The 45765-nt window shown below is 70.5% G+C and carries 43 protein-coding genes and 1 tRNA gene; 20 read left to right on the top strand and 24 right to left on the bottom strand.

The annotated features are described in order from the left end of the window. Window positions 1-996: exodeoxyribonuclease VII large subunit (gene xseA / locus JWR86_RS04940; RefSeq protein WP_299561583.1), on the bottom strand; the 996-nt coding region annotated here is incomplete at its 3' end. A gap of 155 nt (window positions 997-1151) precedes the next feature. Between xseA and purD the strand changes: the two genes are divergently transcribed. Beyond that, the gene (purD, locus tag JWR86_RS04935) at window positions 1152-2447 is read left to right on the top strand and encodes a phosphoribosylamine--glycine ligase (protein WP_299561580.1); all 1296 of its coding nucleotides are present in this window, start codon (window positions 1152-1154) and stop codon (window positions 2445-2447) included. After that, window positions 2444-3340 (top strand): alpha/beta hydrolase, encoded by an 897-nt coding sequence (locus JWR86_RS04930; protein WP_299561577.1) that lies wholly within the window; start codon window positions 2444-2446, stop codon window positions 3338-3340. Before purD ends, JWR86_RS04930 begins: the two co-directional genes overlap by 4 nt. A gap of 9 nt (window positions 3341-3349) precedes the next feature. On the opposite strand, the gene JWR86_RS04925 is transcribed toward JWR86_RS04930, so the two are convergent. Together JWR86_RS04925 and JWR86_RS04920 are read right to left on the bottom strand one after the other, a co-directional pair. Continuing rightward, entirely contained in the window at window positions 3350-4147 is a 798-nt protein-coding gene (locus JWR86_RS04925) for an SDR family NAD(P)-dependent oxidoreductase (RefSeq protein WP_299561574.1), read from the bottom strand. Between the two features lie 76 nt (window positions 4148-4223). Further along, window positions 4224-4517 (bottom strand): SWIB/MDM2 domain-containing protein, encoded by a 294-nt coding sequence (locus JWR86_RS04920; protein WP_299561571.1) that lies wholly within the window; start codon window positions 4515-4517, stop codon window positions 4224-4226. A gap of 197 nt (window positions 4518-4714) precedes the next feature. Between JWR86_RS04920 and JWR86_RS04915 the strand changes: the two genes are divergently transcribed. Further along, entirely contained in the window at window positions 4715-5608 is an 894-nt protein-coding gene (locus tag JWR86_RS04915; RefSeq protein ID WP_299561568.1) for a MaoC family dehydratase N-terminal domain-containing protein, read from the top strand. A gap of 63 nt (window positions 5609-5671) precedes the next feature. Here JWR86_RS04915 and JWR86_RS04910 read toward each other — a convergent pair whose 3' ends face one another. Further along, complete coding sequence (locus tag JWR86_RS04910) at window positions 5672-6349, bottom strand: 3-oxoacid CoA-transferase subunit B (RefSeq protein ID WP_299561565.1); 678 nt, start codon at window positions 6347-6349, stop codon at window positions 5672-5674. 2 nt (window positions 6350-6351) lie between these two features. After that, on the bottom strand, window positions 6352-7086 hold the full coding sequence (locus tag JWR86_RS04905) for a CoA transferase subunit A (protein WP_299561562.1): 735 nt from the start codon (window positions 7084-7086) through the stop codon (window positions 6352-6354). A 200-nt stretch (window positions 7087-7286) separates the two neighbouring features. On the opposite strand from JWR86_RS04905, the gene JWR86_RS04900 reads away from it, so the two are divergent. Further along, window positions 7287-9044 (top strand): AsmA family protein, encoded by a 1758-nt coding sequence (locus JWR86_RS04900; RefSeq protein WP_299561559.1) that lies wholly within the window; start codon window positions 7287-7289, stop codon window positions 9042-9044. Here JWR86_RS04900 and JWR86_RS04895 read toward each other — a convergent pair whose 3' ends face one another. The 5 genes from JWR86_RS04895 to glgX form a co-directional block, all read right to left on the bottom strand. After that, window positions 9045-9818: an ABC transporter permease gene (locus tag JWR86_RS04895; protein ID WP_299561556.1), complete on the bottom strand. Its 774-nt coding sequence runs from the start codon at window positions 9816-9818 to the stop codon at window positions 9045-9047. Continuing rightward, window positions 9815-10726, bottom strand: a complete 912-nt coding sequence (locus tag JWR86_RS04890; protein WP_299561553.1) for an ABC transporter permease subunit — start codon at window positions 10724-10726, stop codon at window positions 9815-9817. Before JWR86_RS04890 ends, JWR86_RS04895 begins: the two co-directional genes overlap by 4 nt. Beyond that, complete coding sequence (locus tag JWR86_RS04885; protein ID WP_299561550.1) at window positions 10723-11814, bottom strand: ABC transporter ATP-binding protein; 1092 nt, start codon at window positions 11812-11814, stop codon at window positions 10723-10725. Before JWR86_RS04885 ends, JWR86_RS04890 begins: the two co-directional genes overlap by 4 nt. An 81-nt stretch (window positions 11815-11895) precedes the next feature. Further along, window positions 11896-12582, bottom strand: a complete 687-nt coding sequence (locus JWR86_RS04880; RefSeq protein WP_299561548.1) for a Crp/Fnr family transcriptional regulator — start codon at window positions 12580-12582, stop codon at window positions 11896-11898. A 157-nt stretch (window positions 12583-12739) separates the two neighbouring features. Then, window positions 12740-15016 (bottom strand): glycogen debranching protein GlgX, encoded by a 2277-nt coding sequence (gene glgX / locus JWR86_RS04875; protein ID WP_299561545.1) that lies wholly within the window; start codon window positions 15014-15016, stop codon window positions 12740-12742. 203 nt (window positions 15017-15219) lie between these two features. On the opposite strand from glgX, the gene JWR86_RS04870 reads away from it, so the two are divergent. From JWR86_RS04870 to JWR86_RS04855, 4 genes are all read left to right on the top strand, one after another. Next, window positions 15220-16194, top strand: a complete 975-nt coding sequence (locus JWR86_RS04870; protein WP_299561542.1) for a S1C family serine protease — start codon at window positions 15220-15222, stop codon at window positions 16192-16194. A gap of 66 nt (window positions 16195-16260) precedes the next feature. Continuing rightward, window positions 16261-16644, top strand: coding sequence for a CsbD family protein (locus JWR86_RS04865; protein ID WP_299561539.1), 384 nt, complete (start codon window positions 16261-16263; stop codon window positions 16642-16644). Window positions 16645-17201: 557 nt separating this feature from the next. Next, a complete protein-coding gene (locus JWR86_RS04860; protein ID WP_299561536.1) occupies window positions 17202-17783 on the top strand; it encodes a DUF2939 domain-containing protein in 582 nt (193 codons plus the stop codon). 254 nt (window positions 17784-18037) lie between these two features. Then, entirely contained in the window at window positions 18038-18949 is a 912-nt protein-coding gene (locus JWR86_RS04855) for an MBL fold metallo-hydrolase (protein WP_299561533.1), read from the top strand. 24 nt (window positions 18950-18973) lie between these two features. Here JWR86_RS04855 and JWR86_RS04850 read toward each other — a convergent pair whose 3' ends face one another. From JWR86_RS04850 to JWR86_RS04830, 5 genes are all read right to left on the bottom strand, one after another. After that, window positions 18974-20602 (bottom strand): long-chain-fatty-acid--CoA ligase, encoded by a 1629-nt coding sequence (locus JWR86_RS04850; protein WP_299561530.1) that lies wholly within the window; start codon window positions 20600-20602, stop codon window positions 18974-18976. A 37-nt stretch (window positions 20603-20639) separates the two neighbouring features. Next, window positions 20640-21563: a ferric reductase-like transmembrane domain-containing protein gene (locus JWR86_RS04845; protein ID WP_299561527.1), complete on the bottom strand. Its 924-nt coding sequence runs from the start codon at window positions 21561-21563 to the stop codon at window positions 20640-20642. Between the two features lie 156 nt (window positions 21564-21719). Then, the gene (locus JWR86_RS04840; protein ID WP_299561524.1) at window positions 21720-22451 is read right to left on the bottom strand and encodes an HAD family hydrolase; all 732 of its coding nucleotides are present in this window, start codon (window positions 22449-22451) and stop codon (window positions 21720-21722) included. Further along, entirely contained in the window at window positions 22448-22987 is a 540-nt protein-coding gene (locus JWR86_RS04835; RefSeq protein WP_299561521.1) for a hypothetical protein, read from the bottom strand. The genes JWR86_RS04840 and JWR86_RS04835 overlap by 4 nt, the downstream gene beginning before the upstream one ends. A gap of 64 nt (window positions 22988-23051) precedes the next feature. Continuing rightward, a complete protein-coding gene (locus JWR86_RS04830) occupies window positions 23052-24425 on the bottom strand; it encodes an MFS transporter (protein WP_299561518.1) in 1374 nt (457 codons plus the stop codon). Window positions 24426-24697: 272 nt separating this feature from the next. On the opposite strand from JWR86_RS04830, the gene JWR86_RS04825 reads away from it, so the two are divergent. Continuing rightward, window positions 24698-25939, top strand: coding sequence for a DUF1688 family protein (locus JWR86_RS04825; RefSeq protein ID WP_299561515.1), 1242 nt, complete (start codon window positions 24698-24700; stop codon window positions 25937-25939). 41 nt (window positions 25940-25980) lie between these two features. Here the strand turns inward: JWR86_RS04825 and JWR86_RS04820 are convergent, their stop codons facing one another. Beyond that, window positions 25981-27066 (bottom strand): aldo/keto reductase, encoded by a 1086-nt coding sequence (locus JWR86_RS04820; RefSeq protein ID WP_299561512.1) that lies wholly within the window; start codon window positions 27064-27066, stop codon window positions 25981-25983. Between the two features lie 303 nt (window positions 27067-27369). Between JWR86_RS04820 and JWR86_RS04815 the strand changes: the two genes are divergently transcribed. From JWR86_RS04815 to JWR86_RS04795, 5 genes are all read left to right on the top strand, one after another. Continuing rightward, window positions 27370-28719, top strand: coding sequence for a hypothetical protein (locus JWR86_RS04815; RefSeq protein WP_299561509.1), 1350 nt, complete (start codon window positions 27370-27372; stop codon window positions 28717-28719). 69 nt (window positions 28720-28788) lie between these two features. Continuing rightward, complete coding sequence (gene upp / locus JWR86_RS04810) at window positions 28789-29418, top strand: uracil phosphoribosyltransferase (protein WP_299561507.1); 630 nt, start codon at window positions 28789-28791, stop codon at window positions 29416-29418. A gap of 4 nt (window positions 29419-29422) precedes the next feature. Continuing rightward, window positions 29423-30310: a 2-dehydro-3-deoxygalactonokinase gene (locus JWR86_RS04805; RefSeq protein ID WP_299561504.1), complete on the top strand. Its 888-nt coding sequence runs from the start codon at window positions 29423-29425 to the stop codon at window positions 30308-30310. Window positions 30311-30433: 123 nt separating this feature from the next. Beyond that, window positions 30434-31336, top strand: coding sequence for a pantoate--beta-alanine ligase (panC, locus tag JWR86_RS04800; protein WP_299561501.1), 903 nt, complete (start codon window positions 30434-30436; stop codon window positions 31334-31336). Between the two features lie 43 nt (window positions 31337-31379). After that, window positions 31380-32735: a globin-coupled sensor protein gene (locus JWR86_RS04795; RefSeq protein ID WP_299561498.1), complete on the top strand. Its 1356-nt coding sequence runs from the start codon at window positions 31380-31382 to the stop codon at window positions 32733-32735. Between the two features lie 21 nt (window positions 32736-32756). Here the strand turns inward: JWR86_RS04795 and JWR86_RS04790 are convergent, their stop codons facing one another. From JWR86_RS04790 to JWR86_RS04775, 4 genes are all read right to left on the bottom strand, one after another. Further along, complete coding sequence (locus JWR86_RS04790) at window positions 32757-33071, bottom strand: hypothetical protein (RefSeq protein ID WP_299561495.1); 315 nt, start codon at window positions 33069-33071, stop codon at window positions 32757-32759. Continuing rightward, window positions 33068-34411 (bottom strand): acyclic terpene utilization AtuA family protein, encoded by a 1344-nt coding sequence (locus tag JWR86_RS04785; protein WP_299561492.1) that lies wholly within the window; start codon window positions 34409-34411, stop codon window positions 33068-33070. The genes JWR86_RS04790 and JWR86_RS04785 overlap by 4 nt, the downstream gene beginning before the upstream one ends. A gap of 3 nt (window positions 34412-34414) precedes the next feature. Beyond that, entirely contained in the window at window positions 34415-35404 is a 990-nt protein-coding gene (locus JWR86_RS04780; RefSeq protein WP_299561489.1) for an ABC transporter substrate-binding protein, read from the bottom strand. Between the two features lie 77 nt (window positions 35405-35481). Continuing rightward, complete coding sequence (locus JWR86_RS04775) at window positions 35482-36408, bottom strand: metallophosphoesterase (RefSeq protein ID WP_299561486.1); 927 nt, start codon at window positions 36406-36408, stop codon at window positions 35482-35484. A gap of 231 nt (window positions 36409-36639) precedes the next feature. Here JWR86_RS04775 and JWR86_RS04770 point away from each other — a divergent pair, with 231 nt between their 5' ends. The 5 genes from JWR86_RS04770 to JWR86_RS04750 all read left to right on the top strand — a co-directional run bounded on the left by JWR86_RS04770 (window position 36640) and on the right by JWR86_RS04750 (window position 42287). Beyond that, window positions 36640-37143: an NUDIX domain-containing protein gene (locus JWR86_RS04770; protein ID WP_299561585.1), complete on the top strand. Its 504-nt coding sequence runs from the start codon at window positions 36640-36642 to the stop codon at window positions 37141-37143. Window positions 37144-37211: 68 nt separating this feature from the next. Continuing rightward, window positions 37212-38708 carry an ATPase domain-containing protein gene (locus tag JWR86_RS04765; RefSeq protein WP_299561483.1) on the top strand — a complete coding sequence of 499 codons (1497 nt, stop codon included), beginning with the start codon at window positions 37212-37214 and terminating at the stop codon, window positions 38706-38708. Further along, window positions 38705-40156, top strand: a complete 1452-nt coding sequence (locus JWR86_RS04760) for an HWE histidine kinase domain-containing protein (protein ID WP_299561480.1) — start codon at window positions 38705-38707, stop codon at window positions 40154-40156. The genes JWR86_RS04765 and JWR86_RS04760 overlap by 4 nt, the downstream gene beginning before the upstream one ends. Then, window positions 40153-41355, top strand: a complete 1203-nt coding sequence (locus tag JWR86_RS04755; protein ID WP_299561477.1) for a CaiB/BaiF CoA-transferase family protein — start codon at window positions 40153-40155, stop codon at window positions 41353-41355. The genes JWR86_RS04760 and JWR86_RS04755 overlap by 4 nt, the downstream gene beginning before the upstream one ends. Then, entirely contained in the window at window positions 41355-42287 is a 933-nt protein-coding gene (locus JWR86_RS04750; RefSeq protein WP_299561474.1) for a hydroxymethylglutaryl-CoA lyase, read from the top strand. The genes JWR86_RS04755 and JWR86_RS04750 overlap by 1 nt, the downstream gene beginning before the upstream one ends. A gap of 27 nt (window positions 42288-42314) precedes the next feature. Here JWR86_RS04750 and JWR86_RS04745 read toward each other — a convergent pair whose 3' ends face one another. The 4 genes from JWR86_RS04745 to dut form a co-directional block, all read right to left on the bottom strand. Then, a complete protein-coding gene (locus JWR86_RS04745; RefSeq protein WP_299561470.1) occupies window positions 42315-42593 on the bottom strand; it encodes a hypothetical protein in 279 nt (92 codons plus the stop codon). Window positions 42594-42662: 69 nt separating this feature from the next. Next, window positions 42663-43640, bottom strand: coding sequence for a cysteine synthase A (gene cysK / locus JWR86_RS04740; RefSeq protein ID WP_299561467.1), 978 nt, complete (start codon window positions 43638-43640; stop codon window positions 42663-42665). A 77-nt stretch (window positions 43641-43717) separates the two neighbouring features. Continuing rightward, window positions 43718-44146, bottom strand: a complete 429-nt coding sequence (locus JWR86_RS04735; protein WP_299561464.1) for an Rrf2 family transcriptional regulator — start codon at window positions 44144-44146, stop codon at window positions 43718-43720. Continuing rightward, window positions 44143-44634, bottom strand: coding sequence for a dUTP diphosphatase (gene dut, locus JWR86_RS04730; RefSeq protein WP_299561461.1), 492 nt, complete (start codon window positions 44632-44634; stop codon window positions 44143-44145). The genes JWR86_RS04735 and dut overlap by 4 nt, the downstream gene beginning before the upstream one ends. 287 nt (window positions 44635-44921) lie before the next feature. Between dut and JWR86_RS04725 the strand changes: the two genes are divergently transcribed. Continuing rightward, window positions 44922-44997, top strand: a tRNA-Lys gene (locus JWR86_RS04725). The last annotated feature ends 768 nt before the right edge of the window (window positions 44998-45765 follow it).

The following is a 45765-nucleotide window of genomic DNA, read 5'->3' as shown; positions in this document are numbered from 1 at the left end:
CAGCCGCTGCCTCCGGCCGGACAGGAACAGCTCGGGCGCCGGCAGCGCGCGGGCTGCGGAGCGGAGCTCGGCGCGGCGCAATTCGGTGGCCCGCAGCGCGCCCTCGCGCAGCCGCAAGCCGAGCGCCCCGGCCTGGGCCAGGAGGTCGGCCCGCACCGGCACGGCCATCTCGGCCGCGCCGGTGGGCGTCGGGGCCCGAAGATCGGCGACGTGGTCGAGCAGGGTCCAGTCGGTCTCGTGCCCGATGGCCGAGATCAGCGGGATCCGGCTCTCGGCAGCGGCCCGCACCACCGCCTCGTCGTTGAAGCCCCACAGGTCTTCCAGCGACCCGCCGCCGCGGGCCACGATGAGCACGTCCGGGCGCGGGATCGGACCGCCCGCCGGCAGGGCGTTCAGGCCGGCGATGGCTTGCGCGACCTCCTGGCCGCAGGTCTCGCCCTGCACCCTGACCGGCCAGACCAGGACGTGGCGCGGGAAGCGGTCGTCCAGCCGGTGGAGAATGTCGCGGATCACCGAGCCGGTCGGCGACGTCACCACGCCGATCACGCCCGGAAGAAAGGGCGGCCGGCGCTTGCGCTCCGGCGCGAACAGCCCCTCGGCGGCGAGCACGCGGCGGCGCTCGTCGAGAAGAGCCATCAGGGCGCCGATTCCGGCCGGCTCGAGCGACTCGATAACGATCTGGTAGGTCGACTTGCCCGGGAAGGTCGTGATGCGGCCGGTCGCGACCACCTCGAGCCCCTCCTGAGGCTTGAAGCGCAGGCGCGAGAAGGCGGTCTTCCAGATCACCGCGTCCAGTCGCGAATCGCGGTCCTTCAGGCAGAAATAGGCGTGGCCCGAGCTGTGCTGGCCCTTGTAGCCGGAGATCTCGCCGCGCAGCCGCACGTGGCCGAACCTGTCCTCGAGCGTGCGCCGCAGCGCGCCCGCGAGTTCGGACACGGTCCATTCGGGAGCGTTGCCGGATTCGGCCACGGGGGCGGGTTTGGCTTTTGGACTCACCGGCTCATCCTAGCGTGCCGGCGGCCGCACCGCATCCGGGCGCTGGCCGGGCGCGAGCACGGCGTCCTGGCCCGGCGGCCGGCCCTAAGGCCATCAGCTGTTGATGCGCGGCGGCGCCCCCTTTACGCAACCGCTCCGGCACGGGACGCGCAGGCATGAACATCCTTCTCATCGGATCGGGCGGGCGCGAGCACGCCCTCGCCCAGGCGATCGCCGCCAGCCCCCTGTGCGACCGCGTCTTCATCGCCCCCGGCAATCCCGGCACGGCCCAGCACGGGGTCAACGTGCCGCTCGACACGGCCGACCACGCCGCCGTGGCCGAACTGTGCCGGCGCGAGAGCATCGAATTCGTCGTGGTCGGCCCTGAGGCGCCGCTCGTCGCCGGCATCGTGGACGACCTCGAAGCCGCCGGGATCAAGTGCTTCGGCCCGAGCAAGGCGGCCGCGCAGCTTGAGGGCTCGAAAAGCTTCACCAAGGAATTCGCGCAGGAATTCGGCATCCCGACGGCGGCCTTCCGGCGCTTCACCGATCCCGACGCCGCCAAGCGCTACCTGCGGGAGACCGGCGCACCGATCGTCGTCAAGGCGGACGGGCTCGCGGCTGGCAAGGGCGTGGTGGTGGCGCAGAGCGTCGAGGAGGCGGCGGAGGCCGTCGACCTGATGCTGGGTGGCGGGCTCGGCGCGGCCGGGGCCGAGATCGTGATCGAGGAATGCCTTGTTGGCGAAGAGGCCAGCGTGTTCGCGCTCTGCGACGGCACCCGGTCGGTGCCGCTCGGGACGGCCCAGGACCACAAGCGCGCCTACGACGGCGACCGCGGGCCGAACACGGGCGGCATGGGCGCGTATTCCCCGGCTGCCGCGGTCACCCCCGAGCTCCAGGCCGAGATCGAGGCCCGCATCATCCAGCCGACGCTGGACGGCATGCGGGCGCGCGGCACCCCGTTTGTTGGCATCCTCTATGCCGGGCTCATGCTGACGGCCGAAGGCCCGAAGCTGATCGAATACAACGTCCGGTTCGGCGATCCTGAGGCGCAGGTGCTGCTGCCGCGGCTGCGGGCGGACATCGTGGCCGCCATGCTGGCCGCTCGAGGCGGCGTCCTGGAGGGGGTCCGGCTCGGCTGGTCCGACTTCCCGGCTTTGGCTGTGGTCATGGCGACCAATGGCTATCCCGGCCCGGTCGAGCGCGGCTCCGTGATCCGCGGCCTGGAGGCGGCGAAACACGAACACGTCACCGTGTTCCAGGCCGGGACCGCCCTCGGTCCGGCGGGCGAACTCGTGGCGGCCGGAGGTCGCGTCCTCGCCGTGACGGCGCTCGGCCCCAGCTTCGCCGAGGCGCAAAGGCGCGCCTATGAGGCCGTCGGAGCCATCGACTGGCCCGGCGGGTTCTGCCGCACCGACATCGGCCGGCGCGCCGTGGAGCGCGAAGCCGCGGCCCCGGCGAACCCCAGGTGAGCGAGGACCTGTTTCCGGGCTTCGCGTCGCACTGGATCGACGCCGAACCGGGCCGCCTGTTCGCGCGCTCAGGCGGCACGGGTCCGGCCCTGGTGCTTCTGCACGGGTTCCCGCAGACCCACGCCATGTGGCACCGGCTGGCGCCGGCCCTCGCCCGTACCCACAGCGTCGTCTGCCTCGACCTTCGGGGCTACGGCTGGAGCTCGGCCCCGCCGGGTGATGATGGGCACGAGCGCTACAGCAAGCGGGCCATGGGCCGCGACGTCGTGTCGGTCATGGAGCAGCTCGGCCACGTCCGGTTCGCGGTGTGCGGCCACGATCGCGGCGCGCGGGTCGGATACCGGCTGGCGCTGGACCATCCGGGCCGGGTGGAGCGGCTGGCGCTGCTGGACATCCTGCCGACCTTCGAGGTCTGGCGGCGCGTGCGGGCCGGCCTCCAGAAGGCGGAGCATTGGGACGATCTGGCCCGGCCGAACCCGGTGCCGGAGCGGGAGATCGGCCAGGATCCCCTGCCCTATTTCGAGGGCCTGCTGGCCAAGTGGTCGGGCCCGAAATCGCTGGCACCCTTCGATCCGCGCGCGCTCCGCTCCTATCGCGACAGCTGCAACGAGCCCTCGCGCATTCACGCCTTTTGCGAGGATTACCGGGCCGGCAAGACAACGGACGCCGCACAGGACGAGGCCGACATGGCGGCGGGGCGCCAAATCGCCTGCCCGACCCTGCTTCTGTGGAGCACGCTGTACCTGAAGCGTCCCGGGGCGGACCTGCCGCCCGAGGCCTGGCGCCGCACCTTCGCGCCCGGCATCCAGGACCTGGAGATCGCGTCCGGACACTTCCTGGCCGAGGAGGCGCCGGAGGAGACTCTCGCCGCGCTCGCCCGGTTCCTGGGCTGAGAGGCCGGGTCAGACCTCCGGCGGGCTTTGCCGCAGGCGCCGCTGCAGCTTGACCATGCCGCCCAGCCAGCGGTCGTAATCCTCAGCCTTGACCCGCATGTAGCCGGCGACTTGGGCGTGCGGCAGGATCAGGAAGGTTTCAGCCTCGAGACCGCGCACGGCCGCCTCCGCGACCTGGTCCGGCGACAGGACGCCGTCCAGCGCCGCCGGATTCGACCTGTCGCGACCGAGCATGGGCGTATCGACGCCCTGGGGGCAGAGCACGGCGACCCGGATGCCGTCGTCCCGGTGCGCGATGGCGAGGTTCTCGGCAAAGCCGATCGACGCGTGTTTGGTGGTGGAATAGATCGCGCTGCCGATCTGGGACAGGAGCCCGGCCGCGGAGGCGGTGTTCAGGAACCAGCCGCCGCCGCGCGCCTTCATGCGCGGCACCAGGGCCCGGGCGGCCCAGACATGGGCCATGACGTTCACGGCCCAGCTGTGCTGCCAGAGCTCGTCGGCGGCTCCGGCTGGGTGCTCGGACCTGCGGTCGAGCCCGGCCAGGACGCCGGCATTGGAGCAGAACAGGCCGATGGGCCCGAAGCGCTCCTCCGTGCGGTCGATCACGCCCACGAGGTCGGCCTCCCGGGACACGTCGCAGGCGAACCCCTCGCCTCCGATGGCACGGCCCACGGCTTCGGCGCCCGGGCCATCGAGATCGGCCACCACCACGGCGCGCGCCCCCTCCTGGGCGAAACGCCTGGCGAGCGCCCGACCGATGCCGGACGCCCCACCCGTCACGACCACGACCTGGCCGGCAACCTTCATCGACCTGCAGGAGCCCGGGTCGCCAAGCCCCCGTGAGAGGGCTCCTCCATGGTGCGAACCGGGCCCGCCGCCCCGATTAGCTCAGGTGCTTGGACAGGTGCTTGTTCATCTCGAACATCGTCACCTTGTCGGTGCCGAACACCTTCTGGAGCTTGTCATCGGCCAGAATCTCGCGGCCGTTCGCCGGGTTCTGCAGCTTGTTCTTCTTGATGTACTCCCACACCTTCGAAACAACCTCGGTCCGGGGAATCGGCTTGGTGCCAACGACGGCGCCGAGCTCCTTAGACGGGGTCATCGGCTTCATCAGCGCCGGATTGACCTTGCGAGGCGCCGCGTCCGTCTTGGTCGTCGTCTTCGTCTCCTTGGCCATGTCCCGCTCTCCAGTCCTGATGGCTTCATTGCGTTCGGGAGCCTTGTGCGGGCGTGAGGGCGCCGTCAACGGGGTCTTCCCACTCGGTTGTGGGTTTTTAGCCCTTTCGGCCCTGTTCGGTCCGTCGCGGAGCCTTTAGTCAGACCGCAACGGCCTCGGGCGAGGCCTGATGAGCTGACGGAGAGCATGTGGCCGTGATGCCCCTGGACCCATCCGAAGCCGGCGACGGGCCGGTCGATCTGGCCCATCTCAAGACCTGGGAAGGCCGCAGCGAGACCGCCTCGGGCACGATCTCTCCCTGGCTCGCCGACGCCTTCCGGGCCACCATCGAAGGCAACGGCGCGCCGGCCCGCGGCACCCCCGAATCCGCCCCCCTCGGCATCCACTGGTGCGTCGGCGTGCCGACGGCGGCGATGGCCGAGATCGGCCCCGACGGGCACCCGGCCCGCGGCGGCTTCCTGCCGCCGGTGCCGCTGCCCCGCCGCATGTGGGCCGGCGGCCGCCTGCGCTTCCCGGACCCGCTGCGCGTCGGCGACGAGATCACCCGGCGCTCTCGCGTCGCCGCGGTCGAGGTGAAGCACGGCCGCACAGGGCCGCTGGTCTTCGTCACGGTGGAACACGAGGTGTCGACGGCGCGCGGCGTCGCGGTCGTCGAGGAGCACGACATCGTCTATCGCGGCCTGGACGCGGGCGGCCGGACCGCCCCGGCCGGCGCGCCGCCGGCCCAGCAAAGCAGCCCGGCGGACCTCGTGGCCCGAACGATCGAGCCCTCGCCCGTGCTGCTGTTCCGCTACTCGGCACTCACCTTCAACGGGCACCGCATCCACTACGACCGGCCGTATGTGACGGAGGTCGAAGGCTACCCTGGCCTGATCGTGCACGGGCCGTTGCAGGCCACCCTGCTCATGGGCCTCGCGCTCGATATTCTGGGGGGCCCGCCGGACCGTTTCGCCTTCCGGGCCGAGCGGCCGCTCTTTGACCTCGCTCCGTTCCGGATCGAAGGCGGGCGGGAAGGGCCGGCCGGGGAAGTCGCGCTCCGCGCCAGGGACGCGGACGGCCATGTGACCATGCGGGCCACGGCCTCTCTGTGACCCCGGTTCCGGCGCGGCTGCCTGCCGCGCCGGGTCCGACTGGGGCCGGGACGTTGGCCCTGCTCAGGCCGCGCGGGCTGCGACTCCCGGCGCGACCTGGAACGTCGCCTCGGTCTGCTCCCGGATCTCGTCCACGCTGACCCCGTCGGCGAGCTCCAGCAGCACCATCCCGCCGCCGCCCTTCTTGTCGATGGTGAACACGCCGAGATCGGTGATCACCATGTCGACGACGTTGGCGCCGGTGAGCGGCAGGTTGCAGCGGTGAAGAAGCTTCGGCTCGGTCGTGCCGTCCTTGTTGCGGGCGGTGTGCTCCATCACGACCACCACCTTCTTGACGCCGGCCACGAGGTCCATGGCGCCCCCCATGCCTTTGACCATCTTGCCCGGGATCATCCAGTTCGCGAGATCGCCGTTCTCGGCCACCTGCATGGCGCCGAGGATCGACAGGTCGATATGGCCGCCGCGGATCATCGCGAAGGAATCGGCGGACGAGAAGAAGCTCGTGGTGGCGAGTTCGGTGATGGTCTGCTTGCCGGCATTGATGAGGTCGGGGTCCTCCTCGCCCTCGAACGGGAACGGCCCCATGCCCAGCATGCCGTTCTCGGACTGGAGCTGCACGCTCATGCCGTCCGGGATGTGGTTCGAGACCAGCGTCGGGATGCCGATGCCGAGATTCACGTAGAAGCCGTCGCGCAGCTCCTTGGCCGCGCGCTGGGCCATCTGATCGCGGGTCCAGGCCATGGTCAAACCTCCGTGCCGGCCGCGGCCGAAGCCGCGGCGGCGCGCTTGCGGGTGGTGCGCTGCTCGATCCGCTTCTCGGCGTTCGGGACGTGAATCATCCGTTTCACGTAGATGCCGGGGGTGATGATGTGGTCGGGATCGAGTTCGCCCGGCTCGACGAGGTTCTCGACCTGGGCCACCGTGGCCCTGGCCGCCGTGGCCATCATCGGATTGAAGTTCCGGGCGGTCTTTCGGTAGACGAGGTTCCCCTCGCGATCCCCCTTCCAGGCATGCACGACGGCGAGGTCGGCCACGAGGCCGCGCTCCATGACGTAGTGCTCACCGTCGAATTCGCGCGTCTCCTTGCCCTCGGCGATGGCGGTGCCGTAGCCGGTCTTGGTGAAGAAGGCCGGGATGCCGGCGCCCCCCGCCCGGATCCGCTCGGCCAGCGTGCCCTGCGGATTGAACTCGATCTCGAGCTCGCCGGCGAGGTATTGCGTGGCGAAGGTCTTGTTCTCGCCGACATAGGACGAGATCATTTTGCGGATCTGCCGCGTCTCCAGCAGAACGCCGAGCCCGGCGCCGTCGATCCCGGCATTGTTGGAGATCACCGTGAGGTCCTTCACGCCGGACTCGCGAATGGCGCCGATGAGGACGTCGGGAATGCCGCAGAGGCCGAAGCCCCCCGCCATCACGGTCATGCCGTCCCGCAAAAGGCCTGCGAGGGCTGCCGCCGCATCCGGGTGAACCTTCCTCATCCGCACGTTCTCCCTCTCGGCCGCGAGAGGAGCGACCATACCCGCCGGCGTGACGCGAACCAAGACGGAGCGCAAGCCGGTCCCGCCGGCTTTGGACAAATCAGGCGCCGGGAGCTAGACCATGGCTGATCGGGTCTGCGGCGTGCCCGCCGCTCACCGCCCACGCGCTCGGTCGCCGCATGCATCCTGCTCTCGCCTGAATGTCCCGGCGTTCGATCGCATGTCTCGCCCTCGGGGGCGTGGCGCTCGTGCTGGCCCTGCTGCCCTGGACGGTGTCGTCGGACCGCGTCAGGAGCGCTGTTGCCCGCCAAATCCACAACGAATTCGGCCTCAAGCTCGGGATCGACGGGCCGGCCACCTTCTCTCTCCTGCCGATTCCCCGCCTCAAGCTGCAGCGTGTGACGCTGGCCGACGAGACGGGTGCCTTCACGGCCGAAGCTGCCCAGTTCAAGGGCGAGCTCCGGCTCCTGTCCCTTCTGGCGGCCCGGATCCGCTTCTCAGAGGTGCGGATCGCCGATGCCCGGATCCGGGTCGCGATCGAGGGGGCGGACACCGATTCTCGCGCCGGCCATTTCAGGCGGATGCGCGAACGGCTCGCCCGGCTCGAAGGCGGCCCGTCGCCGGTGGACCGCGTCGTGGTCACGGGCTCGCAACTCACCGTGACGGGTCCCGGTCGGGCCCGGGTCACCGACTGGAGCCGCCTCAACCTGGTGGCCACCTGGTCCGGACCGGACGGCGACGTCGACGTCGCCGCGTCCGCGGTGTGGCAGGGCGAGGAGGTGTCCGCGTGGCTGTCCGGCATAGCCGCCCGCAGCCTGATCGAGGGCGGCCCGGACAATGTCGAGATCCGGACCGCCAGCCGCCACGGCCGGCTGAACCTCGTCGGCAGCCTGACACTCGGTGACGTGCCGGTCTTCCGCGGCCTGGTCGCGGGTCAGACCCCCTCCGTGGGCGCCCTGGCGCGCTGGACAGGCTGGGGCCTCGACCTGCAGGCGGTGGATCGCCCGGCCACGCTTAGCGGGCAGGCGGTGCTGAGCGCCGACATCATCGAATGGCCGCAGGCCGTGCTCGAGATCGGCCAGGACCGGCTGGACGGCAGCCTGGCGCTGCGGCTGGATAGCGATCGGCCCAAGCTGCGGGCGACCTTGGCCGGCGGCGACCTCGATCTCGGGTGGGTGCTGCCGGTCGCCGACCCGACCCGGGCCGTCATGCCGGGCGCCGATTACGACGTGCGCCTCTCGGCCTCGGGGGTCCGGATGGGAGCGCTCCAGTTCGGAGATCTTGCGGCCGGCGTCCTGGTCAGCAGCGACCGGCTCGACGTCTCTATCGCCCGCGCGACCCTGGCCGGCGGCTCTGTCCGGGGCCGGCTGTCGGCCGCGCTCGACGGCGAGGGACGTGACATCCGCGGCCAGGTCTCTGTCGACAAGGTCGATCTCGAAAGCCTGCTGTCGACGGCCAGCACCGGCCGGGGCATCACCGGCACGGTGGCCGGCCAGGCGACCTTCGAGGCGCTGGGCGACAGCCAGCCGGACCTCGCCCGGCATCTGCGCGGCCGGGTGGCCCTCGTGGCGCGGGACGGCGAGATTTCCGGGATCGCCTTGAACGAGGCGGCGCGCCGGCCCGAGTTTCGGCGTGGGACGCCGTCGCCCGTGGCCTGGCGCGGAGGCCGCACCCGCTTCGGGGAAGCCCATCTCCAACTGACGCTCGGCGATGGGATCGCCGAGATCACGAGCGGCAGCATCCAGACTCCCGCGACGCAGACACGGCTGCGCGGACGAATCTCCCTGGCCGATGGCCATCTCGCGATCGAGACCAGCACGCGCGGCACCGGCGAGGATGCCGGGTCGGGCCCGCAACGGCCGGCCCTGGTGCTGGACGTGCGGGGCCCGATCGAGAAGCCGGTCCTCAACGCGCGCGCGCCTGACGAGACCACCGGCACCACGCACGGCTCCCCCTGATCAGCGGCGGCGTCGGGCCAGGACGGAAGCGAGCAGGACCAACCCGACCGTCAGGATCACCAGCGAGGAGATCGCGTTGATCTCGGGCGTGACGCCCCGGCGCACCTGACCGAAGACCAGCATCGGCAGGGTGGTGGCCCCCGGCCCCGACGTGAAGCTCGCGACCACCAGGTCGTCGAGCGACAGCGTGAAGGCGAGCAGAAACCCGGCCCCGATCGCCGGCGCAAGCAGCGGCAGCGTCACCGTCCTGAGCGCCTGAAGGGGAGACGCGCCGAGATCGGCCGCCGCCTCCTCCGCCGACCGATCAAGCCCGAGAAGCCGGGCCTGCACGACCAGCGTCACCACCGACAGGGTCAGCGTGGCGTGGGCGAGGGTCACCGTCCAGGCGCCGCGCTCAATGCCGAGCCCCACGAACAGAAGCAGCAGCGACAGGCCGGTGACGACCTCGGGCAGCACCAGCGGGATGTAGAGCAGCCCCGTGAAGAGCCGCCGCCCCCGAAAGCGCCGGAGTCTGACCAGGGCCAGGGCGGCCAGTGTGCCGAGCACGGTCGCAAGGGCGGCGGAGCCGAGCGCGACCTTGAGTGAGGTCAACAGGGCGGCGCCAAGCGGCGCGTTCGCCAGCAACGCCTCGTACCAGCGGGTCGAGAACCCGGCCCAGACCGTCACCAGCCGCGAGGCATTGAACGAGAACAGCACGACCAGCAGGATGGGGCCGTAGAGGAACAGCAGCCCGAAGCCGAGCACCGCGAGGTTGACGGCCGAGAGGCGCCTCATCGGCCAGCCTCGAGGCGCCGCGCCTCGATCTCCCGCAACAGCACGATCGGCACGACGAGAAGCGCCAGCAGCACCAGAGCGACCGCTGCCGCGAGCGGCCAGTCGCGGTTGGACGAGAACTCGATCCACAGCGTGCGGCCCAGCATCAGCGTGTCGGCCCCTCCGAGGAGGTCCGGGATCACGTATTCGCCGACCATGGGGATAAAGCAGAGGAGCCCACCCGCCGCGATCCCCGGCCAGGAGAGAGGCAGCGTCACGGTCCAGAACCGGCGCGTGGGGGACGCCCCGAGATCGGCCGCCGCTTCGACCAGGGTCGGGTCCTGGCGTTCGAGGGTGGCGTAGATGGGCAGGATGGCGAAGGGCAGATACGCGTAGACGAGCCCGATCAGCACCGCCGCATCGGTGTTCAGGACGGCGAGCGGGCGCTCGACGATGCCAAGCGCGAGCAGGGCCTGGTTCAACCAGCCGTCCTGTTTCAGGATCGCGATCCAGGCATAGACCCGCACCAGGAAGCCCGTCCAGAACGGCAGGATGACAATGGCGACCAGCGCCGGGCGCCAGCGCTCGGGCGCCCGCGCCATGGCAAGCGCGATGCCATAGCCGAGGGGGAGCACGAGGGCGGTCGCGAGCGCGGCGAGGCCGAGCGAGGACAGGGCGGCGTCACGGTACAGCGGGTCCTCCGCCAGCGTGCGGTATCGGTCGAGGCTCAAGCGGGCCAGCGCATCGGCCCAGGCGGCGGGGTCGAGCGAACTCGGCAGGTGAGGCCGGTAGGGCGGGCGCGCAACGGCGCTCTCGGACAGGCTGATGCGGCCGAGAACCAGGAATGGCAGCAACACGAACAAGGCGAGCCAGAGCGCCGGGACGCCGAGGATCACCGCCCTGGCGAGAGGCGAGCCGAGCCGGGTCACGGCAGCACCACGGCAGCCCCGGCCGGGACGCACAGGGCCACGCTGTCGCCGGGCGCCGGCACGAGCGCGGCACCGTTCGGGCGGGTGACCCGCAGCACGGGCCCGCCACGCAGTTTCACGCGGCACTCCAGCCACGGCCCGGCGAAGACGACCTCGGCCACCTCCCCGGTGAGCCCGGATGGCTCGCCGGCGAGGGGCCGCAGCTCGATCCGCTCCGGTCGGACGGCCACGGCGACCGGAGCGCCCGGACTGAACGCGGTTTCGCTCGCGCCCGCGATCTCGCCGCCGCTCGGCAGCGCGACGCGGGTCAGCCCCCCGTGCTGGCCGACCACCACGCCCTCGAGGAGGTTGGTGTCGCCGACGAAGCCGGCCACGAACCGCGTCCGGGGCCGCTCGTACACCTCGCGCGGAGGGCCGACCTGGACGAGGCGCCCGGCCTGCATGATGCCGATCCGGTCCGCGATGGTCATCGCCTCGTCCTGGTCATGCGTGACCATGACGAAGGTGGTCCCGAGCCTCCCCTGCAGGTCCTTGAGTTCGGCCCGGGTCTCCTCCCGCAGGGTCCGGTCGAGTGCCGCCAACGGTTCGTCCAAGAGCAGCACGCGGGGGCGCCGGGCCAGCGCCCGGGCCAGCGCCACGCGCTGTCGCTGCCCGCCCGAGAGCTGGGCGGGGTAGCGCTCTCCGAGCCCGTCCAGGCGGACCAGGCGCAGCATCTCGCGGACGCGCTCCGCGCGGTCCCGCCGCCCGAGGTCGCCGAACCGCAAGCCGTAGCCGACATTTCCCGCCACGGTGAGGTGGGGAAACAGGGCGTAGGACTGAAACATCATGTTGAGCGCCCGCCGGTGCGGCGGGACCTGGCGCAAACTGGCGCCGTCCAGCACCGCCTCGCCGTCATCGGGCTCCTCGAACCCGGCCAGGATTCGAAGAAGGGTGCTCTTGCCGCAGCCGGAGGGTCCGAGCAGGCAGAAGAACTCGCCCTCCGCGAGGTCGAGCGACAGGCCGTCCACGGCCGGAACCCCGCCGAAGCGCTTGGTGATGCCGAGGAGGCGGATAATGGGAGATGCGGCGTCCGGAGATCGCCCGGCCAAGGTCTGCAATTCGGTGTGATGCCCTCGCTCGGCCCGATGTAGCAGGCGGCCGAGCCGTCCCTCAACGCCTCGCGGACCCGATCAGCCGTCCTCGCGCAGGGCGGCGGCGACGCGCGACTGGAGCAGATCCGGCCGCCGGAGAACCAGCGCGCCACGCGTCCGCTCGATCAGACCCTCGGCATCGAGCGCGGTGAATTCCCGTGTCACCTGCTCGCGGCGGCAGCCGATGCGGGCGGCCAGGACGTGATGGTACGGGGGCGGCGTCACGACGCGCTCCTCACCGGAACCGCTCCGGGGAACGGAGAGCCGCAGCAACTCGGCGTAGAGCCGATGCCGCAGGTCCAGCACCGTATGCTCCATGATCCGGGCGTCGAGCTCACGGATGCGCCCGGTGAGCAGCCGGAACACCCGATCCGCGACCGTGGGCGAGGCGAACAGGATCTCACGAAAGGCCGCCGACGGCATGCTGCAGACCTCGCCTCGGGTCAGCGCCGTCACATTGGCCGAGCGGGCGATGCCGTCCAGGGCGGCGAGTTCGCCGAACACGGCCCCTCCCCTCATCTCCCCGAGGATCACCTCCTTGCCCGACCGGGTCCGGATGAGCACGCGCACCTCGCCGGACAGCAGGAAGTAGACGTCGGTGGAGGCTTCATCGAAATCGAGCAGGATCTCGTCCGGCCGGAAAGCGCGGCACTGCGTGCGACTCGCGTACTGGGCGAGGTCGACCTCCGCTTCCCTGAGCAGCGCGATGGAGCCGAGCTTGTTCATGCGTCATGCCAGGCAGGGCAGGAGGCGGGCGGGCTGTCAAGCTTCCCCGGATCGGCAGGGGCTGCCTGCGGCGATCCGGAGAGAGCGTCCGGCCGGCGGTGGTCCGGCGTGGCCCGGCCGCGCCCCGGCACCGGAGGCCAAGGGCCGGCCAGGGTGATCAGCCGCGCGAGGCAGCCGTTTCCGGCAAGACCAGATCCTCGTCGATCGCCCGGTGGAAGGCTGCGACCACGTGCTGATACGAGCGCTGCGCGTCCTCGTTGCCGGCCGCCTGCTGCTTCGGGCGGGTCATGAACAGGAGCAGCGAGCGACCGGTCGCGGCGTATTCGTGCCCGATCTGGAAGGCGGGCATGTCCTCCCGGTCGGGCTGGTTCGTGTCGATCAGCAGCATCCATTCCGACCCGCCGGGGGCGGCGGGCAGCTTGCAGTTCACCACGTCGTGGTGGGCGTTGAAGACCATGTAGAGGGTGGCGTCGGTGCCCAGTCGGCGGATGCCGCTCTCCTGCGCCCGCCCGTCGAGCAGCACTCCGACGCAGCGCGCATTGCCGTCGTCCCAGTGCGCAGGCGTCATCTCGTCGCCCGAGGGCGTCAGCCAGGTCACGTCCTTCGAGCCGATCTCCTCGTCGTAATGGCCGGTGAGGAAGCGGCCGCGACGCAGCATGGGCAGGGCCTGCCGCAGCGTGATCAGCTTCTGGACGAAGAGGGCGAGATCACGCGAATCCGGCGGCACCTCCCAGTCGATCCAGCCGATCTCGGAATCCTGGCCGTAGGCGTTGTTGTTGCCGCCCTGGGTGCGGGCGAACTCGTCTCCGGCCAGGATCATCGGCGTGCCCCGGGACAGGAGCAGCGTGGCCATGAAGTTGCGCATCTGCCGGTAGCGCAGCTCCTTGATCTCCGGATCCTCGGTCGGGCCCTCCGCGCCGTGGTTCCAGGACAGGTTGTGCGAATGCCCGTCCCGGTTGTCCTCGCCATTCGCCTCGTTGTGCTTGTCGTCGTAGGAGACGAGGTCGTTCAGGGTGAAGCCGTCGTGGGCGGTGATGAAATTCACCGTGGCCCAGGGCTTGCGGCCGCGTTTGTTGAAGAGTTCGGCCGAGCCCGTGACGCGCGAGGCGAGATCCGGCAGCTTGCCGTCGTCCCCCTTCCAGTAGCCCCGCACGTCGTCCCGGTACTTGTCGTTCCACTCCGCCCAGCCGGGCGGAAAGCCGCCGACCTGATAGCCGCCGGGGCCGCAATCCCAGGGCTCGGCGATCAGCTTCACGGAGGACAGGACGGGATCCTGGCGGCAGGAATCGAGGAAGCCGCCACCCTCGTCGAAGCCATACGGCTCGCGTCCGAGAATGGTCGCGAGGTCGAACCGGAAGCCATCGACCCGGCATTCCTGCGCCCAATAGCGCAGGGAATCGGTCACCATCTGGAGCACGCGGGGGTGGCTGAGGTTGAGGGTGTTCCCGGTGCCGGTGTCGTTGATGTAGTAGCGCGGCGTGTCCGGCAGCAGCCGATAGTAGGAGGCGTTGTCGATCCCCTTGAACGAGAGGGTCGGCCCCATCTCGTTGCCTTCCGCGGTGTGGTTGTAGACCACGTCCAGAATCACCTCGAGCCCGGCATCGTGCAGGGCCGCCACCATCTCCTTGAATTCGTTCACGAACGGGGTCGCCAGATAGCGCTGCATCGGGGCAAAGAAGCCGATGGTGTTGTACCCCCAGTAGTTGCGCAGCCCCTTTCGCAGGAGGAATTCGTCATCCACGAAGGCGTGGATGGGCAGGAGCTCGACGGACGTGACGCCGAGCGAGCGGATATAGGACACGACCTCGTGCACCTTGAGGCCCGAGAATGTCCCGCGCAGGTTCTGCGGCACCGCCGGGTGCCGCATCGTGAAGCCCCTGACATGGGCCTCGTAGAAGATGGTCCGCTCCCAGGCGATCTGCGGCGAGCGCTCCGCGCCCCAGGTGAAGGCCGGGTCGATCACGCGTGATTTCGGCATGAAGGCCGCCGAGTCCCGGTCGTCGAACGACAGGTCGTCCTCGCCGGCCACATAGCCGAACACCGCCGGGTCCCATGTCAGTTCGCCGACATGCTGCTTGGCATAGGGGTCGAGGAGGAGCTTGTTGGGATTGAACCGGTGTCCGGCTTCCGGCTCATAGGGGCCGTGCACCCGGTAGCCGTAGATCGTGCCCGGACGGGCATCCGGCAGATAGCCGTGGAAGACCTCGTCGGTGTATTCCGGCAGCTCGATGCGCTCGAGCTCGGTCTTGCCGTCGTCATCGAACAGACACAGCTCGACCTTGGTGGCGTGGGCCGAAAACAGCGCGAAATTCACGCCGATCCCGTCCCAGCGTGCGCCGAGATGATTGGCCGTCCCCTCGCGTACCCGGGACCTGCGCATGACGGACGGCGCGGCAGGAGCGCCGGCCGGGGAAGCGGCTTTCGTGTGGCTCATCGATGTTCCGTTAGGCCGAAGAGGTCGGGCCGGCGTTGGCAAACGCCAGTCACCGCCCGGCGGGTCCATTGCGGATGCCACGATTCCGGCCCCGGACCGGCGGCTGTCCGGCTCTCGACTCCCGTGTCCGATCCAGCTCAAGTGACATCCAGCCGGGAGGCAGCCTGGTCCAGCCGGCCGCGCTCCTTTTAGGGGACGAGAGCATGTCGCCGAGCGACTGGAAGGTGCGGGCCACGACACAGCCGAAGCCGCAAGGCTACCGTTTCGACCTCGACAAGGCGCTCTCCTCCGTTCTCGCCCTTTCGGCCACCGTTCCGTCCGACGCCTTCACGGCCGAAACCCTTGGCACGGAGCGCGCCGGCAACGCCGTCCTGATCCGGGAGGACGGTCTGGTCCTCACCGTCGGCTACCTCGTCACGGAGGCTGCGGCAGTGTGGCTGACGAGCGGCGATGGCCGGGTCACGCCGGGCCATGTGATCGGCGTGGACGGCCAGACCGGCTTGGGGCTGATCCAGGCGCTCGCGCCGCTGGGATTGCCGGCCCTCCCGCTCGGCAGCTCCGCGGAGGCCCTGGTGGGGCAGCGCGTCGTCGTCGCCGGCGCTGGCGGGCGGCGCCACTCCGTGGCGGCCCGCATCACCATGAAGCAGGAATTCGCCGGCTACTGGGAATATGTTCTCGACGAGGCCATCTTCACGGCGCCGGCGCATCCGCATTGGGGCGGGACCGCCCTGATTGCCGAGGACGGGCGCCTCATCGGCATCGGCTCGTTGCAGTTGCAGCAGGAGCGCGGGCCCGACCACCAGGAGCACCTCAACATGATGGTGCCGATCGACCTCCTGAAGCCCGTGCTCGATGACCTGCTCCGGCTCGGTCAGCCGGACCGCCCTCCCCGCCCGTGGCTCGGCCTCTATGCGACCGAGATCGACGGACGCGTGGCAGTGGCCGGCGTGGCCCGCGGCGGGCCCGCGGACGCGGCGGGGCTGCAGCTTGGCGACATCGTCACGGGGATCGCGGGCCAGGAGGTGCGCGATCTGGCCGGCTTTTTCCGATCGGTCTGGGCCCTCGGCCCAGCCGGGGTCGAGGTCCCCCTCAAACTCCACCGGGACGGGCGGGCCTTCGAGGCGAGGCTCGCCTCGGTTGACCGGCGGCGGCTGCTCAAGGGCCCCGTGATGCACTGATCGGTTCGTCCCCGATCGAACTTTGCCGCACGGTCAGGGTTACCAGCCCGACACAGGAGGTCGGCAATGGACAGTGATCGAGTGGCCGGAACCGCGAAGAAGATGGGCGGCCAGGCGGAAAGCGCGCTGGGCGGCCTGACAGGAGACGCCAAGACCCAGGCCGAGGGCCGGAGCGCGGAGGCGCAGGGAACCGTGCAGGCGGCCTACGGGCAGGCCCGCGAGGCCGTGCAGGATTACGCCGAGCAGGCGCAAGGCCTCGCCGAGGACGCCTATGAGCAGGGGCGCCGCTACCTGGACGAGGGCCGCCGCCGCTACCCGGACGCGGACAAGTTCTACCGCGAGGGCACCCGCGCCGTGTCCCGGCAGGTTGGGCAGAGCCCGATCGCCGCGATCATGATCGCCGGGGCCGTCGGCTACATCCTCGCGCTGCTCGTCCACGCGCGGCGCTGAGAGGCCGCAACACCGGGGCGAACCCGCCTTCCGGGCCCGAGCCCGGAATGGCCCGGGACGGCAGGCGGTTCGAGACCGGGCTGCCGCGGGAACCGCAGGCGCCCCCCAGACATCGGTTCAGGCACGACATTCGGACCGAACGGCAAAGATCTGGCGGATAACGGAAATCCGGACGAAGCTCACATAACGGTTTAACTGCCTCACGCGGGGCATGAGGCAGTTCGTGCGCCGTCTGTCCATCCCGGCGGGGCCTCGTCCGGCCTGTCCGGGGATGGATTCCCGCGCTGCCGCGGTCTCTCCCGGGCGTCCCGCGGGCCTTCCCTCGTCCCGGCCTGGGCGCCGGCTCCGTCCTTGGATCCCCGTCCGCAAGGATCGGAGGAGCCGTGGATCCCGGTATCGCCGGACGCGGTAAACGAACCGTTAGCGTCTCGGCCTCATATTCGCTCGGGTCGGGTGGCAGGGCCGTGGGCGGGCGTCAGCTCAGGGGCGGACCTTGCTTGGAAGCGGCTCGTCGCGACGCCGCCCGACATGCGCCGGAAAGGAGCGGTCGAAGGGCGATGCGCTGGTTCGTGGGAATCGTGCTCGCGCTTGCCGTGGCGTGGCTTGCCTACGCGATCTCTCCCTATTGGGCTCTCTACCGGCTGGCCGATGCGGTGCAGCGCGGCGACGTCGCCGCGGTGACCGCCCGCGTGAACGTCCGGGCCTTGCGCTACTCGCTGGCCAAGCAGGTGGGCGCCGACCTGGCGGCCGCCCAGCGGGGCGGGATCGCAAGCGCCGACGCCCAGCTCGCGGCCGGCACCGCCGCCGCTCTGGCGGACCCCTTTCTCGATCACTTCCTCTCGCCCGAGGGCATCGTGCGCCTCCTGCGCACAGGTCCGACCGGCACCCCAGGGGACGGTGCCCCGTTCAGCCAGGGCGCCTCCGTCTCGCTTGACGATCTGGATGATTTTCTGGCCGCATCCACCTGGCGCGGCTTCCGGAACATCTACGTGACCCTCCCGGCGGACCAGCCCCGGGAAGCCCGGTTCCGTCTCCAGCTGCGGCTGGGTCAGCTCCGCTGGCGGCTGGTCGGGCTGGAGCTGCCGGCGCGGCTGCGCCAGCGGATCGTGGACAGCGTGCTGCGCCGCCGCAAGGACTAGCCTGGCAGCTGCAAGAGCCGGCGGCAGGGCCACCGCCGCCGGGGCAAGCGTCAGCCGGCGACCGCCGTAGCCCAGCCGAGGCAGCGCCCTCTTTGGCGCGGCCAGTGGAGGGCAGCACCGACCGGACGGCAAGGTTCGACGGAGCGGCCGTTCGATGTCATGTCGGCCGATGGCGCGGCCCCTTGGCCGGCCCTTTCGACCCCCTGTAGGGTCCCGTCTGGGGCCCCCAACCCTGCCCGCACCCCTCAGGCTCCATGTCCGACGACCTCCTCCTGGACCCCTCTCGCCCTCCTCCCGGGACCACCGTGACGCTGTCGCCGCTGGTGCGCCGGCTGGTGGCGCCCAATGGCAGCCCTTTCACCTGCACGGGAACCTGCAGCTACGTGGTTGGCCGGGGCCGGGTGGCGATCCTGGACCCGGGACCGGACGTGGCGGAGCACATTTCGGCGCTGCTCGCGGCGGTCGCTGGCGAGACCGTCAGCCACGTGGTCGTGACGCACACCCACCGGGACCACTCGCCGGCGGCCCGCGCCATCGCGGAGGCGACCGGAGCCGAGATCGTGGGCTGCGGCCCCCACCGCCGCGCCCGCGACCTGATCCTCGGCGAGCAGGACAGCATGGAGGGTTCGGGCGACCTCCTGTTCCGGCCCGATCGCGAGATGCAGGACGGCGAGGCCGTGTCCGGTCCGGGCTGGACGCTGGAAGCCGTAGCAACACCGGGCCACACGGCGAACCACCTCGCCTTCGCGCTGCCGGAAGAGAACGCCCTCTTTTCCGGCGACCATGTCATGGCCTGGTCGACCACCATCGTGGGCCCGCCCGACGGCTCCATGACGGAATTCATGCAATCGCTGGAGCGGATCCGAGGCCGGAGCGAGGCGGTCTACTGGCCGGGCCACGGCGGGCCGGTGCGCGACCCGTCCCGCTTCGTGCGGGCCCTGATCGGCCACCGGCGCGCTCGCGAAAGCTCGATCCTCGGCCGCCTGGCGGCCGGCGACCGCCGCATCGCCGAGATCGTGCCGGTGATCTATGCCGGCCTGCGGCCCGAGCTGCATCCGGCCGCCGGACTGTCGGTCTTCGCCCATCTCGAGGACCTGGTCGAGCGGGGCGTGGTCGCCACGGAGGGCGCGCCCCAGCTCGCAGGCGAGTACCGGATCGCCCGATAGCCGCGGCCTTGGCGGCCGGCCCGCCTAGGCGGTCGGCAGCCGGTAATCCTTGAACCGGTTGCGGAGCTCGGTCTTGAGGATCTTGCCCGTCGCTGTGTGCGGGATCTCGTCGACCACCACCATGTCGTCCGGCATCCACCATTTGGCGATCTTGGGACGCAGGAACTCCAGCACGTCGGCCTTGTCCGGCCGGGTGCCGGGCTTGGCCACCACCACCAGCAGCGGCCGCTCGTCCCATTTCGGGTGGGGGATCCCGATCACGGCGGCCTCCGCCACGGCGGGGTGGCCGACCGCCAGGTTCTCGAGGTCGATGGAGGAGATCCACTCGCCGCCCGATTTGATCACGTCCTTGGACCGGTCGGTGATCCGCATGTAGCCGTTGGGGTCGAGCGTCGCGACGTCGCCGGTGTCGAAGAACCCCTCGGCATCGAGGATCTCCTCGTCCTCGCGCTTGTAGTAGCGGCGCGCGACCGCCGCCCCGCGCACCTTCAGCCGGCCAAACGTGCGGCCGTCGTTCGGGAGCCTGCGGCCGTCGTCGCCGGTGATCTTCCACTCGACGCTGAAGGGGGCGCAGCCCTGGGTCGCCTTGATGGCCCGGACGGCTTCCGGTCCCCCACCGACCACCTCCGGCTTGATCGCGCAGAGCGAGCCGACCGGGCTCATCTCCGTCATGCCCCAGGCATGGATAACCCGGATGCCGTACTTGCTCTCGAAGGTGTCGATCACGGCGGGCGGGCAGGCCGACCCGCCGATGGCCACCCGCTGCAGGTGGTTCAGGCGCGACCCGGTCGCCTCCATGTGCTGCAGCAGCGCGAACCAGATGGTCGGCACGGCGGCCGTCATGGTCACGCGCTCGGATTCGAGCAGTTCGTAGATGGATGGCCCATCGAGCTTCGGCCCGGGCATCACCAGGGAGGCGCCCGCCATCGGAGCCGCGAAGGCGAGCGACCAGCTGTTCGCGTGAAACAGCGGCACCACGGGAAGAACGATGTCGCGCGCGGTGAGCCCGAACGCGTCGGGGGTCATGGTCACCATGGCGTGGAGCACGTTGGAGCGGTGCGAGTAGAGCACCCCCTTTGGCTCGCCCGTGGTGCCTGACGTGTAGCAGAGGCCCGCGGCCGCCCGCTCGTCCACCTCGGCCCAGCGGAAATCGGCGTCCACCTCCCCGATCCAGTCCTCGTAGGCGACCGCGCCGCGAAGGGACGTCTCCGGCATGTGGGCGGCATCGGTCAGCACCACGAACCGCTCCACGGTGGGCAGTTGCGGCGCCAGCTTCTCCACCAGCGGCAGAAAGGTCAGGTCGAGGAGCAGGATGCGGTCCTCGGCGTGGTTCATGATGTAGAGGATCTGCTCGGGGAACAGGCGCGGATTGACGGTGTGGTAGACCGCCCCGATCCCGGCGATGCCGTACCAGGCCTCGAGGTGGCGGTGGTTGTTCCAGGCCAGGGTGGCGACGCGGTCGCCGGCCCGGATGCCGTCCTGCGCGAGGCGCTTCGCCACCTTCAGCGCCCGCTCGCGCAAAGCCGCATAGGTCGTGCGATGCAGCGGCCCTTCCGTCAGCCTGGACACCACGGCCCGGCCCGGATGCTCGGAGGCCGCGTAGTCGATCACCTTGTGGATGAGGAGGGGCCAGTCCTGCATCAGACCGAGCATGGGTCGTTTCCTCAGCTGCGCCGCCCTCCGGCGGTCTTCAGCGAGGTTGTAGGGCAGAGCCCGGAGAGCTGCCAACGGCAACCTTGGTGGAGCCCGCGGGTGCGGGCGCGGCCCGGCCCTCGCCCCAGCCCCGCACGGCCTCCAGTGCCGCCATCGCGAGGCCGGCGGCCAGCACCCACCAGCCGGGCCGGATGCCGAGATCCGGATCGAAGGCCGCCACGAGGAACTGCCCCGCGAAGGCCAGGACGGGCCGACTGAAGGCGATCGCGATGCCGACCGCCTCGCCCAGCAGCGTCACCAGCCCGGCGGCGACCGCAAGGCCGACGAGCCCGAGCGGCGAGAGCGCGCCCTCGCCGCGCCAGCCGGCCAGGAGCCGGTATCCCATCAGCCAGGCGAACAGCCCGGCATAGAGCGTCGGCACGGTGATGTCGGCCTTGGTCTGCTGGAAGAAGTGGATCAGGGCCAGGAGCGTGATCCCGTAGGCCGCTAGGTGCAGCCGGCGCCAGCGCAGCCCGCCGAGCCGCTTCACCGAGGCGTCGTTGGACGTCGCGGCGAGCACGAGCAAGCCGAGGAGGGCCGCGAACCCGATCGTCAGGTAAAGCCGTGAGACGATCTCGCTCCCCACCTTGAGCAGGTCGAAGCGGAGATCGGCGACGTAGAGCAGGATGTGGATTCCGGCATAGATCGCGGCGGCGACGCCGACCATGCGGCGGATGTCGACCAGCCGGCCGAAGCGGGCCGAGCGCCGCAGCGGCGTCACGGCGAGCGAGAGCAGCAGGAACACGAGGGCCCACCAGCCCGTGCGGTGGATCGCCTCGTTGAGCGGACGGCCGCCCAGCGCCCCGCGACCCGCATCGATCACGATCAGGAGAGCCGGCCAGATCAGGACCGCCAGCGTGGCGATCCGCAGGGCCGAGAGGCGCCCGCGCCGGTCGCGCCAGAGAACAGGGAAAGCGGGCATGGCGACCGTTGAGAGGGGCTGGCCTCGCGGCCACGAGACGTCCCGCTCAAGGTGTCCATGCCGCGGCCGAGCCGCAAGGTGAGCGCGCCCGAAGCCTGTTCGGGAACGTTCGGGTCCGGCCTCCCCGAGGCGGCCCGGAACCCGCCCGCGTCACCCTCAGTCGCGACCCGCCGGCCGGTCGGGAAGCTCGAGCCAGGCCGGGAGGTCCGCAATCGACCCGAGGATGTGGTCCGCATCGCCGGCGAGCGATTCCCGAGCCTCTTCGCCGAGCGGCCCGGTCAGCACCGCCACAGCGACGACCCCGGCGGCCCGCGCGGCCCGGAGGTCGTGGACGGAATCGCCCACCATCGCGACCTCGCCGGGCATGAGCCCGTGCTGGCGGACAAAAGCCTGGATCATCCCCGGATCGGGTTTCGAGCCGTGCCCAGAATCGTAGCCCACGATGAAGGGGCAGAGATCGAGCAACCGGAGCCGGGCGGCCTGAGCTCGGGCCGACGCCTCGGCATCGTTGGTGGCGATGCCCAGCCGGAAACCTCCCGCCCGAAGCCGGCCGAGGATCGCCGCGGGGTCCCCGATGGGCGCCAGCGTCTCCAGTCCCCAATGCAGAAACAGGCGGTCCATCTCCCGGTAGAGCGCGCCGCCCGGCGGCCGGCCGAGCGCCTCCGCCCACAGCGGGCCATATTCGGAGGACGAGCCGCCGACCAGCGGCGAGGAGGGCAGGAAGCGCCGCTCCGCCTCCACATACGCGCTCACCTGCATCAGCCGCCGGAGGCGCGCCGGGTCACCGCCTGCCAAGGTCCGCATCACCTCATAGGCAGCGGGTCCCCAGGTCCGGTCGAAATCGATGAGGGTGCCGTCCTTGTCGAACAGGATTGCCCGGAGCCTCACTCGGGCCCGGCCACCTTCTCGACGTCGAGCGTCATGCCGGACGCCGTGCGCCGCTCGCGCGCGACGATGCGGTCGCCCGGCCCCATGACGCCGAGCGGCACATCACGGTCGGGCAGGATCACGGTGGCGCTCTTGTTCAGGAACACGACCACATGCTGCCGGCGCGGCATGGCGGCCGCGGCCCATTGCTTGAGCTGGCGGTAATAGGGGTCGGCCCGCCAGGCATTGGCGGAGCCCGGATCCACCTGGACCAGGAGGAAGCGGGTGGCCGGGTCGATGGTGAGGACCATCTTGGCCCGCTCCGGCTTCCAGTCGGGGCCGAGCCAGCCCTGGGTCATCCACAGGCAATGAAAGGAGCGGCAATGCTGCGGCCGCGTCTCGTGAATGCCGCAGCCTCGGCCCGGCCGGCAATGCCGGCACCACTGGCCCGCCGGCTTCAGCAGCGAGGGAACGTCATAGACCTTGCAGCAGAGCGTGCAGGTCCCGCATTCGCGACCCGGCGCCGGCTCGGTCGCGAAGGCGGCAGGGTCGAGCATGCCGCCGTTCTAATCGAGGCTCCGGCCGGGGTCGAGGCGGCACCGGGCCGGCCGGGCGGCGCGGTCAGCCGTTCTCCCGGCCGGCCGCCAGCCGGCCGAGGCTCACGCAGGCTCCCGCAAGGGCGAAGCCCGCAGCCGCCCACAGCGCCACGACGGTCCCATCCGCCGGCCGCAGCGCGAAGAACACCGCCACCAGCGTGGTGCCGGCGGTCTGGCCGGTGAGCCGCGCCGTGGCCAGCATGCCGCCGGCCGCGCCGGCCCGCGCGCGCGGAGCGGCCAGCATCATGGTGCGGTTGTTCGGCGCCTGGAAGAACCCGAACCCGATGCCGCACAGGGCCATGCGCCAGGCCACATCCAGAAAGGTCGCGTCCGGGCGGATCAGCGCCAGCGCGGCCAGGCCGCAGGCCATCACGGCCAGGCCGACGCCGCCCAGGATGCTGGCCGGCAGCCGGTCGGCGAGGCTCCCGGCCAAGGGCCCGAGCAGGCCGACCATGATCGGCCAGGGTGTCATGAGCAGGCCGGTCTCGACGGGGCTGCGCCCGAGCAGTCCGTCGAACAGGAAGGGCAGCGAGACCAGCGCCAGCATCTGGGCCGCGAAGCTCAGCACCGAGCTCCCGACGGACAGGGCGAACACCGGAATCCGCATGAGGTCCACGGGCAGGATGGGCGTCGCCTCCGTCCGGCTCTTCAGCACCAGCGCCGCGCCGCTGACGACCCCGCCGGCCAGCAGGAGGGCGCCGACCAGCGGACTGCCGGTGCGGGTGAGCAGGTCGATGCCGCCGATGACCAGCCCGAAGGCGAGCGCGTTGAGCACGGCCCCGGCCACGTCGAACCGCCGCCTGACCGGCGCCGGGCGCGGCAGCGCATAGGCCGCCACCGCCAGGGTGAGGCAGCCGATCGGCACGTTCACGGCGAAGAGCCACGGCCAGTGCGCGACCGACAGAATGGCGGCCGCGAGGGACGGCCCGGTCGCGGCGGCGAGCGCCACCACCAGGGCGTTGAAGCCGATGGCCCGCCCCAGCAGCGCCTGCGGATAGGTGAACCGCACCAGGGCGGCGTTGATGGACATGATGCCGGCCGCTCCGAGCCCCTGCAGCACGCGCCCGAGCGCAAGCTCGAGCAGGCTCGAGGAGAGCGCGCAGAGGAGCGAGGCGGCGGTGAACACGACCAGCCCGACGAGGTACACGCGCCGGTAGCCCACGATCTCGCCCAGCGACGCGCAGGGCAGGAGCGCCGTCACGATCGCGAGCTGATAGCCGTTGACGACCCAGATCGCCTCGTGCGGCTCGACCTGGAACTCCCGCGCGATGGTCGGCAGGGCGATGTTGGCCACCGCGCTGTCCAGCACGGCGAGCGTGATGGCCAGCCAGATCGCCACCGCGGACCAGTGGCGTTGCGGGATCGGCAGTCCGTCCTCGGACTCGGCGGTTCGGCTCATTCGGGCCTCGGTGCAGGGCGGCGCCGCCCCCAACGCCGGAGCAGGCCTGCCGGGTTCGCAGATGGTCGCCGGCTCGCTCCCGGGCCCTCGCAAAGTGACATCGGGCGGGGCTCCGGCCTAGGATTGCGGGGAGAATCTGCCGAGGACCGGCCCACCATGCACGCGCTCCGTTCCGCCGGGCGGGCGGCGGCGCTTCCGGCGGGGCAGGTCTCGGCGGCGAACCGGTGCGGGCGCTGCCCCGCATGGTCCAGCTTCTGTAGGTCCTGATCCGCGTGCAACACCCCGACCCCTCCCCGCCCTCCCCCGCCCGCTCCCTCCTGTCCGCCGCGGCCGTCCGGGACAGAGCCGCCCGCATGCTGGAGCTCGGCCTCGCCGGCCGGCTGCAGCATTTCGACGTCGACCTCGATCGCCTCGGCCCTGCGGCCGAGGCGCTCGTAGAGACGATCCGGGCCGAGTACCCGACGCTGGACGTGCCGCCGCATGCGCGGTGGCGCCATTTCGCGGCCGGCGGGCTGGACCGCTGGGCGACGCTCGACGAGGCGATGCCCTGGCGGGGCGCGGCGGAACGCGCCCGAGCCGCCTTCGACCTCGTGATCGTCAGCGTCTTGCTCGACGCGGGGGCCGGTTCGGACTGGCATTACGAGGAGGGCCGCACGGGCGAGATCTGGTCACGCTCGGAGGGCCTCGCGATCGCGAGCTTCGACATGTTCATCGGCGGCAGCTTCTCGGGCGATCCCTTCGACGCCCTGCGGGCCGATGCCGGAACGCTGGCGCTGGTCGATGCGGGCGAGATCGCACGCGGCTTCCAGGTCCGGCTCGACAATCCCCTGGTCGGGCTTGCGGGCCGGGCCGAACTCCTGAACCGGCTCGGCCGCGCCGTGACCGCCGCGCCGGACGTCTTCGCCCGCACAGACGAGCCCCGGCCGGGCGGCCTGTTCGACCACTTGGCCGCGCAGGCCGGGGGTGACAGCATCGCGGCGCCGCTGATCCTCCAGGCCGTCCTCCTCCATCTCGGCTCCGTGTGGCCGAGCCGGACCAGCCTCGACGGGCTGCCGCTCGGTGACACCTGGCCATACCCGCCCTTCGGCGAAGGCCCGGACGGCCTCGTGCCCTTCCACAAGCTCTCGCAATGGCTCAGCTACTCGCTCATCGAGCCTCTGGAGGCCGCCGGGATCGCCGTCACCGATCTGGACGGGCTGACCGGCCTGCCCGAGTACCGCAACGGCGGCCTCCTGCTGGACACGGGTGTGCTCCGGCTGCGCAACCCGGCTGATGCCGAGCTCGCACATGAGGTCGGATCGGCTCTGGTCGTGGAATGGCGCGCCCTCACCGTGGCGCTGTTGGACCTCCTGGCCACGCAGGTGCGGAGCCGCCTCGGCCTCGAGGCCCGCAGCTTCCCGCTGGCCAAGGTTCTGGAGGGCGGCACCTGGGCCACGGGGCGCCGCCTTGCCCGGGAGGCCCGCCCGGATGGGCGCCCGCCAATCCAGGTGGCGAGCGACGGCACGGTGTTCTGAGCAGGCTCCGGCGGGCCGCGGTGCCGGCCGGAGCAGACGTCTCAGGTGCGGCTCGGGATCGCGGGCGGCCGACGTGGTGGACGGACCGCGCCGTCGAAGGTCTTGCCGGGATAGGAGGCCATCTGGGCCAGGGTGTCGAAGCCCGGGATGGTCTCCATGTGTTTCACCATCCGGGCCCTCATCTCCGTGTCCGGAAGGGGCCCGGTCAGCGCGCCCATGTTCTCCGTCATGTGGTCCGGGTTGGTCGTAGCCGGAATGGCACAGGTTACGGCTGGGTGGGAGATCACCCATTTCAGGAAGAACTGCGCCCAGTTGCGGGCGCCAAACTCCTTCGCGAAATCGGGCAGCGGCCGCCCTTCCACGATCTTAAACAGCCGAGCCTTCTCGAACGGCATGTTGACCAGCACCGCGATGCCGCGATCGGCCGCGGCCTTGAGAATGCGGTCCTCCGCCTGCCGGGTGTGGATTGAATAATGCACCTGGACGACGTCGATCTGCCCGCGCTCCACCCACTGCGCCAGCGCGCCGAAATAGGGCAGCTCGTGATGCGTCACCCCGACGTTGCGGATACGGCCCTCCTGCTTCCAGGCGTTCAGGAGCGGCACCATCATGTCGACATTGACCAGGCTGTGCACCTGCATGACGTCGATCTTGTCGCGCCACAGCCGCTGCATCGACTGCTCGAGGCTGCGCCGTGCGTGGCTGTCGTCGCCGAGGTACTCGCCGGTGGTCCAGACCTTGTTGGTGACGAAGATCTGGTCGTTGATCCCCATCGCGGTCGCGAAATCGCCGACGGAAACTTCGGACATCCCGTAGAGCGGCGAGGTGTCCACGACCCGGCCGCCGGCTGCCCAGAAGCGCCGCATCACCTCGGCTAGATGCGCGCGCGGCCGCCCGGGCAGGACGTCGAAGGTGAGATAGGTGCCCATGCCGACCGCCGGCAGTTCCTCGTCGGATCTCGGCATCTTCCTGGTGAGCACTTCGGCCGGCAGCGGCGCCGACTGCGCCAGGGCGCTCCCGGCGAGACCCGGTGCGCCCGCCACAACGGTGGCCGCGGCCATCCCGCTCAGCAGCGTTCGACGGGTCGAGACCGGAGGGGAGAACAGAGTTGAGGGCTCGCGGGGCATGGCGTGTCTCCTCGACCAGGCGGCGCCCCGCCGACGCGCGGACGCCCTTGGGTTGAGCTTACGGCGGGCTTGCGGCGAGCGCCAGAACCCGCAGCCGTGCCGCAATCCGCTCAGGACGGCCCGGGCTCGTCCCCCCCGGCACAGCCCAGCGCGACGCCCCAACTCGCCCCTCAATCGTCGCCCGGTGGATTGTGTCGTCCATGTTCTCGACAGCGCGAGATCTTGCGGCCAGAAGTTGCCATCTGCGCTGAGGCCGGCGCGGCAGCTCGCCGGCCTCGCCAGACCGGCCCGGACCACATCACCATGCAAAAGCTTGTGTCCTTCGCCCGGCGAAAGCTCGGCCGCCTGCTCCGGCGCCCGGCTTCCAGCGCCGCGTTCGTGGTCACGACCGGATTCCTGCTGCTGCTGACGGCCCAGCCGACGCTGTCCATGTCCATCGATGCGCAGGTCCGGCTGCTCGGCGGCTTCCAGCCGCGGGCCGCCGACATGAGCGATCCGGCCGTGCAGGCCATCCTCGCCAGCCCCGGCTGGAAGAAGGCCGCCGAGACCTCCTCGCTCGCCGCCGTGCTGCGCGACGGCGCCACGCTGCCCAAGCTGCGGGGGGACCGACGTCGCAAGTGGACGGGAGACTCGCCGCGCCAAACCCTGTTCTCGCCCACCTCCCGCAAGCAGATGGCCGAGTTCTTCGCCAGCAATCTGGGCGAGGCCGGCACAGGCACCCGCAAGCTTCTCTATCTGTTCGGCGGCCCGGACGTTCTCTATCCCCACCTGCTCTTCCCCAATCTCGAGGATCTGGTCCTGGTCGGGCTGGAGCAGCCCGGTCAGGTCTTCTCGCCCGAGCGGCTGGCCGACACGAAGAAGCTCGAGCCCATGATGGGCCGCATCGCCAAGGCCTATAACTCGCTGATGCGGATGAGCTACTTCATCACCACCGCGATGGCGTCCGAGCTGACGGAGTTTGGCACCTCGACGATGATCGCGGTCGGGCTGGCCGCGAACGACTTCGAGATCACCGCCGTGGAGCCCGTCGCCATCGAGCCCTCGGGCGAGTTGCGGGCCACGGCCGAACGCTCGAACGGCGTCAGGGTCCGGTTCCGGAAGCCCTCCGGGCAGCAGGGCTCGGTCAGCTACTTCCGGATGGACCTGAGCGACCAGAACCTCGCCCGCAACCCCGCCTTCACCCGGTTCCTGGAACAGACCCGGTTCGACACGGCCTTCTACAAGGCCGCGAGCTTTGTCTCGTCCAGCCGCAATTTCGACGGGCTGAACCGGTTCGTCATCTCCCAGGTCAAGCACGTGGTCCAGGCCGACGACGGGCTGCCGCTCCGCGCGTTCAAGGACACGGCGCAGAACTGGCGATTGCGCCTGTATGGTCACTACACGGTGCCGCACAAGCAGTTCGGCACCAACGGCCACCAGTCGGACCTCCGGACCACCACGGCGGCTGCGCTCTGCCGCACGGCCTCCAAGGAGGACAGGGACCTCTGGGTGAAGCTGTGGAAGGACGGCTGCAAGGGCGAGCCGCCCTACGGTTTCGCGGCGGTCGACTGGGTCGGCCCGGTCCCGTTCCGCTACGGCTACGCTGCGATCTCGGGCCCGAACGTCGCGGACGCGGACCGTTTCAGCACGCTGATGATCTTCGACAAGAAGTGATCCCACCCTGCGCGGCGTGGGGCCGCCGGGACCCGACCTGAGATGAAGATTCCCGAGGAGCCGCCATTCATGCGAGGCGTCACGGTCGTCGATCACCCGCTCGTGCAGCACAAGCTCACGCTGATGCGGGACAAAAGCCGCTCCACCAAGGGCTTTCGGCAGCTCCTGAACGAGATCGGAATGCTGCTCCTCTATGAGGTGACGCGCGATCTGCCCCTGGAGTCCATCGAGATCGACACCCCGCTCACCCGGATGTCGGCGCCCCAGCTCGCGGGCAAGAAGCTGGTCCTCGCGCCGATCCTGCGGGCCGGCGTCGGCTTCCTGGACGGAATGCTGGAACTCGTGCCCTCCGCTCGGGTCGCTCATGTCGGCCTGTACCGCGACCCCGAAACGCTCTCGGCCGTCGAGTATTACTTCAAGGCGCCGTCGGATCTCGAGGACCGGCTCGTGCTGGTGCTGGATCCGATGCTCGCCACAGCCAACTCGGCCATCGCGGCCGTGGATCGGCTGAAGGAACGGGGCGCCCGGGAGTTGCGCATCGTTTGCCTGCTGGCCGCACCGGAAGGCATCGCCAACTTCCAGGCGATGCATCCCGAGGTGCCGATCTGGACGGCCGCCATCGACGAGCGGCTCGACGAGCACGGCTACATCGTTCCGGGCCTCGGCGATGCCGGCGACCGGATGTTCGGGACGCGCTGAGCGCATGCGCTTCGTGGGCGTCGATTGGGGCACCACCCGCCTCCGCGCCTTCCTGGTGGACGGGGCAGAGGTGGTGGCCCGGGGCGCGTCCGATGACGGCATCGGACGGCTGCAGCCGGGCGGGCACGGGGCGGCCTTTGGCCGCCTCGCCGGCGCCTGGCTCGCCGCCGAGCCCGGACTTCCTGTGGTGCTGGCCGGGATGGTGGGCAGCCGCGAGGGGTGGTTTCCAGCCGGCTATGCGGCCTGCCCGGCCGGCGCGCGCGAGATCGCCGCCGGGGCCCTCGCCGTCGACCTCGGCGCAGGGCGGCAGGGGCTCGTCCTTCCGGGTGTCGCCTATGAAGAGCGAGGCGGCATCGACGTGATGCGGGGCGAGGAGACCCTGCTTCTCGGCTCGGACATCGCCGACGGCCTCGTCTGCCTGCCCGGCACGCATTCCAAGTGGGCCGAGATGAGGGGCGGCCGCATCCACCGCTTCGCGACTTTCATGACCGGCGAGATGCACGCCCTTCTTCGAGAGCATTCCATGATCGGCCGCCCGGCAACGGAGCCGGCCGATCCGGCCGGGTTCGAGCAGGGCCTCGCGGCCGTCGGGGCCGGACGAGACGGCGCCGCATCCCTGCTGCACGACCTGTTCAGGGCGCGGGCCGCCACCGTCAGCGGCCAACTCGCGCCAGCGGCGCTCGGGCCGTATCTGTCCGGCCTGCTCACCGGCGACGAGGTGGCTGGCGCGCTGCGGCTGTTCCGCCCGCCCCAAGGTGTGTCGGTGGTGGCCGAGCCGGCGCGGGCCGCGCTCTACGCCCACGCGCTGGCGCGCCACGGTGTTCGCGCCGAGATCATGGACCCGGAACCGGCGCTGCTCGGCGGCCTCCGCCGCGTGCTGGCGGCACGGTAGCGCGGCCGGCGGCTCGCGCGCCCGCCCCGCCGCCCGATCCCCGCCCTGCCCGTCGGGAGCGGGCTTGACGCGGGCGGGCGGGCCGGCCACCGAACCTGCGCCCTCCAGGAAGCTCGCGCCATCATGCAAGTCCCCGACGTTACCCGCACCGTCGCGGCGCTGCGCGAGCGTGTCGGCACCTGGCGCCGCGCCGGCGACCGGATCGCACTCGTGCCCACCATGGGCGCCCTGCATGACGGGCATCTCGCGCTTGTGCGCCGGGCTCGGGAGGAGGCGGAGCGGGTCGTCGTCACGATCTTCGTCAACCCGAAGCAGTTCGGCCCCGCCGAGGATTTCGGCCGCTATCCGCGCACCGAGGAGCGCGATCGCGCCCTCCTGGCGGGCCTAGCCGATCTCGTCTTCGCCCCGAGCGGCGAAACCATGTACCCGCCGGGCTTCGGCACGACCGTCTCGGTCGCCGGGCCGAGCGCCGGGCTCGAAGGCGACGTGCGGCCGGGCCATTTCGACGGCATGGCGACCGTGGTGGCCAAGCTCTTCATCCAGGCCCAGGCCGATCTCGCCGTGTTTGGCGAGAAGGATTGGCAGCAGCTCCAGATCGTCCGCCTCATGGTCCGAGATCTCGATTTGCCGCTTCGGGTCGTGCCTCACCCCGTGGTCCGCGACGCACACGGGCTCGCCCTTTCCTCCCGCAACCTTCGCCTGTCCGAAGGCGAGCTCGCGGTGGCCCGCAGCCTGAACCGCGTGCTCGCCGACGTGCGCGACGCCTTGCGCCACACCGCCGTGGAGGAGGCTCTCGCGGCCGGGCGGCGCGCCCTCGCCGAGGGCGGATTCGGCCCGCTCGACTACCTGGCACTCGTCGAGCCGGAGACGCTCAGGCCCCTCCCAGCTCTCCCGGCCGGCAGGTCTGCCCGGCTTCTCGCTGCCGTTCGCGTGGGCGACGTTCGGCTCCTCGACAATGTGGAGGTACCGGCACCGTCTGTGCGGGACCAGACGGGATCAGCCCCCGTTAACCGCCCTGCCTCATAGGTCTCGCGGGGCGGCTCTTCGCGAGGCGCATGACGGCGAGCCGATGAGCGACATGCCTGCGGGCCCGGTGCCCTCCCATTTCGAGTCGCGGCTGATGCTCTACAGCCTCGATCGGCCTGCGCGGGCGCGCCTCGCCGCTCTGTGGCCGATCGTGGAACCGGCCCTGCACGAAGGCCTCGCCAGCTTCCGCGAGGTCGAGCTCGCCAACCCGAGCGTGTCAGACCTCTTCCGTCAGGACGGCGACACGATCTGCCAGCTCGAGGCGGACCATCTCGCCTTTCCGCTGTCGGGCCGTTTCGACCAGGCCTATCTGGCGTCGTGCCGTCGGCTGGCGGCCGAGCACGACAGGCTCGGGGTGATTGCCCGCACGCGGCTGTTTGCCGGCAACATCGTGCGCCGGTCCATCCTGAGCGCCGCGCGGCGTCGCCATCGCTTCTCCGGCGCGCGGGTGGCCGAGATCGCGGCCCTTGTCGGCAACGCGCTCGATTTCGACCTCGCGATGTCCATCACCGTGCAGCACGACGCGGCGCTGCGCGCTTCGGAGAGCCGGCGTGAAACCGTCGAGCGGGCGATCCGCGAATTCGAGCCCACCATCGGGGCGGTGGTGGAGGCCGTGACCAAGGCTTCGGACGCGCTTCGGGTGTCCTCGGCCGAGATGCGCGGCGTGGTCAACGAGACCTCGGAGCGCATGGCCTCGGTGACCCGCGTGTCCGGCGAAGTGGCGGCCGGGATCGAAGACACGGCCGCGGCTACCGAGCAGCTCGCCGCTTCCATCGCCGAGATCGGTGCCCAGAGCGACGGCAGCCTGCGGCTGGCACAGAGCGCGACCAGCGACGCCGCCCTGTCCATGGCGGGGCTCGACGACCTCGCGGCCGCGGCCCACCAGATCGGCTCCGTGGTGGAGCTGATTTCGACCATCGCGGCCCAGACCAACCTCCTGGCCCTCAATGCCACCATCGAGGCCGCGCGGGCGGGCGAGGCGGGCCGCGGCTTCGCCGTAGTGGCGGCCGAGGTGAAGGCGCTGGCGGGCCAGACCGCCAAGGCGACCGGCGAGATCTCGCGCCAGATCGCCGCCATCCAGGAGCGCACGCGCCGCTCGATCGCGCAGATCGGCGGCGTGTCGGCGCTGGTCAGCAGCATCGCCTCGGCTGCCACCGCGATCGCGGCCTCGGTCGAGGAGCAGGGCGCAGCGACCCGCTCGATCTCCGACGGCACCCGCCGCATGGCTGCCACCACCACGGATGCCAGCGACAACGTGCGGGCCGTGGAACTCGCCAGCGGCCGCAATCTCGCCGCCGCCGAAGCGATCGTCAGCTGGACGGAGCGCTTGTCCACGGGCGCCGACGCGCTGGAGCGCGACGTCGGCCAGTTTTTCGCGCGCGTGCGCGGGACCGGCTAGGGGCCCGTTTCGGTTCGCGGGTCACGCCTCCACGTCGAGCCCCAGGATCAGGAAGCTCCACGACTTGCCGTGTGAATCGAGGTTAAGCGAGGAGTTCACGCCGCCCTCAAGGGCCGATCTCATCACGAGATTGACCCCGTGCAGGCCGTCGAGCTCGTAACGCACGACCTCGCCCCGGATCAGGTCCGGGAAGGCGCTCTTGACCCGCTCCGGCGTCAGCCCCGCCTTGAGCGCTGGGTAATCCGCCGGGTCGTCCACGAACACCGCGACGCTGGAGGTGTCGCCCTTGTCGCCGGCGCGGGCATGGGCAAAATCGTACAGCCGACGGCGGGTCACGCGACCTCCATGTGAAAACGGGTCGGCACCGCCGCGCGCGCGATGGAGGCCGAGTAGGTCACGACCGAGGGCGTGATCTGGCCCCGGTAGCCGCCCCCACCGGCCGGCCCGCAGCAGAGCAGGGATTCGACCTCCCAGAGCACCGTCTCGGCCTTGTCGCGATCGGTGGTCCGCAGCGCCGCCCGCACCCGCACGTCGCGCGCGTCGGACAGGTCTTCGCCCCCGGTCGCCTCGGGCAGTGCCGTTCCGTGCAGGGACGAGACGCCGATCAGGTCGAGGCGCAGCGGCGCCTCGTTGCCGACCACCTCGCGCAGGCGCTCCTCCAGCACGTCGCGGGCGAGCCGGGCCCTGGCGCCCGCATTCGGGCCGGCATAGCTGATCCCGGCCTCCGCCAGGACACCGCCGTCGAACCCGACCGTGACCTTGAGGTCGGCCGGCCGCTCGCGCCCTCCCCCGCCGGAGAGGCGGATGCGGTCGGGCCCGACCTCGTCCACGCCGACGCGGCTGAAATCCGCCACCACGTCCGGCGTGATGTAGCGGGCCGGATCGTGCACCTCGTAGAGCAGTTGCTCCTTGACCGTTCGGGCGGTCACGCAGCCGCCGGCCTCGGCGAGCTTGGTGATCACGAGCCCGCCCTCGGAATCGATCTCGGCGATCGGGAAGCCGCATTGGGCGAGGCGCGGCACCTCCTTGCGGCCGGGATCGGCGAAATAGCCGCCCGTGATCTGCATGCCGCATTCGAGCAGGTGGCCGGCCAGCGTACCGGCGCCGAGGCGCTGCCAGTCGTCCTCCGCCCAGCCGTAATGGTGCCGCAGCGGCGCGACGACGAGCGCCGGATCCGCGACCCGGCCGGCGATCACCACATCGGCGCCCGCCTCGAGCGCCGGCAAAAGCGCATCCGACCCGATATAGGCGTTGGCGCCGACGAGCTGGAGCCCGACATCCCGGATCGTCCCGCCCTCCCAGAGCGGCGTCTCGGGCCCGAGCCGGTCTGTCACCTCGTCGCCCTCCACAAAGGCGACGCGCAGCCCCGAGAGGCCGAGTTCGCGGGCGATGCGCAGCGTCGCGGCCGCGGCCGCTCTCGGGTTCGCCGCCCCCATGTTCGTGACGAGCCGCGTGCCGTGTCGCCGGCACAGCGGCAGGATCTTGCGCATGCGACGTTCGAGCTGGGCGTTATAGCCCTTCTGCGGATCGGCGAGCCGGTCCCGGTGGCCGAAGGCCAGCGTGCGCTCGCCGACGCATTCGAAGATGATCACGTCGAGCCGCCCGTGCTCGACGAGATCGCAGGCCGGGCCGAGCCGGTCGGCCGAGAACCCGGCCCCGCAGCCGATGCGGATCATGACTCAGTCTCCCGGCAGGTTGTGCACCTCGGGGAAGAACAGCTGCTTCCAGTCGGTGACCGGGGTCTTCACCGTGCCGAGCTTGTTCATGAACTGAACCGTCTTGCCGATCTTCTGCGGCGTGGCCGTGAAGTTCCAGTCAGGATGGGAGATGATGGCCAGCAGCTCATCCACGCTGCTCTTGCCGCCCGCCAGCTTCAGGTACAACTCGGCCGCTCGCCGCTTGTCGGCGTTCAGGTAGTCGATCGCCTCGAGGGTCGCGTCGAGCACGGCCTGCACCGTCTTCGGATTGGCCTTCTTGAAGCGCTCGCTGGTGATCATGGTGGCGGCCGTCGCCTGACCGCCCAGGATCTCGTAGGACGTCATGACGGTGTGGATGCGGCCGTCCTTCCGCTCCATCTCGTGGAACGGCGAGGAGGCGAAATGGGCCGTCACCTCCGTGTTGCCGAGCAGGGCCGCCATGGCGTCCGGATGGCCGAGCGACACGGTCTGTGAATCGATCTTGAAGTGCTCGCCCGGCCCCCACTCCTTCTCGGCCTGCATCTGCAGCATGATGGCCTGTGTCGACACCTTCACGGACGGCACCGCGATCTTGTCGGTCGGGCCGAAATCCTTGAGCGACTTCACGCCCGGGGTGCGGGTGTTGAGGTAGAGCGGGTAGGAGCAGATCGCGACGAGCCCCTTCACGTCGCCCCGGGTCCGGTCCCAGAGCAGCCCGATGGAGGGCGTGCCGAGCGCCGTGAACTGGATGGCGCCCGAGATCAGGCCCTCGTTCAGGTTCGAGGGGCCGGCGAGCTTGGCCCAGGTTACCTTGGGCTTCGGCAGGCCCTGTACAGCGGCGTGCTTCTCGATGAGACCGGCATGCTCCATGTACATCATGGGCAGGAAGCTGAGGCCGAATTGCTGTCCGAGCGTGATCTCGGCGACCTCGGCGCGGGCCGCGCCGGCGGCGAGCCCGCCAAGGCAGACCAGGGCGGCCATCAAACGTCGCATGCGTATCCTCCCAAGGCCTCTCCGGGCCGAGTGGCACGAGGGTAGCAGCTTCGGTGGGGACGTCTATGCGGGGCGCCTCAGCCCCGTACGTGCCCGGCGACCCGGCGGTGGGCGGTGTTGCCGGAAATGTCGATCGCACCCTGGCTGCCGAAGACGCCCTCGGCATCGAGGCCGCGCAACTCCGCCGAGATCCGGAAGCGCCCCTCCTCGTCATGCACGCGAAACAGGTGGTAGCCGGCCGGGTGGGTGAGCGCGCCGCCCCGGTCGGAGGCGCTGGGCGCACCCACAACCGGCACCGGTCCGTGCGGCCCCTCCAGGAAGCTGACGGAGCCGACATGGTTGTGGCCGTGGATGATGAGATCGGCGCCGACCCGGGCGATCATGGCCTCGAACCGATGCGCGTCCACCAGGTTTCGGCCCGTCGGGGCACCCCCGACATGCGGTGGATGGTGGATCAGCACGACCCGCAGAAGCGGCTCCTCCGCCAGGGCTGCGAGGCAGGCCTCCGCGTGCTTGGTCTGCGTGCGGCCGAGCCGGCCGCTCGCCACGAAGGGTGCGGTCGGGATCGCGGACGACAGGCCGATAAAGGCCACCGGGCCACGCCGGCGCACAAAGGGGAAGCGCGTCAGGCCGGGCTCGTCACCGACGGCAAAGGGATCGACCGCCTCCAGCAGGCCCTCCAGCGAGCCCGGCACATAGGCGTCGTGATTGCCGGGCACGAAGCTGACGGTGTCATGGCTGCCCAGGCCGTCCAGGAACAGGCGCGAGCTCGGCCACTCGCTGGCAAGGCCCAGATTGCAGACGTCGCCCGTGCAGACGATGTGATCGGGCGCCTGTTCCCGCAGGTCGCGCACCAGCGCGGCCAGGAGGTCCATGTCGTGCGCCTCGCGCCGGCCCCGGCGCCAGTTCACGTAGCCGGTGATCCGCTTGCCGAGGAGATGGCGCAGAGCCGGCCGCGGCAAGGGGCCGACATGGGGGTCGGTCAGATGCGCGAAGCGAAACATGCCGGCGACCTCGCCTCTGGGCGGAGGCGCGTCAAGCCTCGCCAGTCGCCTTCGCGGCGCGCCAGCGACGCTGATCGCCGGTTGTGGGCCGGCGAGTGCGCCGCAGCCGCGCAGGAGCGGATGTGACGCAGCCCTTCCCGGCAACGGCCCGCAACTTGACTATCTCCGGCTCCCGCCGGGAGGTATGTGCTGTCCAGCCTGAGCCCGGATGCTTCCGAAACCACTCCACCGCTGACCGTGAAACTCATCGGCCCGCTGCTGCATCTGTGGTTTCGCCTGTCGCGCGGGCTGACCCTCGGCGTCCGCGGCGCCGTCATCGATCAGGAAGGCCGCGTCCTCCTCGTCCGCCATACCTATGTGGCGGGCTGGCACCTGCCGGGCGGCGGCGTGGAAGCGGGCGAGACGGCCCAAGAGGCGCTGGCCCGCGAACTGGCGGAGGAAGGCGGGATCCTGCTCACCGCCCCGCCCCGCCTGCACGGCCTGTGCTTCAACGACCATGCCTCGGCGCGCGACCACGTGCTGGTCTACGAGGTCCGGCACTTCAAGAGGACCGGGCGCCCGCGCCCAGTGCGGGAAATCGCCGCCGCCGACTTCTTCCCGCTCGACGCCCTGCCGGAAGGAGCCACTCCCGGAACCCGGGCGCGGCTCTCCGAGATCACCGCCGGACTGCCTCCCGCGCAGCACTGGCGCGCCGCGAACGCGCGGGAGGACCCGGGCCGGCCTGAATTGCGTTGACGCGCGCATCCGGTCGCTCGCCAGCCCTGGAGGGCGGTGTTAAGGGCCACAAAAGTGCGGAATCGTACATGATCAGTGAAGCTGCTGCGGAACGGGCCGCACTGGGGGTGAAGGGCCTGGATGAGGTGCTGGGAGGCGGCCTTGTGCGCAGCCGCATGTACCTGCTGGAGGGCACGCCCGGGACCGGCAAGACCACGATCGCGCTGCAGTTCCTGCTGGAAGGGGCGCGGGCGGGGGAGACGGGGCTCTACATCACGCTTTCGGAAACGGAAGAAGAGCTTCGCGACGGCGCGGCCTCGCATGGCTGGACCATCCCGGACGGCATCCTGATCTACGAGCTCGCGCCCCCCGAAAGCCTCCTCGACCACGAGCAGCAGCAAAGCGTGCTGTATTCGTCAGATCTTGAGCTCGGAGAGACCACCCGCCGCATCTTCGAGGTCGTCGAGCGGCTGAAGCCCTCCCGGGTGGTCCTGGACAGCCTCTCGGAAATCCGCCTGCTGGCGCAGGGCTCCCTGCGCTACCGCCGGCAGGTGCTGGCGCTGAAGCACTATTTCTCCCGCCATGCCGCCACCGTTCTCTTGCTCGACGACATGACGAGCGAGCCGGGGGACAAGACCGTGCACAGCGTCGCGCATGGCGTCGTGCAACTGGAGCAGCTCGCCCCGACCTATGGCGCGGAACGGCGAAGGCTCCGGGTCCTGAAATACCGCGGCGTGACCTACCGGGGCGGCTTTCACGACTTCACCATCGCGACCGGCGGGGTTGTGGCCTTTCCCCGCCTTGTGTCGGCGGAACACGGCCGCGCCTTTTCGAGGGCGCCCCTCACCAGCGGGATCGACAGCCTGGACAGGCTGCTGGGCGGCGGCGGGGAGCCCGGATCGGCCTCGTTGCTGATCGGCCCCTCCGGTTCCGGCAAGAGCATCCTGGCCTACAGCTTTGTGCGGGCTGCCATCGCGCGCGGCGAACGGGCCGCCATCTTCGTCTTCGACGAGGAGATCGGTATCCTGAAGGCTCGCACCCGCGAGATGGGGCTCGATCTCCATGCCATGCAGCAGAGCGGCGCCTTGGCCTTGCAGGCGGTCGACGCCGCCGAACTCTCCCCGGGCGAGTTCGCGCACCGGGTGCGCTGGGCCGTGGAGCAACAGGGCGCCTCCACGGTGGTGATCGACAGCCTCAACGGCTACCACGCCGCCATGCCGGACGAGCAGCATCTCGTGCTCCACATGCACGAGCTTCTGCACTTCCTGAACCGGCAGGGCACGGCGACGTTCATCACGCTGGCGCAGCACGGCCTGGTCGGCGACATGCGGACACCGGTGGACGTGACCTACCTGTCGGACACCATCATCCTGCTGCGCTATTTCGAGGCGGCCGGCGAGGTCCGCCGAGCCATCTCGGTCATCAAGAAGCGCGCCGGCGGCCACGAGCGGACGATCCGCGAACTCCAGATCGACCAGTATGGCATCGCGGTCGGGGGGCCGCTGAACCGGTTCCAGGGCGTGCTGCGCGGGGTCCCGAGCTTCATTGGCGAACCCGCCTCCCTGCTCGGAGCCGACCCGGCGTGAACCCGGGCGAGAAGAACCCGGAGCAGGTCGCCGTGCTGGCGCCGCTCGGTCGCGACGCGGAGATCATCTCCAGCGTCCTCTGCGAGGATGGCGTCGAGACGGAGATCTGCCCCACTCTCCCGAGCCTTCTGCCGGCCCTGAGGCGCTCCGCCGTCACGGTTCTGACGGAGGAGGCGCTGCAATCGGCGGAATTCTCCGCCCTTGTCGCCAAGATCGAGACGCAGCCGACCTGGTCGGACTACCCCTTCATTCTCTTGACCCTGCGCGGGGGCGGGCAGGAGCGGAACCCCTCTGCCATCCGGCACATGCGGGCCCTCGGCAACGTCACGTTCCTTGAGCGCCCCTTCCACCCGATGACGCTCGTCAGCCTCGTCCGGACGGCACTCGGCAGTCGCCGTCGCCAATACCAGGCGCGCGACCGGCTGGCCGCGCTCGAGGCCAGCCGCGCCGAGCTCGCCCTCAGCGATGAGAGGCTGAAATTCACGCTGGACGCCGGTCGGCTCGGGGCCTGGGAGCTCGACCTCGTCGACATGACCCTGACGGCCTCGCAGCGCTTCCGGACCCATGTCGGCCTGCCGCCCGACAGCCCGGTGAGCTATCCGGACCTGCTCGAACGGGTCCATCCGGACGACGTCGGCCGCATCACGCGGGCGGTTCAGGAGGCGATCGACACCCGGACCGATTACGGGGTCGAATTCCGGGTCGGCGGACCGCACGACGAGTCCCGCTGGGTCGAGATGCGGGGCCGGGCCAGCTACGCGGAGACGCGGCCGCTGCGCATGGCCGGCGTGTCGCTCGACGTCACCCAACGCAAACACGCCACCGACCGGCAGAACCTGCTCATCCGCGAGCTGCATCACCGCGTGAAGAACACGCTTTCCACGGTGCAGGCGATCGTGGGCTCGACAGCCCGCGGCGCCTCCACCATCGACGACTTCTATCGCGACTTCACCGGGCGCATCATGTCGCTCGCCAACACCCACACCATCCTGACCGAGGAGCTGTGGCAAAGGGCGTCGCTGCGGGAGCTGTTGACCAAGGAGCTCGACGTGTTCGACGACGGGCGCAAACGGGTCCGAGTCAACGGTCCGGAGGTCGAGCTGCCGTCGGACTACGCTGTCCCGCTCGGGATGGCGTTCCACGAGCTGGTCATCAACGCGGCGCGGTTCGGGGCGCTGTCCAACGGGGAGGGGCACGTGGACGTCCGCTGGTCGGTGGAACACGACGGGGAGGCGCGCCGTCTGCGCCTCGACTGGGTCGAAGCGGGCGGCCCGCGGGTCTCCGCGCCGCAACGCCAGGGTTTTGGAACCCGGCTTCTCCAGCGGGTGCTCACCGCCCAGGTGAAAGCCGAGGTCAGCACCGATTACGATCCTGACGGGCTGAAGGTGCGGCTCAGCTTCCCGCTGCCCGATCCCGGCCGGGCCACGAGCCCGGGTCTGCCCGCATGACCGCTCCCCCGCATTCAGGGCCGCTCGCCGGCCTGAAGGTGGTGGAGCTCGGTCAGCTCATCGCCGGTCCCTTCGCGGCCCGCATCCTGGCCGAATATGGCGCCGACGTGGTCAAGGTGGAGACGCCCGGCACGGGCGATCCCCTGCGGACCTGGCGCAAGCTCCACGACGGGACGTCCCTGTGGTGGCGGGTCCAAGCCCGCAACAAGCGCTCGATCACGGCCGACCTGAGGGTCCCGGAGGGACAGGAGATCGTCCGCCGCCTCGCGGCCGAGGCCGACATCCTGATCGAGAATTTCCGTCCCGGCACGCTGGAGAAGTGGGGGCTCGGCTTCGACGCCCTCCACGCGCTCAACCGGCGCCTCGTGATGGTGCGCCTGTCCGGTTACGGCCAGACCGGGCCCTATCGGGAGCGCCCTGGCTTCGGCGTCATCGGCGAGGCGATGGGCGGCATCCGCTACACCACCGGATCGCCCGATCGGCCACCGGCCCGCACCGGGGTCTCGATCGGCGATACGCTGGCCGCCCATTACGCCGTGATCGGCGCGCTGATGAGCGTGATCCATGTGGTCCGCAACGGCGGCCCAGGCCAGGTCGTCGACGTGGCTCTGCACGAGAGCGTGTTCAACTGCATGGAGAGCCTCGTTCCCGAATACGGGGTCTATGGCGAGATCCGGGAGCGCTCGGGCGGCGCCCTCCCCGGCATCGTGCCGACGGACAGCTACCCGTGCCGGGACGGCTTCGTGCTGATCGCCGGCAATGGCGATTCCATCTTCCGCCGGCTCATGCGGGCAATCGGCCGGCCCGATCTCGCGGACGACCCGCGGCTGGCCCGCAACGACGGCCGGGCTGCCCAGGTCGAACTGATCGACGGCGCCATCGCGGACTGGACGGGGGGGCGAAGCATCGACGAGGTTCTCGCCCTGATGAACGAGGCCGGGGTGCCGGCCGGCCGGGTCTACAGCGTGGCCGACATCGTGGCCGACCCGCATTACCGGGCTCGCGACATGATCATCGAGACGACACTGCCCGACGGAACGCCGATGCCCGTGCCAGGTATCGCGCCTAAGCTCTCCGCCACGCCCGGCGTGATGCGGACGCTCGGACCGGATCTGGGCGAGCACACCGACGAGGTCTTGCGCGGGCTCGGCTATTCGGACGATGCTGTGGCAGAGCTCCGCCGCAAGGGAGCGGTCTGATGATCTCGGCCGGCGCGGAACGGGTCTTCATTCACGAGGTGGCACCGCGGGACGGGCTGCAGATCGAGCCCGTTTTTGTGCCGACCGACCGCAAGGTCGCCTGGATCGACCGCCTGTCCGACACGGGCCTGGCGAAGATCGAGATCACCTCGTTCGTGTCGCCGAAACACGTCCCAGCCCTGTCCGACGGGGAGGAGGTGGCGCGCCGCATCCGGCGCCGGCCGGGCACGCTCTATTGCGCCCTCATCCCGAACGCCCGCGGCGCCGAGCGCGCCGCCCAGAGCGGCTTGGACGAGATCAACGTCGTGATCTCGGTCTCTGCAACCCATAACCGGGCCAACCTGCGCATGGACCCCGAGGGCTCGTTCCGGGCGCTTCGGGAAGTCCGGCAGGTGCTGGCCGGGACCGGCATCGCGCTCACATCGAGCGTGGCGACGGCCTTCGGCTGCCCGTTCGAGGGCCGGCAGGAGCGCGCCAAGGTGCTCGACCATGTCGAGCGGCTGCTGGCGGAGGGCTGCACCGCCGTAACCCTCGCCGACACGACCGGAATGGCCAATCCGCGCCAGGTCGCCGACCTCGTGGCGGCGGTGCTGGCCCGGCATCCCGCCCTGCCTCTCACCTTGCACGTCCACAACACCCGCGGTGCCGGTCTGGCCAACGTCCTGGCCGGCTGGCAGGCGGGATGCGTGCGCTTCGACGCGGCGCTCGGGGGGCTGGGCGGCTGCCCCTTCGCACCCGGCGCCACGGGCAATGTCTGCACCGAGGACGTGGTGAACATGTTCGAGGAGATGGGAATCGGGACCGGGGTCGATCTCGACAGCCTCATCGCCGTGTCGCGCGAGCTGCCCGATCTTGTCGGCCACGACGTGCCGGGCCAGGTCCGGGCAGCCGGACGGCCCCTGGACCTGCACCCGGCACCGCCCGGCGCGTGACCGGCCCGTGCTGGCCGGAGCCCGCTTCTACCCGCCGCGGGGGCCGCGGCGGGGCGGCAGGGTCGCATCGCCGATATGGGCGATGTTTTCCGGCGGCGTTTCGGCCTCGGTCGCTTCGGTGCCGTCGTCGCTCGTGAAGCCCGAGGCAAGCCGCGCCGCCTCGGATTCGCTGGTCGGCTCCTGCATCAGCTGCTCGTGGACGTCGTCATAACGCGGGCGGTCGCCCGGCTCCGTGCCGAGCCCCCGCCCGTTCTCATCCCGATACGCGCTGAAGTTCTTCAGATTGGGAACCTTGCTGTCGGCCATGGGTGTCTCCTTCGGCAGGAAACACCCGGGTCCCCGAAGGGTTGCGCCAGCGACGATCGGCCCGCCCGGTCAGCCGATCCCCTCGAACAGCGCGCTCGAGATGTAGCGCTCGGCAAAGGAGCACGCGACCGTGACGATGCGCTTGCCCTCCATGCCGGGCCGGGCCGCGACCTCGAGGGCGGCAGCCACATTGGCACCGGTCGAGATGCCGCCCGGGACGCCTTCCACCCTGGCGAGAAGGCGCGAGGTCTCGAAGGCGGTCTGGTTTCCGACCGTGACGACCTCGTCGTAGATCTGGGTGTCGAGCACGCCGGGCACGAAGCCGGCGCCGATGCCCTGAATCTTGTGGGGTCCGGGCTGGCCGCCGGACAGGATCGGCGAATCCTCGGGCTCGACCGCGATGACCTTGAGGCCGGGCAGGCGCGGCTTCAGCACCTCGCCGACGCCCGTGATGGTGCCGCCCGTGCCGATGGCCGAAATGAACACGTCGAGTTGCCCGGCGGTGTCGTTCCAGATCTCCTCGGCGGTGGTCTTGCGGTGAATCTCCGGATTGGCAGGGTTCTCGAATTGCTGCGGCATGACCGCTCCGGGGATCTCGCGCAGCAATTCCTCAGCCTTGGCGATGGCACCCTTCATGCCCTGCGGGCCGGGCGTCAGAGCGAGTTCTGCGCCCAGGAAGGCCAGCATCTTGCGCCGCTCGAGCGACATCGTCTCGGGCATCACCAGGATCAGCCGGTAGCCGCGGGCCGCCGCCACGAAGGCCAGCGCGATGCCGGTGTTGCCCGAGGTCGGCTCGACCAGCGTGCCGCCCGGCTTCAGCCGCCCGGAGGCTTCCAGCGCGTCGATCATGGCGACGCCGATCCGGTCCTTGACGCTGCTGATCGGGTTGAAGAATTCCAGCTTGAGCAGGATCTCGGCCTTGACGCCCTTCTGCTTGGCCAGCCGGTCGAGGCGGACGAGCGGCGTGTTGCCCACCGTTTCGGTGATGGAGCCGTAGATGCGGCCGCGACCCGGCGCGCCGGTGGCAGTTCTCACGGTCTCGGACATGGTGTCGCTCCTCGCTGGATCGACGGGGCTGTAGCTATTTCCCGTCTCGGTGTCGATGGTTCATCTAATGAACATTTTTATATTGTGAAATCTGCCTGGGGCGGCACGCCGGCGGGTCCGGCCGCGCGACACAGCTCGTCGATGCTGATGCGGTCGAGCGCGGCCAGGAACTCCCCCGCGGCTTGCGCGATGGCGGGCGCGATGGCCTGCCGGATCAGGTCCGGTCCCGTCGGTTCCGGTTCTTCGATCCGCTCCACCGCCCGGACCACCTCGCCGACCGAGATGCGGCGACGCTCGCGCCCGAGCTCGTAGCCGCCGCGCGGTCCCCGCACGCCCTTGAGGATGCCGGCCCGCACGAGATGCTGCAAGACCGCCTCGAGATGGCGCGGCCCGACATCGAGCCGCCCGGCCAGCGCCTTGGCCGAGACGGGGCTGCCGCGGGCGTGGAGCGCCACGTCCAGCACCGCCGCCACCGCATACAGCGCCCGGGAGGGAAGCAGGGTCATGGGCGCGCCGCCGTGCCGGAAGAGGCGCCTTGCTGGCCCGTCGACCCGAAGCCGCCCTCCCCGCGCCCCGACGTTTCCGGGAAGGCGGCGACGACCCGGAAGGCAGGCCGGTCGATCCTGACCAGCACGAGCTGGGCGATGCGGTCGCCCGGCGCAACCGTGATGGGCGCCGTGCCGGGCTGGTTGCGGTTCCAGGCCGAGAGCAGCACCGGGCCTTCGTAATCCGCGTCGATGATGCCGACCGTGTTGCCGAGAACGAGGCCGCGATGGCCGAGCCCGGACCGGGGCGCGACCAGCCCGCACCAGCCCGGGTCGCCGAGCCGCATGGCAAACCCGGTCGGGATCAGGATCGGGGCCGCGCCGGGTGCCAGGTCGAGCGGCGCGTCCAGGCAGGCATGGAGGTCGAGCCCCGCCGCGAGATCCGAGCCGTAACGGGGGAAGCCCCAACCCGGGAGCCGGCTATCCAGGATGCGTAGGTCGACCTGCATGCCGGGCCTCACTTGCCGAACCGGCCGCGGGCGGGCCGCGCGATGGGCCGCAGGGCGATGAGGCTGTGATGCAGAGCGGACCTCCTCGGGCGTGGGCCCGGCCGAGATGCCATCCTCCGGCCTGCGCTTCAACTCCGGTCGGCCCGCAGCCCGCGCGGGGCGCCCGAAACGACGGCTTTGGAAAACATCGCCCCAGGAAGCTGTTCGGATCACGGAGACGGTGGACAGGCCCTGAGTGCTGGGCTAGACGCATCCCCGGCGGCCAAGGCCGCCCGCCTCCGGGCGAAGGGCGCATAGCTCAGTTGGTAGAGCAGCTGACTCTTAATCAGCGGGTCCTAGGTTCGAGCCCTAGTGCGCCCACCATTATTTCAGGGGTTTAGACGGAGCCTTTGCTCAACCCCGTTGCCGCGGCGGCCCGATGCTGACTCCCATGAGGCGCTAACGGTCGACAGCGGGGCAGCATGACCACTGGCCGATCGCTCTAAGGGCCTGACGCGCGACAGGCTCGGCTAAGCGAGGCGCGGGGTAGGCGTTCCAACCCTCATTGGCCGGACAACGAGGCGCCCCAGCGAGCACAGTTCCGAGATCGCCCCCCGCCGGACCGCGCTCGCCTGTTGAGACTGTTTGGGCGTCGATCGGATCAGTGGATACCTGCGCAAGTCTCGACGAGACAGCGCACCTCCCAACCCACCTCCCCGCCAGCCACGCTCGGCAGCGATGTTTCAGCGCCACCCAACGCTAACTCCGTCCAGCACGCCCCACCGTTCCGCAAGGCTCCGATGCGGTAGATACGGCCTGGGCGGCGCGATATATCTCCAACTTCGTCATTCAAGTTGAATATCCTGTCAAATCATCAATCACGCCAGATCGCGAGTGGCTCGAGGAACACGCCACAGAGAAGGCTGCCAAGCTCCCTCTGCAGAGAGAGATCGCAGCATATCTGCTAGCCTTGCACTTACTTGCTCCAGACGATGATGAATTCATCATGGATTCTGCGCGCCGGATGGCGGGATTGGCCACCTACGAAAGAACACGTGGCCGGTCTAGTGGCCACAGGCTCGTACTGTCGCAGAATCGGCTGCGGCGCTTCCGAACGGGGTTCTTTGACCGTATCGGAGGATCCGACTCACT

The sequence above is a fragment of the Enterovirga sp. genome, assembly GCF_028290205.1.
Classification (GTDB): domain Bacteria; phylum Pseudomonadota; class Alphaproteobacteria; order Rhizobiales; family Beijerinckiaceae; genus Enterovirga.
This window is presented reverse-complemented; position numbering and strand designations above follow the sequence as displayed.

What these genes read in the sequence shown, in the direction of transcription:
- purD (WP_299561580.1), top strand. Translation starts at nt 1,152, where the DNA reads ATGAACATCCTTCTCATCGGATCGGGCGGGCGCGAGCACGCCCTCGCC.
- JWR86_RS04925 (WP_299561574.1), bottom strand. Translation starts at nt 4,147, where the DNA reads ATGAAGGTTGCCGGCCAGGTCGTGGTCGTGACGGGTGGGGCGTCCGGC.
- JWR86_RS04920 (WP_299561571.1), bottom strand. Translation starts at nt 4,517, where the DNA reads ATGGCCAAGGAGACGAAGACGACGACCAAGACGGACGCGGCGCCTCGC.
- JWR86_RS04915 (WP_299561568.1), top strand. Translation starts at nt 4,715, where the DNA reads ATGCCCCTGGACCCATCCGAAGCCGGCGACGGGCCGGTCGATCTGGCC.
- JWR86_RS04910 (WP_299561565.1), bottom strand. Translation starts at nt 6,349, where the DNA reads ATGGCCTGGACCCGCGATCAGATGGCCCAGCGCGCGGCCAAGGAGCTG.
- JWR86_RS04905 (WP_299561562.1), bottom strand. Translation starts at nt 7,086, where the DNA reads ATGAGGAAGGTTCACCCGGATGCGGCGGCAGCCCTCGCAGGCCTTTTG.
- JWR86_RS04900 (WP_299561559.1), top strand. Translation starts at nt 7,287, where the DNA reads ATGTCCCGGCGTTCGATCGCATGTCTCGCCCTCGGGGGCGTGGCGCTC.
- JWR86_RS04895 (WP_299561556.1), bottom strand. Translation starts at nt 9,818, where the DNA reads ATGAGGCGCCTCTCGGCCGTCAACCTCGCGGTGCTCGGCTTCGGGCTG.
- JWR86_RS04880 (WP_299561548.1), bottom strand. Translation starts at nt 12,582, where the DNA reads ATGAACAAGCTCGGCTCCATCGCGCTGCTCAGGGAAGCGGAGGTCGAC.
- glgX (WP_299561545.1), bottom strand. Translation starts at nt 15,016, where the DNA reads ATGAGCCACACGAAAGCCGCTTCCCCGGCCGGCGCTCCTGCCGCGCCG.
- JWR86_RS04870 (WP_299561542.1), top strand. Translation starts at nt 15,220, where the DNA reads ATGTCGCCGAGCGACTGGAAGGTGCGGGCCACGACACAGCCGAAGCCG.
- JWR86_RS04865 (WP_299561539.1), top strand. Translation starts at nt 16,261, where the DNA reads ATGGACAGTGATCGAGTGGCCGGAACCGCGAAGAAGATGGGCGGCCAG.
- JWR86_RS04860 (WP_299561536.1), top strand. Translation starts at nt 17,202, where the DNA reads ATGCGCTGGTTCGTGGGAATCGTGCTCGCGCTTGCCGTGGCGTGGCTT.
- JWR86_RS04855 (WP_299561533.1), top strand. Translation starts at nt 18,038, where the DNA reads ATGTCCGACGACCTCCTCCTGGACCCCTCTCGCCCTCCTCCCGGGACC.
- JWR86_RS04850 (WP_299561530.1), bottom strand. Translation starts at nt 20,602, where the DNA reads ATGCTCGGTCTGATGCAGGACTGGCCCCTCCTCATCCACAAGGTGATC.
- JWR86_RS04845 (WP_299561527.1), bottom strand. Translation starts at nt 21,563, where the DNA reads ATGCCCGCTTTCCCTGTTCTCTGGCGCGACCGGCGCGGGCGCCTCTCG.
- JWR86_RS04835 (WP_299561521.1), bottom strand. Translation starts at nt 22,987, where the DNA reads ATGCTCGACCCTGCCGCCTTCGCGACCGAGCCGGCGCCGGGTCGCGAA.
- JWR86_RS04830 (WP_299561518.1), bottom strand. Translation starts at nt 24,425, where the DNA reads ATGAGCCGAACCGCCGAGTCCGAGGACGGACTGCCGATCCCGCAACGC.
- JWR86_RS04820 (WP_299561512.1), bottom strand. Translation starts at nt 27,066, where the DNA reads ATGCCCCGCGAGCCCTCAACTCTGTTCTCCCCTCCGGTCTCGACCCGT.
- JWR86_RS04815 (WP_299561509.1), top strand. Translation starts at nt 27,370, where the DNA reads ATGCAAAAGCTTGTGTCCTTCGCCCGGCGAAAGCTCGGCCGCCTGCTC.
- upp (WP_299561507.1), top strand. Translation starts at nt 28,789, where the DNA reads ATGCGAGGCGTCACGGTCGTCGATCACCCGCTCGTGCAGCACAAGCTC.
- JWR86_RS04805 (WP_299561504.1), top strand. Translation starts at nt 29,423, where the DNA reads ATGCGCTTCGTGGGCGTCGATTGGGGCACCACCCGCCTCCGCGCCTTC.
- panC (WP_299561501.1), top strand. Translation starts at nt 30,434, where the DNA reads ATGCAAGTCCCCGACGTTACCCGCACCGTCGCGGCGCTGCGCGAGCGT.
- JWR86_RS04795 (WP_299561498.1), top strand. Translation starts at nt 31,380, where the DNA reads ATGAGCGACATGCCTGCGGGCCCGGTGCCCTCCCATTTCGAGTCGCGG.
- JWR86_RS04785 (WP_299561492.1), bottom strand. Translation starts at nt 34,411, where the DNA reads ATGATCCGCATCGGCTGCGGGGCCGGGTTCTCGGCCGACCGGCTCGGC.
- JWR86_RS04780 (WP_299561489.1), bottom strand. Translation starts at nt 35,404, where the DNA reads ATGCGACGTTTGATGGCCGCCCTGGTCTGCCTTGGCGGGCTCGCCGCC.
- JWR86_RS04775 (WP_299561486.1), bottom strand. Translation starts at nt 36,408, where the DNA reads ATGTTTCGCTTCGCGCATCTGACCGACCCCCATGTCGGCCCCTTGCCG.
- JWR86_RS04765 (WP_299561483.1), top strand. Translation starts at nt 37,212, where the DNA reads ATGATCAGTGAAGCTGCTGCGGAACGGGCCGCACTGGGGGTGAAGGGC.
- JWR86_RS04755 (WP_299561477.1), top strand. Translation starts at nt 40,153, where the DNA reads ATGACCGCTCCCCCGCATTCAGGGCCGCTCGCCGGCCTGAAGGTGGTG.
- JWR86_RS04750 (WP_299561474.1), top strand. Translation starts at nt 41,355, where the DNA reads ATGATCTCGGCCGGCGCGGAACGGGTCTTCATTCACGAGGTGGCACCG.
- JWR86_RS04745 (WP_299561470.1), bottom strand. Translation starts at nt 42,593, where the DNA reads ATGGCCGACAGCAAGGTTCCCAATCTGAAGAACTTCAGCGCGTATCGG.
- cysK (WP_299561467.1), bottom strand. Translation starts at nt 43,640, where the DNA reads ATGTCCGAGACCGTGAGAACTGCCACCGGCGCGCCGGGTCGCGGCCGC.
- JWR86_RS04735 (WP_299561464.1), bottom strand. Translation starts at nt 44,146, where the DNA reads ATGACCCTGCTTCCCTCCCGGGCGCTGTATGCGGTGGCGGCGGTGCTG.
- dut (WP_299561461.1), bottom strand. Translation starts at nt 44,634, where the DNA reads ATGCAGGTCGACCTACGCATCCTGGATAGCCGGCTCCCGGGTTGGGGC.